Genomic DNA, 57,671 nt, shown 5'->3' on the forward strand with positions numbered 1-57,671 from the left:
CTACTTTTGGATACAATTACTAAATAGTTCTTTCGTAATTTAGGCTCTTGATACTCCAACTTTTCTTCTATATATGCGCGCTGTATAATGTCCTCTACTAAATAATCTTCGTTTTCCGCTTCAGGTTTATACTCTGACTTTAATGATAGTTTAAATAAATTTGCTGTGGTATTGTACCAAAAAGCTTTCCAACCACTTCTTAACTCTTTTACATTAGCAAAGGCTGTTTTTCCCGTTTGACGATGAATTAGCTTTAACAAAATTCTTCCTTCTGTTCTTGTTAACTTTTTTAAGGGAGCTGTTAACTCTTCTTCTAAATACTTTTGAATTCTTTTTATATACTTTCTTTTTTTACTTTTTGATTTAATTCTAGCTAAACGTGAGTTTACACTATCTACTCTTTTTGCTGCTAAAATTGCATAAGGATATGCTTTGAATACTTTTTTTCGAAGCCAATAATAATAAAGAATATCTTTTTTTTCTTTAAACTTATGCTTTGGAAGTACCGTTACCTCGTTTAACTTTATCATTAAACTATCCCCTTCTCTTATCAATATATATTCATCATTAAAGTTTGGTAGTGTATCCTTAATTTGCGCACTTAATGCTGCTGCGAATAATAGTAGGTATATGTATAGTAGTTTTTTCATTTGATTTTTAATAAGTAAAGGTACTTCAAATGTATCATTTCTCTTTTAAAACAAAAAAACTCATGAAGTATTTCATGAGCTTTTATTATTTTTTTTCAGTTTCTTATTATTCTGCCATAATTGTAGCTGCTACTTGTTTATAGGTTCCGTTTTCTAGTTTTTCACGGATTGCAGAAAAAGCTTCTATTGTTTCATTTACGTCTTCAATTGTATGACGTGCTGTTGGAATTAATCTTAATATTATTAATCCTTTCGGTATTACTGGATATACTACAATTGAACAGAATACTCCATGGTTTTCTCTTAAATCGTTCACCATTGCCATAGCTTCTGGAATTTCTCCTTTTAAGTATACTGGTGTAATACATGTTTGCGTTGTTCCTAAATCAAAACCTGCTTCACGTAAACCTGATTGTAACGCATTGGTTATTTTCCAAAGGTTTTCTTTTAGTTCAGGCATGGTACGAATCATATCTAAACGTTTTAATGCTCCTTTTACCATTGGCATTGGTAATGATTTAGCAAACATTTGTGATCTCATATTGTATTGTAGATATTGAACAACATCTTTGTCTCCTGCAAAGAATGCACCTATTCCTGCCATAGATTTTGCAAATGTTGCAAAATACACATCTATTCCGTCTTGTACTCCTTGTTCAAATCCTGTTCCTCTTCCTCCTTCTCCTAATGTTCCAAACCCGTGAGCATCATCAACCAATAAGCGGAAGTTGTATTTTTCTTTTAAGGCTACAATTTCTGCTAAACGCCCTTGTTCTCCTCGCATACCGAAAACACCTTCAGAAACTAACAAAATTCCACCTCCTGTTTTTTCTGCCATTTTGGTGGCACGCTTCAAATTTTTCTCACAGCTCTCTATATCGTTATGGCGATATACAAAACGTTTTCCTGCGTGTAAACGAACTCCATCAATAATACATGCATGTGTATCCATGTCATATACTATGATATCGTCTTTTCCTACTAAGGCATCAATTGCTGATACCATTCCTTGGTATCCGAAATTTACTAAATAAGCTGCTTCTTTACCAACAAATTCAGCACATTCTTGCTCTAATTGTTCATGGTATTTAGTGTGACCTGACATCATACGAGCTCCCATAGGGTAAGCCATACCATCTGTAGCAGCAGATTCTCCATCTACTTTTAACACTTCTGGATGATTTGCTAATCCTAAGTAGTCGTTAATACTCCAAGTTATTACTTTTTTTCCATTGAAAGACATGCGGTTAGAGATTGGTCCTTCTAATTTAGGAAACACATAATATCCTTCTGCTTTATCCGCCCATTTTCCTAAAGGTCCTTTATCTCCTTTAATTCTTTCAAATAAATCTTTAACCATTGTTATTTTTGATTTTTATAGGTTGCGAAAGTAGTGCTTTTTAACAGATTTTCAAAAATTACCGAGTGTTTCATTTTCAATAAATAACAAACATACTACTTTGGCATACCTATAAAGCTCTTTGATTTTTAAGATAAAATGTTCGATTTTAATTCCTCTACAAAAGGTTGTTTATATAGCCTTTTTCCTAAAGCTTTATGTATTGCATTCGCAACTGCTCCTCCTGCTGGTGGTAAGCCTGGTTCTCCTAAACCTGTAGGTGATAATTCATTTTGCACAAAATGAACTTCTACTTTAGGTGTTTCATTCATTCTTATAAGCTTATAGTTGTCAAAATTTCTACTTGAAGGTACTCCTTCTTTAAAAGTTAAGTTTCCATACATTGCGTGTCCAATACCATCAATAACTCCTCCTACTACTTGGTTTATAGCTCCTGTTGGATTAACAACTATACCACAATCAACCGCTGTAACTACTTTTGTTATAACTGGCACTCCATCTTTTAGCTCTACCTCTGCAACTTCAGCTACGTGGGTATTATGACTGTAATAAGCTGAAAAACCTTGATAAACTCCTTTTTTAGCTTTTCCCCAGCTCCCTTTTTCTGCTGCTAACTTTATAGTGTCTTGCATTCGTTTACCTGAGTACTCTATTCTTTTATCTTCTGTGGCTTTTACATTTTCTAACAATTCTAAACGTAACTGCACCGCATCTATCTCTAATTCTTCCGCTAATTCATCGAAAAAACTTTGTTCTGCATAGCCTAAAAAGTTAGTATATGGTGCTCTCCAAGCTCCTGTACTAATATTACTCTTGTAATTTCCAGTTGATACTTTATAGTTTGGAATACATCCTGCAGGAAAGAAATGTGGTATTAATCCGTACATATTATCATTTACGGCTGCTTCTTTCAAATGGTATCCTGTTATTTTTCTGTCTTTTATTGATGCTGCGATTCTATATTTAATTGCTGGCCTATATGTTCCACTAGTTACATCGTCTTCTCTCGTTGAAACCATTTTTACTGGTTTTTGTATTTTATCAGATATTTCCAACGCTTCATAAACAAAATCTCCATATAATCTTCTTCCGAAACCTCCTCCCATTCGGGTCATTTCTACATGAACTTCTTCCAAATTACGCCCTAACATTTCTGCTGCAACCATTGCTGCATATTCTGGTGTTTGTACAGGACCAACTAGGTGTACTTTTTCTGGTGTTACACTTGCGAAAAAGTTCATTGGTTCCATACAGTTATGTGGTAAGAAAGGTGAATGATAGGTACGTTCGATAACTTTATCTGCTTCTGCAAAAGCTTTTTTCACATTTCCGTCTTCTCTTCTTACATCTAAGTCACTCGCTTCTAATAATTTTGTTAGCTTTTCATTATGAAGTTTTGTATCTTCTAACTCAGAATTATCTTTCCATACAGTTTTAATTGCTTTTGCTCCTTTAATTGCCGCCCATGTATTTTCTGCTAGTACAACTACTTTATCCGTTTTCGTTAACTTAAACGTCCAATTAGCTTTTCCTGACTCAATAAAGTTTCTTGCTTTCTCTCCTATTGTTATAACATCTATTACTCCTGACACTTTCTTTGCTTCTGCTACATCGTAAGACTCTAACTCTTGTCCAAAAGAAGGAGGTCTTACTACAGATGCGAACAACATACCTTCTTCTTTATAGTCTAAACCGAATAAAGGTTTTCCTGTTACTATTTTTTCTATATCAACATTTATAGCATTTTTACCAATAATGGAGAACTCAGATGGCTTTTTTAAAGCGACGTTTTCTGGCACCTCTAAAGTAGCAGCTTCTTTTACTACTTCACCATATCCTAACGTTTCACCTTTTGCATTTGTAATAATTCCTTTTGAAGCTGAACAAGTAGTTGCATCTACTCCCCATTTTACTGCTGCCGCATTAATTAACATTTGTTTTGTAGTTGCTCCTGTTTCTCTAAGCGCTGTCCAGCCATGACGAATTGATTGACTACCTCCTGCTAACTGTCGTGTATAGTTTTTGGTATCTAAAGGAGCTTGTGCAACATGTACTTTATCCCATTCTACATCTAACTCTTCTGCAATAATCATAGGCATTGAAGTTTTTACCCCTTGACCTATCTCTGGATTTGGAGAGTAAATAGTTACATAGCCTTCATCAGATATTTTTATAAATGCGTTAAAATCGTTGAAATTTAAGTTTTCTACATCTACAGATGGTTTTACATTAGGTTTACAGGCAGTAAATAGATTAAATCCAATCATAATACCACCACTAGCTAATGCAGAAGTTCTTAAAAAATTTCTTCTGCTAAACGTAAAGTTTTTTTCTTGTGTACTCATGATTGAAAGTTTTTAAGACATTTTATCTGCAGCCAATGCAACTGCCTTTTCTATTCTATTGTATGCAGCGCAACGACAAATATTACCTTGCATTGCTTCTCTTATCTCTTCTTTAGAAGGTTTTGGATTTTCTTTTAAAAAGGAAGCTGCTGTCATAATTTGACCTGCTTGACAGTAACCACATTGTGGAACATCTACTTCTTTCCAAGCTTCTTGTAACGGATGATCTCCTTCAGTTGATAGCCCTTCAATGGTTGTTATTTCTTCACCGTCTAACATAGAAATTTGTAATTGACAACTTCTCATTGCTGTTCCGTCTACATGAACAGTACAGGCTCCGCATTGTGCTATTCCACAACCGAATTTAGTTCCAACCATATTGAGTTCATCTCGTAAAACCCACAACAATGGTGTATCAGCATCTGCCTCAAAGGACACCGACTTTCCGTTAATTTTTAATGTATAATTTGGCATTTTTGCTAATTTTTGTTTGTATCGTGTAAGTTACAAAAAATATAAATGCTTGTTTGTTAATGGGGTTCTTTTAAGATAATTTTAAATAAAAAGAGAGGCAAAAGCCTCTCTTTTTATTATTTATTTTCTAAAAACGTAGTTACGTTTTTCTCTATTCTTTCGAGTACGTTTTCTGTATTCGCTTTTACAAAAGTTTCCCCTGTAATTTGTTCGTATAGTTCAATGTATCTGTTTGAAATTTCAATAACTTTTTCATCAGACATTTCAGGAATTCCTTGTCCTTCTTTTCCTTGAAAACCGTTCTCAATTAACCACTGACGTACAAACTCTTTTGACAATTGTTTTTGCTTCTCTCCTTTTTCTTGACGCTCAGCATACCCATCAGCATAAAAATAACGAGAAGAATCTGGTGTATGGATTTCATCTATCAATACAATTTTACCATCTTTAGTTTTTCCAAACTCATATTTGGTATCTACTAAAATCAATCCTCTTTTAGCAGCTAATTCAGTCCCTCTTTGAAATAACTTTCTTGTGTAATCTTCTAATACTAAATAGTCTTCTTCTGAAACAATTCCTTTTGCTAAAATATCTTCACGAGAAATATCTTCATCGTGTTCTCCATTATCTGCCTTTGTTGATGGTGTAATAATTGGCTCTGGGAATTTATCATTTTCTTTCATTCCTTCAGGCATTGCTACTCCACAAAGCATTCTTTTTCCTACTGCATATTCACGAGCTGCATGACCAGATAAATATCCGCGGATTACCATTTCTACTTTAAAAGGTTCACATAAATGACCTACTGCTACATTTTCATCTGGATTCGCTAATAACCAATTTGGAACAATATCCGCAGTATCGTTCATCATTTTTGTAGCAATTTGATTTAGAATTTGTCCTTTAAAAGGAATTTGGCGTGGTAAGATTACATCGAAAGCGGAAAGACGATCAGAAGCTATCATTACCAATAAATCATCATTGATATTATATACTTCTCTTACTTTTCCTTTATAAACTTCTTTTTGCCCTTGAAACTGGAAATTTGTTTCGTTAATTGTATTCATTAGTATATTGTTGTGTTGTTGCCCGCAAATGTAAGTATTCTACTCTTCTTTTTGAATAGTTTTTATTTGTTTTATATTTTCTAAAATAGGTGTTACAGTTACGAATGTATTCCCTTGTTCTACATAAAAAATATAAGCACTATTTTGACCTATTTTTTAGCTTTTAGTTGAGAATCATCTTTAAAAACTAATGTCATATTATTCTTAAGCCTACCTTCTGCTAAACGTTTTTTATAATTTATCCCCATTCCTAGCCTAAACCCTAACAATAAAGAAAACACCATAATAAAAACAGAAACTATAAAAGCTGACTTGTTGTCGTACTCTTTTCTTTTTGCTTTTTTATTTGCTTCAATCCTCTTTTTCAACCATTTTACTCTCTTTAGTATTTCTTCTATTTTAACTGAGTTTTTAATAAGGAAATACAAAGACATGGAAAATACTATAAGAATTACTGACAACGCCCAATTGTTAGCTAATAATGAAATAGGAGACAAAAGTGTACCTGTGATAGTTATGTATTGTAAATAATCTATATCTAGATAACGATAAAAAATGGTATCACTAACTAAGCCTAAAGCAATCAAAAATATATACCCTACCGATAAATATTCTTGAAATCCCAAGTTTTTTAACATACTCTATTCCGTTTCTATGCTTTTGTAAGCTGTAATAATCTTTTTAACTAATCGATGGCGGATTACATCTTTGTCATCTAAATACACCTGCGCAATTCCTTCAATATCTTTTAACGCTAATAACGATTCTTTCAATCCAGAAACTTGTCTTCTTGGTAAATCTATCTGACCTGGATCTCCGGTTATAATAAACTTTGCGTGCATTCCCATACGTGTTAAAAACATCTTCATTTGTGCATGAGTAGTATTTTGTGCTTCATCTAAAATTACAAAAGCATTGTCAAGAGTTCTACCACGCATAAACGCTAAGGGAGCTATTTGTATGACTCCTTTTTCTAGATGTGATTCAAGTTTTTCATGTGGAATCATATCTCTTAAGGCATCGTACAAAGGTTGCATGTATGGATCTAGTTTCTCTTTTAAGTCTCCAGGAAGAAACCCTAAGTTTTCACCTGACTCCACCGCAGGTCTTGTTAATATAATTCGTCTTACTTCTTTTTCTTTTAATGCTTTTACAGCCAAAGCAACTGCTGTGTATGTTTTACCAGTACCCGCAGGTCCTACAGCAAATAACATATCATTTTTTTGCATTAACTCAACCATTTTACGCTGATTAGCTGTTTGAGCTTTTATTAACTTTCCACTAACACCGTGTACTAGAACGTCTTTTGCATTTCCAGATTTTCGTATTTCTTCTTCCTTTCCTGTTGACGTTAAAATTCGCTCAATACTATTTTCATCTAGCTTGTTGTATCTATTAAAGTATTTGATAAGCATTTCTAATCGCTTTTCAAATTCATTTAACAATTCAGGTTCGCCAAAAATTTTAAGTTTATTTCCTCTAGCTACTATTTTTATTTTAGGGAAGAATGTTTTTAACTGAGTAATAGTGCTGTTTTGAGCTCCAAAAAAATCGTTTGGGTTGATTTCTGTTAATTCAATTACGCGTTCGTTCAAATGATAAAAGTTTTAATATTATTCACACTAAAAATAATGATTATTTTTCTTGAATTACGTAGTTTTGTTTAAAATTTCAGCATAATTTTTCACAGATTAATTAACAAACACCTAAATTAATGTCTCTTATTACATTAACTACTGATTTTGGAACGAAAGACCACTTTGTAGGGGCTGTAAAAGGAGCTATTTATTCTGAGTTACCTGATGCTAAGATTGTTGATATTACGCATGAAATTTCTCCTTTTAACATTACTGAAACTGCTTATATTTTAAAAAATGCTTACAAAAGCTTTCCTGATAAAACAATTCATGTTATTGGAGTAGATTCAGAGTTAAGTGTGGATAATAAACATATTGCCTTAGAATTGGATAATCATTATTTTATTTGTCCTGACAACGGACTAATTTCAATGATTGCTTCTGAAATTAAACCTACTAAAATTTTTGAAATTAATATTCACGATCGTATTGAGAGTAGCTTTCCTGTGTTAGACGTTTTTGTGCAAGTAGCTTCTCATATTGCTCGTGGTGGTAGTTTAAGTGTTATTGGTAGAGAGGTTGACACGTATAAAAAGATTGTTGAAATTAAGCCTAAAGTAAACGAGCAGCAAACTATTATTGCGGGTGGTGTTATTTACATTGATAATTATGGAAATGTAATTACTAACATTAGTAAAAAACAATTTAATACTATTGGAAAAGGTCGTGATTATAAAGTTACGGCTAGACGTTATACTTTTTCTAAAATTTACAGCAGATATAACGAAATTGTTGATTTTTCAGTAACTGATAAACGACAGTATGATGGTGAAAAGCTCGCTATTTTTAATTCTGCTGGCTTTTTAGAGATTGCTATTTACCGAAGTAATTTAGAAACGGTTGGTGGCGCTTCTACCCTACTTGGTTTGGAATATCGCGACACTATTACTGTTGAGTTTGAAAACCCTATTAAGCCAGAATTTACACCTATTAATTAAATATATGTTTGTACGAATTGTAAAAATGAGTTTTAAGCCAGAAAAAATTAAAGAATTTTTAAACAACTTTAATTCCAAAAAAGAGTTTATACGAAATTCACCTGGTTGCCGTTTATTAGAGTTGTATAGAGACAAAACAAATCCAAATATATTTTTCACTTATAGTTATTGGAATACTGAGCAAGATTTAGAAAACTACAGAAATTCTGACTTATTTAAAGGAATTTGGGCACAAACCAAAATACTATTTAATGATAAACCACTTGCTTGGAGTGTAGATAAAGTTGAATCGCTACCTTAGTCAATACCTATCTGAAAATAACTAAATATTATAAACAACTAAAATAGTTATACATTGTTACCACTACTAAAGAAAGAATTTAACTCATTTTTTGCCTCTCCCATTGCCTATTTGGTTATTGGGGTGTTTTTACTTGTAAATGGCTTATTTTTATGGGTATTTAAAGATAATTTTAATATTTTAAATGCGGGATTTGCCGATTTAAATAGCTTTTTTTATTTATCTCCATGGTTGTTCTTATTCCTGATTCCTGCTATTACAATGAAAAGTTTTGCTGATGAGTTTAATAGCGGAACTATTGAAATTCTAAAAACTAAACCACTTACCGATTGGCAAATTGTACTGGGTAAATTTTTCGCTTCTCTTTTGTTAGTTGTCATCGCCATATTACCAACATTAACCTATGCATATACTGTATATAAATTAGGAAGTCCTGTTGGAAATTTAGATGTAGGTAGTACTATAGGTTCGTATTTAGGTTTATTATTTTTAGCAGCAACTTATACAGCTGTTGGATTATTTACTTCTACCCTATCCAAAAATCAAATTGTGGCATTTATTTTAAGTGTATTTATCACTTTTGCTTTATTCTATGGTTTTGATGCTGTAGGTTCTTCTTTAGGAAATTTAGGATACACCTTACGGCAATTTGGTATTAACGAACACTTTAAAAGCATTAGTCGTGGTGTAGTAGATAGTCGTGATTTAATTTATTTTATCAGTGTTACATTTTTCTTTTTATTCATCACTAAACAACAGTTAAAAAATGAATAAGAAATTACAACATATTGCATTAGCCCTTATCGGACTGTTAATTGTTAATTACATCGCTAATTCAGTTTACAAACGTTTCGATTTAACACAAGATAAACGTTATACCTTATCTGAAGTAAGTGAACGTCTTATTGATAAAATTGATACCCCACTAACGATTCATGTATTCTTAGAAGGTGATTTCCCTGCAGAATTTAAACGATTACAAATAGAAACACGTCAGTTTTTAGAAGAATTACAAGCTAAAAACACCAATATTCGTTTTCGTTTTATCAACCCTGATAATATTCGTGAACGTTTGGTAAAAAGAGGAATGATGCCTAGCCAGTTAACTGTAGAAGAAGATGGAAAGTTATCTGAAGCTATTATTTTTCCTTGGGCAGAAATTACTTATGGTAAAAAAGTAGAGTTAATTTCTTTACTTCCTAACTCAATTGCCAAGACACAAGAAGCTCAGCTACAGAATGCTGTTGAAAAGTTAGAGTATTCTTTTGCTAATGCATTACATAATGTTACTTTAAAAGAAAGACAAAAAATAGCGGTATTAGCTGGTAATGGTGAGTTGCAAGATATTTATCAATATAGTTTGTTAAGTGAAGTTGGTAAAAAATATCGTTTAGCTAAGTTTACATTAGATAGTGTTGCTAATAATCCGCAAAAAACCTTAAAAGACTTAAGAGCATACGATTTAGCAATTATTGCTAAACCTACCGAGCGTTTTACAGAAGAGGAAAAGCTTACCGTTGATCAGTTTATAGCAAACGGTGGTAAAAGTTTATGGATGCTAGATAATAACTATGCGGATACTGATAGTTTATACAATGAAGGAAAAATGTTAGCATTTCCTCGTGATTTGAATTTAACGGACTTATTGTTTGGGTATCAAGTTCGTGTAAACAATAAACTCATTCAAGATTTGTATTCAGCTAAAATTCCGTTAGCTACAGGAAATGTAGGAAATCAAACACAGTTTCAACACTTAAATTGGTTTTATCATCCACTAGTTAGTGGCAATCCGAACCACCCGATTACTAAAAATGTTGCACCTGTTCGTTTTCGTTTTGCTACTCAAATAGATACTTTGAAAGGAAACTTAAAAAAGACTCCGTTATTAGTAACTTCTGTACTTACCAAACAAACAGGAACTCCCAACTTTATTGAGTTACAAAGTATCGCCAAAGAACCAAAAGAAAATGAATTTGCTTCAGGCCCACAATTATTAGCTGTTCTTATAGAAGGTAACATTCCTTCTGCTTATAAAAACAGAATGAAACCTTTTGACGCTCCTGATTTTAAAGCTGAGAGTACAAACAATAAAATGATTGTAATTGCTGACGGTGATGTAGGTAGAAATCAGATTTTAAAAGGAAAACCTCACGATTTGTCCTTAGATAAATGGACAGGAGAACAGTTTGGTAATAAAGAGTTTTTAATCAATGCTATTGATTATTTATTAGACGATTCTGGATTGATCCAATTACGCAATAAAACCATTCAAATTAACTTATTGGATAAACAACGTGCTTTTACTGAAAAACGTTTTTGGCAATTTATGAATATTGGTATTCCCTTAGTTTTATTAGCTCTGTTTGGCTTTGGGTTTAATTACTGGAGGAAGAAGAAATACTCTTAATTGTATTATAGTTCTTAAATAAAAAAATCAATACTTAGAAGTATTGATTTTTTTATTTAAGGATGTAAGATATTTTAATCTCTATTTAATTTTTACTAAAATATTTCTTCTTCAGCCAAAAAGATACTTTTACTAGTAAAATTAATGCTGGAACCTCTACTAAAGGCCCTATTACTCCTGTAAAAGCTTCTCCTGAGTTTAATCCAAATACAGCAATTGCTACAGCAATTGCTAACTCAAAATTGTTACCTGCCGCAGTAAAAGCTACAGCTGTTGTTTTGTCGTAAGTAGCTCCTGTAGCTTTGGTTATAAAAAAGCCGATAATAAACATAAGAGCAAAATACAGTAATAAAGGAACTGCTATTAATAAAATATCTAAAGGTATTTTAACTATTAACTCTCCTTTTAAGGAAAACATTATTATTATAGTAAATAATAAAGCTATTAAAGTTAATGGAGATATAGAAGGTATGAATTTGGTATTATACCATTCTTCACCTTTTAACTTCACTAAAATATATCTACTTAAAATTCCCATAATAAATGGTATACCTAAATAAATAGCTACACTTTCTGCAATTGTTAAAATAGATATGTCTACTACGGCACCTTCAAAGCCAAAATAAGGGGGCAAAATAGTAATAAACATCCACGCATAAAAACTATAAGCAAATACTTGAAATATACTATTTAAAGCTACCAAACCTGCTCCATACTCACTACTTCCTTCAGCTAAATCATTCCAAACCAAAACCATAGCTATACACCGAGCTAAACCTATTAAAATTAACCCAGTCATATACTCTGGATAATCATGTAAAAAAAGTAACGCTAAAAAGAACATTAAAACAGGGCCAATTACCCAATTAAGTAAAAGTGAAGTTAGTAGTATTTTTTTATTTGTAAACACTTTTGGTAATAACGCATAATTCACTTTTGCTAAAGGAGGGTACATCATTAAAATTAACCCAATTGCAATGGGTATATTAGTTGAGTTAGTACTTAATGCATTTATTTTACCGGATATTTCAGGGTATATATACCCTATACTAACACCTAACATCATAGCTACAAAAATCCATAACGTTAAGTTTTTATCTAAAAAGCTTAATTTTTTTGTTAACATTTTTTATCGTTTTATTATAATATTGCAATATTACGATTAAACATATTTATAAACAATAAATTTAAGTTTTTGTTAACATTTTACCATAATATAAGATGGTAATTTTATACTCTAAATAAACCTTTATCATGAAAAAAATACTTTTAAGTTTATTTGTTGTTGCAATTTCAACAAGTATTAATGCGCAATTAAAAACCCCAGCACCTAGTCCTTCTGCTAAATTAGAGCAAAATGTTGGTTTAACAGATGTAACAGTTGAGTACTCTAGACCTAGTATGAAAGGAAGAACTATTTTTGGAGATTTGGTTCCTTATGGAAAAGTTTGGAGAACAGGAGCTAATCAAAATACTAAAGTTAGTTTTAGCGATGATGTTACTATTGACGGTAAAATATTAAAAAAAGGCACATATGCTTTGTATACAAAACCAGGAAAAGATTCTTGGGAAGTAATTTTTTATTCTGATACTAATAACTGGGGAACTCCAAAAAAGTGGGATGACTCTAAAGTAGCTGTATCTACGACTGCAAAAGTTGAAGCTATGCCTATGAAAATTGAAACGTTTACAATGAGTATTGACAATTTAACAAACGATTCTGCCGTATTAGGTATTTTATGGGAAAATGCTTACGTTGGTGTAAAATTCAATACTCCTACTGATAAAGCGGTAGAAAAAAGCATTGCTCAAGTAATGGGAGGTCCTTCTGCTAACGATTATTTTTCTTCTGCTGTTTACTATTTACAAGAAGGAAAAGACATTAACAAAGCTAAAAATTGGATTAACAAAGCGGTTGACATGACTAAAGACCAACCTCGCTTTTGGTACTTACGTCAACAATCTTTAATCTTAGCTAAAGCTGGTGATAAAAAAGGAGCTCTTAAAGCTGCTAAAGCTTCATTAGCAGGTGCTGAAAAAGCTGGAAATGCTGATTATGTGAAAATGAACAAAGAGTTTATTGCTGAAATGAAGTAATTTTTCTGCTAAACTTTTTTAAAAACATCAAACTCGCCAATTGGCGAGTTTGATGTTTTTAAATTTCTTATAATTTTTATGAAATAAATTATATTCTTTTTTACTAATACATTAAAATGAAGGTCTGTTAAAACAGCCTTTTTGATAGTTATTTTATAATCCCTAAATGAATAATACGTCCACCTGATTGATTTACGGGGTTTACACTCTTTCCTACTACAACACCTCTTTCTGGAGCGTAATATTTCTTAATTCTATTACCAAACACATCTCGTAGTGTAGCAATATGGTCTCCTTCTTCTACAATATCTCGTAAATCAACATGTACTGTAAGTAGCCCTCCTTCTTGTGTGTATAACCAATAGGATTTTTTACAAACTATTGTATTTCTCTTAGAGGTTTCATATTCATCATCCGTAATTCCTAAATATGCCAATACATTATGTACTCCTGCTACTCCACTTTTAATTATTTTCTTTTGAAAACTATTTGGGTTACCCACTTCGATAGTAATAGATGGAATTCCTAACTCTTCTGCAGCTCCTCGTAAAGTACCGTCTGATGGTGGTGTATGTACTATAATTTCAGCATCTTGTAATAAGGCTAATTTTTTGGTGACTTTATTGTTCATATCACTTCTAATATAAAATGAATTCACTCTACCAAAACTAGCTGTATGTAGATCTAGTAAATAATCAAACTTCTTTACTACTAAATTCAAAAAACGATTGGCATATACTTCACTGGTATTTCCATTATCTTTTCCTGGCATAATTCTGTTAATATCAACTCCATCGCTAAAAACTCTTGTCCCTCGAACAAACGAAGGTACATTCACCACAGGAATTCCTACAATTGTTCCTTTTAAATTTTCTGTATCTAAATCTTTAAATAATCGCTGAATAACTGATATTCCGTTTAATTCATTTCCATGAACCGCAGCTGTAAGTCCCAATACAATACCATCTTCTTTTCCTCTAGCTACCATGACAGGAATACACGTGGGAATTCCCATTGCGTTAGAAGTAACCTTTAACCAATAATTTTTAATAGAATTTTTAGGTGTTTGATTCACATCAAACTCGGTAATATATTCAATCTGGTGTCCCATACTCATACTTTTAATATAATTCGTTTAACAGCGTACTATCGTTGTTTAATGAAGTAAATAGTTTCTTTTTAAACTTTTTATTCGAGTTTATTAAACTAATACACATTTTGTCGATAGCAATGGTAGAAAGTACAGTTTGTATAAAAGTTTCTATTAAATCGTCTATACCTAAACCTAGTTTGTTATAATCTCTTCTGTCCATAATTAACAAACGATTAGTGTCTGACGTCCATTCATTTTCACCTAACTTAACCGATAAGTTAGTTCCTAACATTTGCCAAGAATCTTTACTGCTTTCTAAGTCGTTTTCCAACGGTAGCAATGCTCTTCTCGAGTACATACACAATGGTTTTATTCCATCTTTTGTACTACTAATCATCATACGAATGTCTGATACAAACGTTTCTCCTTTAGCATTTGGCATTGTACCAACATGATAATATTTGCCTTTTGTGCTTACTGAACTCCAATTATAGTTACCTATTAAACTTTGTACAATAAAACGTTCATATTCGATTTCTAACTTCATAAACTCTTCTAGTTCTTGTTCGTTAACAATCGTAAAAACTCCTTGTCCTGCATTACTATAAGGTATTTTTATAACTGCTTGTCCTCCCATTTTCTTTACCCACAACGGAATTTCATTCTTGCTAACATCCCAAATAGTATCTGGAATATTTATTTTCATTCCATATTCTTCTAATTCTGTGTTGTAAATATCATATGCTTTGGCAGCCACCATTTTATTTCTTCCTCCAGCCAAACAAGTAATAATAGGGTTTAAAATCTTTGTTTTACTATTAATTGGGAATCTATTCCATGGTTTTTGAGTTACATATCTAAAAATACCTCGTAACGGAATCCATTCTTCTTCTTGTTTTAGATAAAAAATTTCATTTTCTATTTTTATATGATCGTTATCTTTGTTTGAATAATAAGGTACAAGAAAAACATCTTCTTTAAAAACATCAGCTATAACAGCTGCATAACCTGATGTTTCCATATAATTTTTATCATAAAGTACCGCTAATCTACCATCTTTAACAAGTTTTCGCTTTTTCTCTAAGATAGGCTTAAACGTTCTTTCAATTAACAAGCGATATACTCCGTCTTCTTTATTATCATCTAACAAAGGCATTGATTTTTGACCTGATGGGCATGAGTTATTCTCTATAATAACCATATTTTTATCTCCATCTGCTGATGTTGAATTAATCAAATCTGCTCCTCCCCATAAAAAGTACTTACATTCATACGATAAAATTTCTCTAAGTTTTTCTGCATTTACTTTTGGATGTAAGTGACAATACCTAGCAATAATTCGTTCTTTATCAAGGTTTAAAAAAAAGTTTACCATTGGATGAATTGTAGCATTCAGCACCTTAGGATACCAATGGTTCTCGTTATTAAATGTATTAGGTTTTATAAGTTCTGTTATTTTCATTCTTTTTTATTTTTGTTTTTAAAAATAGCTAAAAACGATTTTTTTATTTTTTAAATATACCAACTATTTTAAATATTAAGTATTATAAAAAGTAAGATTCTACATTCATAAATAATTTAGTAATTTCGACCCTCTAAATTACTTTCATGAAAGTTTGTATCGCCGAAAAACCTAGTGTAGCCCGTGAGATTGCTAATATCTTAGGAGCCAGTACCAAACGAGATGGATATTTCGAAGGGAACGGCTATGCAGTTACGTATACATTTGGTCATTTATGCACACTTTTAGAGCCTAAAGACTACAAACCGCACTGGAAAAGCTGGGATTTAAATAACCTACCGATGCTTCCTGAGCGTTTTGAAACGAAAGTTACTAATGATAGTGGTATTCAGAAACAGTTCAAAATTGTTAAGTCTTTATTTGAAAAAGCCGATGTGGTTATCAACTGCGGGGATGCTGGGCAAGAAGGAGAACTCATTCAACGATGGGTTATCAATCAAGCAAATTACAAAGGTAAAATTCAACGGTTATGGATTTCTTCTCTAACGGAAGAAGCAATTAAAGAAGGGTTTGAAAACCTAAAAGACAACGACGATTATAATAATTTATATTATGCGGGATTTTCTCGTGCTATTGGTGATTGGCTATTAGGCTTAAATGCTACCCGGTTGTACACTGTAAAATTTGGCGGTTACAAACAAGTGTTATCTATTGGTAGAGTACAAACTCCTACCCTAGCTATGTTGGTAGATCGTTATAAGGAAATTCAAAACTTTAAACCTGAACCTTATTGGGAGCTACAAACGCAATACCGTGAAACTTTATTTAGTTGTGAAGAAGGTCGCTTTTTAAAGAAAGAAGACGGACAAGCTTTTGCCGACAAGGTAAAAGAAAGTGATTTTGAAATAACCTCGGTTACTAAGAAAAAAGGGAAAGAATATGCACCTAAACTGTTTGATTTAACAGGCTTACAGGTATACTGTAACAACAAATTTGGATTTTCAGCAGATGAAACCTTAAAAATTGTTCAGAAATTATACGAAATGAAAGTAGTTACGTACCCTAGAGTAGATACTACTTTTTTACCGAATGATATTTACCCTAAAGTTCCGAATATTTTAAAAGGACTAAAACAATATGCTTCGTTAACACAACCTTTATTAGGAAAGAAAATACGTAAATCGAGTAAAGTTTTTAACGATAAAAAAGTTACCGATCACCATGCTATTATTCCTACAGGAATAGAAATCAATCTGCAATACAATCAACAACAGGTATATGATATTATTGTAAAACGATTTATTGCCGTGTTTTATCCTGATAGCGATATTTCAAAAACCGAAGTTAAAGGTGAAGCTGATAAAGTGCCTTTTAGAACTTCAGGAAAAGAAATACTTACCAAAGGTTGGCGAGCTGTTTTTGAATATGGAAACGATTCTAAAAAAACAGAAGAGAAAGATGTGCTTCCAACTTTTGAAAAAGGAGAAAAAGGTCCGCACGAACCTTCTTTTTTAGAAAAAGAAACCAAACCACCTCGTAATTATACCGAAGCTAGTTTATTACGTGCCATGGAAACTGCTGGGAAGCAAGTAGATGATGATGAAATGCGAGAATTAATGAAGGAAAATGGTATTGGGCGACCATCTACACGTGCAAGTATTATTGAAACGTTGTTTAGAAGAAAATATATTGAGCGTCAAAAAAAATTGATTATTCCTACACAAACAGGTATCGATTTGATTGATTTAATTGATAACGAACTTTTAAAATCTGCCGAATTAACAGGACTATGGGAAAAACGTCTGAAAGAAATTGAACGTGGTGAATACCATGCTGCTACGTTTATCAATCAGATGAAAAAAATGGTAGATGATTTAGTCTACGAAGTTCGTTCGAGTTCTAAAACCAAGCGAATTTCTTACGAAGCTCAAAAAACACAACAAAAACCTAAAAAAACAGCTTCTAAAAAGAAAACAGTTGTTGGTAAAGAATGTCCAAAATGTAAAAAAGGACAATTATTAAAAGGAAGTGCTGCTTATGGCTGTTCTGCTTATAAAAATGGTTGTGATTTTACGTTGGCTTTTGAATTTATGGATAAAAAAATATCCGAAAACCAACTAATTCGTTTACTTGATAAAGGATGCACAACCAACTTAAAAGGGTTCAAACAGGAAGATAAAAAAGTTGAAGGTTTGGTTCGTTTTGATGATAACTTCAATTTAAAATTTGAACCAAAAAAAGGAGTTACTACAAAAGAAGAGATTACTTCGTTACAAACTCCTCGTAATGACAGTGAAAAAATAACCTGCCCTAAATGTAATAAAGGAACTGTTTTAAAAGGTAAGTCTGCCTATGGATGTTCTGAGTATAAAAATGGTTGTGACTTTGTGTTTACTTTTGAAAACATCAAAAAAATGGCTAATGGACAACCGTTAACCAAAGAGTTAGTACTTGAAATATTAAGTTCTAAATAAGCTCGTTATAGTAAGTTTTCTATATTTTTAATCGTTTTTTTTTATCCATTTAAAGTAGAGCATCATCTTTTCTACTCTTTTGGTAAAATAACTCTTCCTCCTTTGTAATATTCTATTTCTTCTCGTGTAGGCGAAAAACTATAATCTGTGGCTAAAACATTAGGACAATCAAATACATACTTAATTAAAATTGTATCTCCTATCTTTTTCCTCTTTAATAAATTTCCATTTATTTTAAAGTATTTACTTATACTATCCCCTGTTTTATTTATCTTAAATCTTGAAACTGCATACCATGAAAATTTTGAATTACTTTTTTCAACTATAATAGCTCTATCTATAACAACCTTACTATTTAATAGTAATTGATCTCTTTTTAAATAATATAATTTTAAAAAAACAAAAATTAATACAAGAGGTAGGACATATGCGAAAGTTGAACCTTTATATTTCATTCTTCTAAAAATAGGTCCAATTAAAAAAAATGGGACAAATAAAATTATTAATAATAAAAACATCGAAGACAAAGTACTTTGTTTAAATCTACAATATTCCTTTAGAGTCATAAAGTAACCACTTTGATAAACTGTACCAATTATTAAAATAATAGAATAAAAAATTAATATTAATTTTCTCATTTTATAAGTATTCTTTATTTTATTTCATATAGCAAAAGTTTTACAACCAGTATAATTAATAAGATTTATATCTATCTCAAAATTATTATCAAATTAGGTATAACTTCAGGTATCCTTTACCTATAAATATTATATCCTTTTTGTTACCTTCACCACTAACAGGTTGCTATATGGAATATAACTTCTAAGTAAGTTCTTTATAGTAGTATTCTATTAATTTATCAGGATTTTTAATCGTATTTTTTATCCATTTAAAGTACAATACTTTCTTTTCTTCTTCTGAAAGTTGCCAATGCATATCTGTTCTTTTCAAACGTGTAGTTACATCTTGTAAAGTAATAGCTGCTGCTACTGATATGTTTAAACTCTCGGTAAAACCTACCATTGGTATTTTTAAAAACCCATCCGCTTCTTGTTTGATATAATCTGAAATCCCATCTTTTTCAGCTCCAAAAACAAATGCCGACTTTTTTGTCACATCAAAATCAGGTAAAATACAAGAATCAGTATGTGGAGTAGTACCAATAATTTGGTATCCTTTTGCTCGTAAATCTTCTAAACAAGCTTTGGTATTGTCTCCATCTTCTTTATATCGGTGGATGTCTAACCATTTCTGGCTTCCTTTTGCTACATGTCTTGAAACCTTGTTCGTAAACTTATTTTCAATTGCATACACATCTTGTACTCCAAAAATATCGCAACTTCTCACCACCGCACTGGCATTGTGTGGTTGGTAAATATCTTCTAACACTACCGCGAAATGACGTGTGCGTTCATTTAAAACCTTATAAAAGGTTTCTTTTCTTTTCTCAGTAATGTAGCCTTCTAAATAGGCTAATAATCCTTCATCAATCATACAACAAACATAGTAATTTTTCCTATTTTTAAGCGCAGAGCGATAGCCCAGTATTTATTTTCTTAAACTTGCAACAAAATTTATATTTATGAAAAAACGATTGGTTGTATTAACAGGTGCTGGTATTAGTGCTGAAAGCGGTATTAAAACTTTCAGGGATGCTGATGGTTTATGGGAAGGACATGATATTTATGAGGTGGCTTCACCTGAAGGGTTTCGTGCTAACCCTGAGTTAGTGTTAGATTTTTATAACCAGCGTAGAAGGCAACTTTTAGAAGTTTCTCCTAATAAAGCACATCATAATCTAGTTTCTTTAGAAAATAATTTTGAAGTTGATATTATTACGCAAAACGTAGATGATTTACACGAACGGGCAGGTAGTTCTAATGTGATTCACTTACACGGTGAACTATTAAAAGTACGTAGTACCCAAAATGAAAACTTAGTATATCCTTGGAAAAAGGATATTGCTTTAGGAGATGTTTGTGAAGAAGAAGCTCAATTACGCCCACATATTGTTTGGTTTGGTGAAGATGTTCCATTATTGGAAAAAGCTGCTGAAATTACTTTACAAGCTGATGTTTTAGTAATTATAGGGACTTCTATGCAAGTATATCCTGCTGCTAGTTTGGTTAATTATGTACAGCATAACACACCAATTTATTTTATAGATCCTAAACCTGCTGTAAATAAAAACGCCTTCAATAACTTAACTATTATTGAAGACGTTGCTAGTTCTGGTACTGATAAATTAATTACAATACTTAATAAGGCTTTATGAGTTTGATGTTAAGTGATCAAAATACTCGTACAGTTCTCCTTTAGAAATAGTACTTCCTTTCTCAATTAAGTCAAAAATTTCAGCATTTCTTTCTTCTTGATATGCTTTTGAGCCTCTTAAAAACTCAATTGCTTCATCATTTGGATTTTTTAGTAACCACTCAAACCCTTCTTGCTCTAAAACATTAATCTCTTTATCAATTTTTATCACAATGCGATACATTTCTTTTTCTTCGCATTTAAATAGGTTTACTAAATTTGGAGAAAAATGTTCTAAGTACTCTGTTTTGGTTAATACATCATCCCAAACAACATCGCTAAATACATTCATTTCATCTTCTGCCACATGTGGTTTCTCTTTTTTTAATTCATCCCATTCTTTTTTATCAATGTTTTGTGATGCTAAAAAACGTGCGAACTCTTCGTGTAGTCCTTCAAACTGCTCCTTTGTAAGTTGTCTATATTTCAAAAATTCAAATTTTAATAATTAACTGACCCTAACTTTTATTCATTCTCTTTACTTAGGGCGATTATATTGTTTTGCTTAATCCATCTATGAGGGTTTCATGGGGCAATTTTAATAATAAATTAGGATTAGGGCAATTTTGCTTGTAAAAATCCAACGTCTTTTTTGAAGACACTCCTGGATAATCTCCATAATAATCTTCAATATCTATTATTAACTGAAAGTGTAAATGCGGAGCATAATCTCCATTTACAGAACTATCTCCTAAAGTTCCAATTTTCTCTCCTTGTTTAACTTTTTTACCAACTGATATGTCTTCTAAAGATTCTAAGGATAAATGACCATACAATGAATAAAATTCATTTCCTTCTATTGAATGTTTTAGAATAATTGTAGGTCCATAGTCTCCATAGTTTACATTGTTTTTAAAACTATGAATTTCTCCATCTAATACTGCTAAAATATCTGTACCTGCATCACACCACAAATCAATTCCCAAATGAATATTTCGTTGATTTTCTTCTGATAATTTATTAAAATGTTCACTTCTATTATAAATATCTCTTACTTCTAAATATCCTCCAAAAGCAACTGTTTTTTTATGTTTAAAAAAGTAGTTTTCTAAATATGCTTCCCATTCTTTTGATGAAGAAACGTCAAAAGTTAACTCTTTGTTAGATGCAGCTATTGAAATTGGAATGTACTCATTAAAAGATATGTTAGCATTAATTACATGCAATGGTTTTTGAGATATATTCTTAAAAAAATCTGTCATAAATAGTTTTATATATAAAAAAGAGTAATCAAAGATAATTGATTACTCTTACATATGTAAATTACACAAATTATTCTATCGTGTTACAGTTCCGCTAATTTCTCTAACAGGCCCTGCTTCCATATCAAATGTTACATGATCTTCTGCATCTGCTGGTACTCCATGTGCTAAAGGTTTTAATGTAAATGGAGCTGGACTGTTATCTGGATAGGGTTCAACAGAAATAACAGCTGTTGTTCCTCTTAAATCTGTTGGAAAAATAAATCCATCTGGAGCATTTTGTATAAAATCTTCTCCCGGGTATCCTGGTCCATTATTTTCATTACCTTTAAATGGTGTTGTTGTTGCATTATCATCTGCCATTGCTACATCTGTAAAAGTTCCTGTACTAATTGGCGTACCATTAATAACTACCCAACCTTCATATTTCCAGCCCTCAGGTAAAGTTGGTAAAGAAAGTCCTGTTGCAGGACTCCCTCCTGTTAAGTCTAAAAACCAAATACCACTTCTTTCATTATTCATCATTCCATCAGTTGGGGTAGCTAAAATGTATTTACCTGTTGAAGTTGAAAAGTCTCCTACAATTCCTGTAGATGATATTCCTGCTGAATTTCCTGAAAAATCTCCTGCTAGCACTTTAGTATTTGCTGGTGCTGGATCTGGGTCGTTTGCTGGTTCAATGGTTAAAACAAATGTAGTTGCTGCTGATAGCATGTCAGAATCAACTACAAAAGAGCTTTCAGACAATTCTCCTGAATCATTTACATTAAAAGTTCCTGTTGATACAGGAGCTCCTCCTACAATTATCCAACCTTCATACACATAATCAGTTCCTAAATTCTCTAGACCATTAACATTTAAACTTAAGTTTGATGTTTTTGGTGTATTATCGTCATCATCATTACAGGCAACAAAAGTTAACGCACTTACTGCTGCTATTGTTAAAAGTATTTTTTTCATTGTTTTTGTAATTTTGAGTTTATACAAAAACAAAGTTACTTGCAGTTTTTCTAATAAAATGTTAGCTAGCTTACACTTACGCTATTTTTTTAAGTAGTCGTATCTCCTTTCTATTAAAATTAATAATTTTTTCTTCTTTTAACTCGTTCATTAAGGTGTTTAAAGTTGGCCTTGAAGTACCTATAAGTGTTGCTATATCTTTTTGTGTATATGGGTGTTCTATTACTTGATCTCCAGTTTTTTCACATTCATGTCCATATTCTTCACACAACTCTTTAAAAAACTCTAATAAGCGAGTACGTGTGTCTTTAAAGAATAATAACTGAAGCCTTCTTTCTAACTTTTTTATTCTCAAACCAATAAATTTATAAATCTTAAAACTTACAGGTATATTATCTCTCATCAAAGAATACATAGTTTCTCGTGATACTGGACAAATTTCTGTTGTATTATCTATAGATTGAGCAAATTCATTTCGTTTTTCAATACCCAAAATAGCTTTTTCTCCAAATATTTCTCCTTTGGTTAAAATAGCCTTAATTACTTCTTCTCCTTCTTCTGTATAATAACCTAGTTTAACCTTTCCTTTATCTATTAAATAAATTTTATTTGCGACATCTTCTTCAAAATAGATATAGTCTTTCTTTTTATAAAGACTTAAAGTATGTGTTTCTTTATAGGCAGGATATTTATGTGGGCATAATATTTTAAATAAGTTAACATCTTCAAAATACCAAAGTGCACTCATAGTTTTTACTTTTAAATTTTAAGTCGAAAAAGCTAAAAATACATTACAAAAAAAGCTCTGGAGTTTTCCAGAGCTTTTTTTACCTCTATTTTGCGAGTAGCTTTTTAAGCGTTTTGCTTTTTTATTAAGTTTAAAGCTGAACCTTCTTTAAACCACTCTATTTGCCCTTTATTATATGTATGGTTTGTAATAATAATATCTTTTGAACCGTCTGCATGAACAACTTCTATTGTTAATGGTTTGTCTGGAGCAAATTCGTTTAAATCTAAAAAGTTGAACGTGTCATCTTCTTGAATTAAATCATAGTCATTTTCGTTGTCAAATGTTAACCCTAACATTCCTTGTTTTTTTAGATTTGTTTCATGAATACGAGCAAAAGACTTTACTAAAACTGCTACTACACCTAAATGACGAGGCTCCATAGCTGCATGCTCACGAGAAGATCCTTCTCCATAATTATGATCACCTACAACTATAGTTGGAATTCCTTTCGCTTTATACGCTCTTTGTGTTTTTGGTACTGCATCATATTCACCTGTTAACTGACTTTTTACAAAGTTAGTTTGCATATTAAAGGCATTTACAGCCCCTATTAAACAGTTATTGGAAATATTATCTAAATGACCACGATAACGTAACCATGGTCCTGCCATAGAAATATGATCTGTAGTACATTTACCGTGAGCTTTAATTAATAATTTAGCTCCTTTTATTTCATCTCCAATTGGTGTAAATGGAGTTAACAATTCTAATCGTTCAGAATTTGGATCTACTACAACTTCAACATCACTACCATCTTCTTCTGGAGCTAAATATCCATTATCGTCAACTTCAAATCCTTTTGGTGGTAATTCCCAACCTGTAGGTTCGTCTAACATCACTTCTTCTCCATCTTCATTAATTAACTTATCTGTTAATGGATTAAAATCTAAACGACCTGCAATAGCAATGGCTGCGGTTAATTCTGGAGAAGCAACAAAGGCATGTGTATTTGGATTACCATCGGCGCGCTTTGCAAAGTTTCTATTAAATGAGTGTACTATTGAATTTTTAGGAGCATTCTTCGGGTCTTCATAACGTCCCCACTGACCAATACATGGTCCGCACGCGTTAGTAAATATTTTTGCATCTAAGTTTTCAAAAACTTGTAAGATACCATCTCTTTCAGCAGTATAACGTACTTGCTCAGACCCTGGGTTTATACCAAACTCTGCTTTTGTTTTCAATCCTTTATCTATTGCTTGTTGTGCAATAGAAGCCGCACGCGATAGATCTTCATAAGAAGAGTTTGTACAAGAACCTATCAATCCCCATTCTACCTGCAATGGCCAATCGTTTGCTTGAGCTTTCTCTGTCATTTCCTTTCCTACTGGAGTAGATAAATCTGGCGTAAAAGGTCCGTTTAATAATGGGCCTAATTCTGATAGATTAATTTCAATTACCTGGTCAAAATATTGTTCAGGGTTTGCATATACTTCAGCATCTGCCGTTAAGTATTCTTTTATTTCATTTGCTGCATCTGCTACATCACTTCTATCTGTTGCTCGTAAATAACGCTCCATAGATTCATCGTAACCAAAAGTAGAGGTTGTTGCTCCAATTTCTGCCCCCATATTACAAATAGTTCCTTTTCCTGTACACGACATTGCTGTTGCACCAGGTCCAAAATACTCTACAATAGCACCTGTTCCTCCTTTAACTGTTAAAATTTCTGCAACTTTTAAAATAACATCTTTTGGTGCTGTCCATCCAGATAATTTACCTGTTAACTTCACACCTATCAACTTAGGAAACTTTAATTCCCAAGGCATTCCTGCCATAACATCTACAGCATCTGCACCTCCAACACCAATAGCTACCATTCCTAAACCTCCTGCATTTACCGTATGAGAATCTGTACCAATCATCATTCCTCCCGGAAAAGCATAGTTTTCCAAGACTACTTGGTGAATAATACCCGCTCCTGGCTTCCAAAAACCAATTCCATATTTATTAGAAACTGACTCTAAAAAATTAAAAACTTCATTTGAGTTATTTAATGCTGTTTGCAAATCTGTTGAAGCACCTACTTTTGCCTGAATTAAATGATCGCAATGCACCGTTGTTGGTACAGCTACTTTATCTTTTCCTGCTTGCATAAACTGTAACAATGCCATTTGTGCTGTTGCATCTTGACAAGCGATACGATCTGGAGCAAAATCAACATAATCCTTTCCTCTTTCGAAAGCTTTCGTTGGTGTTTCATCCCATAGATGTGTGTATAAAATTTTCTCTGCTAATGTTAAGGGTTTTCCAGTAATTTTTCTTGCAGTATCTACTCGTTCTACTACTTTACTGTATACCTCTTTTATCATTTCTATATCAAAAGCCATATTTATTAATTTTTGTTATCCTACGAATTTACCAAAAAAAAATAGTATAGAAATGAAGCTACTATATAATTATAATGAGTTTAAATAGTTATTATCTATAATAGATTTTCTAATTTTATATGTAGTTTACAGTATAAAAAAAGCTCAAGTATAATACTTGAGCTTTTAGTTACTTTATTTAATAAATAAATTATACTACTAACTGCTTTTGAGATGGCTTAAACTTAGTTAAAACAATACTATCAACTGCTTTTTCGTACTCTTCCATAGTTGGAGTTCTTCCTAAGATAGTAGACAAAACAACAACTGGTGTTGAAGATAATAGTGATTCTCCTTTTTTCTCTCCTGAATCTTTTACAACTCTTCCTTGGAATAAACGTGTAGATGTTGCCATTACCGTATCTCCTGGTTCTGCTTTTTCTTGGTTACCCATACATAAGTTACAACCTGGGCGCTCTAAATATAGCATGTTTTCATACTTTGTACGTGCTAAGCCTTTTGGAGCATTATCATCAAATTCAAAACCTGAGTACTTCTGTAACACTTCCCAATCGCCCTCTGCTTTTAATTCATCAACAATGTTATAGGTTGGAGGTGCTACTACTAACGGAGCGTTAAATTTTACTTCTCCTTGTTGAGATTCAATATTTTTTAACATTTGAGCTAAAATTTTCATATCTCCTTTGTGTACCATACAAGATCCTACGAAACCTAAATCTACTTTTTTAGTTCCTCCATAAAAAGATAATGGACGAATAGTATCATGTGTGTAACGTTTAGAAACATCTTCATTATTTACATCAGGGTCTGCAATCATTGGTTCAGCAATTTCATCTAAATCAATAACTACTTCTGCGTAATAATTTGCATCAGCATCTGGTTTTAAAGCTGGTTTTGTACCAGTTTTAAGCTCTTGAATTCTGTTATTGGCTTTATCAACTAAACCTTGTAACATTTGCTTTTCGTTATCCATACCTTTATCAATCATGATTTGGATACGATCTCTTGCAATTTCTAAAGATTCAATTAACGTTTCTTCTTCTGAAATACAGATAGACGCTTTAGCTTTCATCTCAGCAGTCCAGTCTGTAAATGTAAAGGCTTGATCTGAAGTTAAGGTACCAATGTGTACCTCAATAACACGCCCTTGGAATACGTTTTCGCCATCAAATTGCTTTAACATTTGTTGTTGCGTAGCGTGTACCACGTCACGGAAATCCATGAAGCTTCTCATATTTCCTTTGAAGGTTACTTTAACTGACTCTGGAATTGGCATAGTTGCCTCTCCTGTTGCTAAAGCCAATGCTACTGTACCTGAATCGGCACCAAAAGCAACTCCTTTAGACATACGAGTGTGAGAATCTCCACCAATAATAATATCCCAATCATCAACAGTAATATCATTTAATACTTTATGAATTACATCTGTCATTGCATGATATTGACCTTTTGGATCACGCCCAGTAATTAAACCGAAGTCGTTCATAAATTTCATTAAACGAGGAATATTCGCTTTTGACTTATCATCCCAAACAGAAGCTGTGTGACACCCCGATTGGTAACCAGCATCTACAATTGGTGAAATTACCGTAGCTGCCATCATCTCTAATTCTTGAGACGTCATTAAACCTGTAGTATCTTGAGACCCTACAATGTTTACTTCTACACGAACGTTAGAACCTGCATGTAATGTCTTACCTGGTGTAGTTCCAACAGCATTTTTATTGAAAATTTTCTCAACAGCTGTTAATCCTTGGTTTTCAATAGAGATTTCTTTTGATGCTGCATATACTTGAGGAATATCAATACCTAAAGCTTTACAGGCAAAAGTTTGTAATTTTTTACCGAAAACTACAGCATAAGATCCTCCAGCCTTAATAAACTCCATCTTTTGAGGAGTTAAAGCTGTAGAAATATCTTTTAACTCTTGATCTCCGTTATATAATTTTTTCTCTTTTGTATTGATTGTTAAAACAGTTCCAGTTTTAACAGAATACATCTCTTTTAAAATTGGTTCTCCATCTTTATCTACAACTGTATTACCGTTTTCATCTTTTTGTTTTACCCAGTTTTTTAAATCGATTCCAATTCCTCCGGTTACTCCAACTGTGGTTAAGAAAATAGGTGCTATACCATTAGTACCGGCAATTACTGGCGCAATATTGATAAATGGTACGTATGGAGAAGAAGGAACACCTGTCCATAATGCCACATTATTTACTCCAGACATACGAGAAGATCCAACTCCCATAGTTCCTTTCTCAGCAATTAACATTACACGCTTATCTGGGTGTTGTTCTTTTAATGCTAATAATTGCTGTTGCATTTCTTTATCATGCTCAAAAATAGATTGTCCGTGTAACTCACGATCAGATCTAGAGTGAGCGTCTGCTCCAGGAGATAATAAATCGGTAGAAATATCACCTACACCTGCAACAAAAGTTACTACTTTTATTTCTTCTTCTACTTCTGGTAACTTAGTAAAGAATTCTGCCTTAGCATAGCTTTCTATTAATTCTTTAGCTATTACATTGCCATCTTTATATGCTTTTTCTAATCTTTCTGTATCTGCTTCATATAAGAAAACTTGAGTTTTTAATACTTTTGCTGCTTCAACGGCAATATCAGCATTATTTCCAAGTGCTAAATCTAATAACACTTCAACAGATGGACCACCTTTCATGTGTCCTAATTGTTCAAAAGCAAAAGCAGGAGTTATCTCTTCTACTACAGATTCACCTTGAATAATTTCTTTTAAAAAGTTTGCTTTTACACCTGCAGCACTTGTTGTACCCGGTAAAACATTATAGATAAAGAAATTAAGAGAGTCTTTTCTGTGAGGATTGTTTACATCTTTAATTTGTGAGATGATTTCAGTTAACAATTCACTTCCATCGATAGGTTTAGGGTGAAGACCTTGACCTTTTCTTACTTCAATCTCCTTTAGGTAATCTGAGTATGTGTTCATAAAAAGTTTTGTTTTTAAATATTTAGAAGGAAATAGTAAAAGTTATTACGTATTAAAACCGTTCTTTTACAGCTTTATCCTGTTAATTTTTGCTTAGCAAAAGTAATATTTTAACCTCAATTTTAAAAATAAACAACAAAACAGTCAAAAAAGCAAATTAATTTAATTAGAAAGACCTATTTTTAAAAATATACCAAAAAAACAAGTGTAAAAACACGCAATAATTATCAAATTGATAATTCACTATTTTTAAGTGTATTAAAAAAAATGCTATAATGATTCTAAATAGGAAAAAAAGCAGACCCATAAGCTGGATTCTGTCCCTTAAAAAATAAGGTTCTTATCATTTATCTAGTTCTGAAATTACTCTCAGAATCAATCTGCCTACCCCTTAGAATCGCGCGAGTAGCGCTCAAGCTCTAATGTACATGGCATTGCACCGCATAGAGTTTACCTGGTTTCACTACAGCATTACCTGTACATTCTTTCTGTTGCACTTGTCCTCGGTTTACACCGGACGGATGTTATCCGCTATGCTACTCTATGGTGTCCAGACTTTCCTACTTATATTTTCTACAAGTCGATAAGATAGGTCTGCTATTATATTGTTATAATCAAATAAAAGTTCACACCTCTATTCATAAAAAAACCCACTCAAAAGAATTGAGTGGGAAAATTGCTATGAAAAAGAAAAAGTGTCTAGAACGTCTCCTAGACACTGCAAATATATAACTGTTTTTCGTTTAAAAAAAATTTTATTTAAAAAAATTATCTTTTTTATGATTTTTTTAAGAAAACATGTCTTTAACCTTTTCAAAGAAAGATTTGTCTGATTTCTGAGGGTTTGGGCTAAAGTTCTCATCTTCTTGCATTTCCTCAAAAAACTTACGTTGATCTTTCGTTAGTTCTTGTGGAGTCCATACATTTATATGAATTAAGAAATCTCCATTACCATAACGCTCAATACTTGGTAATCCTTTTCCTTTTAAACGTAAAATCTTACCTGATTGCGTTCCTGGTTCTATCTTAATCTTTACTTTTCCTGTAACAGTTTCTATTTCTTTTGATACTCCTAAAACTGCTTCTGAAAAATTAATATATAAATCGTAGTGAATATTACTACCTTCACGCTTTAAATTTTCGTGTGGTACTTCTTCAATTAATACTAATAAATCTCCTGGAATTGAGTTTTTACCTGGAGCTTCATTTCCTTTACCTCCTACTTTTAATTGTACACCTTCTGTAACACCCTCTGGAATATTGATAGAAACGGTTTCTTCTTTTACTACCATTCCTTGGGCATCTGCTCCACTTGGTTTTTTGTCTAGCATCTCTCCTGCTCCATGACAGGTACTACAAGTAGTAGCTGTTTGCATTCTACCTAAAATAGTATTGGTAACACGCATTTGTTGTCCGCTACCATTACATGTTGAACATGTTTTATAGGTTACTCCGTCTGCTTGAACTTTTCTACGAACTTTTACCTTCTTTTCTACACCTTTGGCAATTTCTTCTAGTGTTAACTTTACACGGATACGTAAGTTACTACCTTTAACTCGTGCTTGACGGTGACCTCCACCACCAAAACCACCGAAACCTCCTCCGAATGCTCCTCCGAAAATATCTCCAAATTGGCTAAATATATCATCCATATTCATACCTCCACCACCGAAGCCTCCATGACCTCCTTCAAAAGCAGCATGACCGTACTGATCGTAACGAGCTTTTTTGTTGTCGTCACTTAACACCTCATAAGCTTCTGCGGCTAGTTTGAATTTTTCTTCAGCTTCTTTATCATCAGGGTTTTTATCTGGATGGTATTTAATAGCCATCTTACGATATGCCTTTTTAATTTCAGCTTTTGATGCTGATTTTGATAATCCTAATATTTCGTAATAATCTTGTTTTGCCATAACTTTCAATGTTCAACTATTAGTAAGTAAGTATCGTTAGTGACCAATAGTTGTATTAATGATGATTGTTTTACGCTTGCCCCATTACTACTTTAGGGTGACGAATAATTTTATCTCCTAGCTTATATCCTTTCTCCACACAATCTATAATTTTTCCTTTTAATTCATCTGAAGGTGCTGGTATTTGTGTTATTGCATCATGAACTTCTGCATCAAAATCATCTCCTGGTTTTACTTCTATTTCAGTTAACCCTTTTTGAGTTAAGGTGTTTTTAAACTTATTATTAATAAGTTCCATACCTTTTAATAACTCAGAGTCTTCTGTTTTTTTAATTTCTGCCAAACCTCTATCAAAATCATCCATAATTGGCAGTAAAGCTGTCATTAATTCTTGACTTGCAGTTTTAAAAAGTTCAATACGTTCTTTTGAAGTACGTTTTTTATAGTTTTCAAACTCTGCAAATAAACGCAAATATTTATCTTTCTCTGCTTGAATTAATTCTTCTGCCGTTGGCTCTTCTTTAGCTTCAACCTCTTTATTTTCTTGAGTTTCTTCTTGATTCTCTCCTAAGTCGCCATTTTTAATAGCGTCGTTAATTTCGTCTTCTTTTGTATATTGATCTTTACTCATTGTAAATCGTTTCATGTATTTAACACTTTTTGATTAACAATAATATTGCCAATAAAAGAAATGTGTCATAATGACATTGCAACATAACTTCTCAAAGAAAACCATAGTATAAAGTTCAAAAAAAAATATATTTATATTTTGTTCAAAGATTTCAAAACTATATATTTAAGAAATTTTTATTAATTAATTTATAACATAAAAAGTCCCTCATTATGAAACAGAATTTTTTAAACATTTCAGGAGTTACCGTTCTTTCAAAGAACCAACAAAAGAACTTAACAGGTGGTGCTGCTATTGATCTTAATAAATGTGGATGTGACTGCTCAGGAAGCGTTACAGGTCCTATTTATTGTCATCAATATTTTGCTTGTACACAAGAGTACACTTGTAGTGAAGAAATGTAGAGAAATAAAAAAGCTGTTATTTTAAAAATAACAGCTTTTTACTTCATTATAAATTTATACCTTTATAAAGGTTTAACTAATTTAGCCTTTGTAGGTATAACAAATTCTGCTTCTTCAATAAACTTTATGTTTGATAACTTAACCTCTCCTATCTCTTCTTCATATCCGTTTTTTAATGACCACATATGAAAAGTCCAATTAGTTGCAAAAGGAATTGAATTAACTAATTCGATATTGTTATACTTAATAGCATGCGGTTCTTTTTCTGCTTTTTCCTTTCCTTTACCAAAAGTAACAATATACGCCGCTCCTTCTAAAAAGTTTGTACTAGGATTTTTATAAATTACATACCAGTCGTCTGGTGCATCACCTGTTCCAGAAGCAAAGGTTAGTTTACCTGTATCAAAGTTTTTAGTTCCCCATTTATTTTCTTCAAAATTAGACCAAATAGTTCCATCGTCGTTTAGTTTATAAGGTAACCCTAAAAAATAAGACCATGTAAAAATATCAAACCTTGCTGCTGCTAAATCTTTCTCTTTTATTCCAACTGAATACACTTCTTTTCCGTCAAAAAGTATTATTTCTCCATTATTTTTCTCTATCTTTATTTTACCTCCACCTGGTTCTTGTGTTATTGTTCCTGTTAAGCGATTTTTTCCACCAAAAGTTATGTCTATGTCATACTTTAAATACTTTTGATTCATAAAAGCTTTTTTATGATGAGCTTTTTCTATTGAAGACGTAAAGTCTTTCTCTTGAGCTACAAAAATTATTGTTTGTAATAGTAAAATAACAAGTGTTATTCTTTTTTTCATAATGATTCATTTAAGTTAAAGCGACTTAGTCGTTACTTTAGTTTCTTCATTACAATTTTTTTTATAAAAAAATTAAAAGTTAAATATAAAAGTCTAAAAACTTACGTTAGAAGAGAAAAAAACCTTAAATCAGTCGATTCTGCATATACCTTGAAAAGGTTTCCTTTATTTTGACAACTTACCTATTAGATTTTCAAAACAACCTCAGAGAGTAAGAAACTTTGATTTAAATGGATAATATTTGACACTAACAATGGTAATCTGCCTTTTTTATCTTTAATAAAAATACATATCTAATGCTTAAAAGGTAATGATTAAATGCTCTGCCTTATTTAATACAATCTGAAACATAAAATACTTTTACACTACTGAGAGCTGAGGTAAAAACAAGTAAATTTTTTAAAACTTTATACCAAAAACACTTTTATAATTCGCATCATGAGGTAAACCACTTTTTACTCTTACATTTAGCCATAATTTGTTTACACAATTCTCTACACGTTTTAGTGTACTTATACACCTGTAAAGAAAAGTCAGCGAAGTTCGCTGATAGTTTCGTTGGGTAGTATTCAATAAGGTATGTTAATTTATTTTTATTAAGTACATCTTAACTAAGTTTCTAATACTATTTTACTTTTTGGGTAGGGTAAATTATTACCTACTTGTTTTATTCAAAAAATTGTTCTCTTTTAAAGAATTGTAACCCAAAAATTAAACAAATATGAAAACAAAACTCAACTATTTATTAGTTGTTCTTTGCTTTGCGTCTATTCATGTACTAGCACAAGAGCAAAAAAATGAAGACCACAGAAAAAAGCTATGTAATTTATTTCCAGTTCTTCATAATTATATGCCTCTACACGTAAAATTCTAACGATACCTTTTCGGTATGGGTGGAATATTATTGCTAAGAATTTTAACTTAATTATTAATACATAAAATGAAAATTACTAGAATTATTGCATTGATTGCTCTGTGTACATCGGCACTCAATGCACAAGAAAAAGAAGTTGATTGCGATTTCAACATTAACAGAGCTTATTACCATTTGGAAGGAAAAGAACTCTTTACAAAAGACAAACAAAAAGCTATTGAATACCTAACTCCTTGTGTAGAAACTGAAAATCCCGTAGCACAACTTATGATGGGTCGTATCTTGCTAGAGGAAGCCACAGAAGAAAGTTACACAAAAGCTTTTAAACTAATTAAAGCAGCTGCAAAACAAGGCAATGCTATTGCTGCTACCGATTTAGGAATACTGTATAAGTATGGTAGAGGGTGTAAACTCAATTACAACAAAGCGAGAAAATGGTTTGAAAAAGGATTTGAGTTAGGGAACACCAAAGCAGCTTATTTATTAGGCTACCTATACTTAAAAGGCTTTGGAAACATACAACAAGACTATACCAAAGCGGTTAGTTGGTTTGAAAAGAGCGACTATCCTATGGCGAAATATTGGTTAGGAGTTTGTTACTATCACGGTTATGGCGTAGATAAAAATGTAGCAAAAGCAAATGAGTTATTAAAAACCAACTTTGATACAGCAAAAGAAGCTAACATAAGTGAAGCATCTAAAAACTCAGAAGTAGTAAATGCAGAGGAAATTAAGCATGTTATAAATGAAGAAGAGACAGTTACATCAGTAGAGGTTACCAAACAACAACTAAACGGAATGTGGGAAGGCGATTTATTGTTTTTTGATTGGTCAGCAACTCATATAGAAAACAAAATTCCTTTTAAAATTACAGCGAAATATGATGCAGAAAGTGATGTATTACATATCACTACGACCATTGCTGATAAAAAACAAAATGTAGATTTTACTAAATTAGATAACAGTCTTTATTTTAATGATGTTACTGTTGAATTACCACATAGTTCATTTAGTAAAAACATTCCTTCTGTTTTAGAGCATCAATTACTTTCTTCTGATGTTTCTATCAAACAATTTAATTCAGAAACCTACTTAACAGGAAATTTAGAGACTTATGTGAGTGCTTGGAAAGAATCAGGAGTACCTATTCGTTTTGTGTTAAAGAAGAAAAAGAAATTAGAAAACTCAGAAGAAGAGCTTTCAGAAGAAGCCTTAGCTGCACTTTCAAAACAAGAAGATAGTTTTATAAAGCTATATCCAAACCCTTTTGAAAAAGATGTAATTGTATCCTATTCATTAGAACAGCCAGCAAATACGAAGGTTACCATAACCAATATGAATGGATTACGAGAAAAAGTAATAAAGCCTTTAGCTAGTCAGGAAACAGGTAGATACCAATATTATGTAGAGGGAACGGATTTACCTAAAGGAATGTATGTAGTAACCATACTAGTAGGAAAAGAAAGAAAAACAAGAATTATCATCAAAAAATAATTGCTAGAAAAACACACAAATGAAAAGAATATATATACAGTTTTTACTACTACTTTTAGTAAGTACATTTAATATTGATTTACAAGCCCAAAGATTAAATATACCTGAAAAATCAACTATTGGAGATGAATTCTTAATTGCTCCAGATGGTACATATAGTGAATTAAGGCCTGTTTTATCAAAAAATTGTGGCTGTGAAGTTGCTGATTTAAGTTTTAACTGGAGTGGCTCTTTTAATAATGCAATAGCTAACGAGAACTTGATTAGACTTGCTAGAAAAAGAGCTTTAAAAAAATGGTATAGTAACCAAATAAACAAAGTAGTTAAACCAGCTATAGACAGAAAATTTGGTAGAACGTTTTCTAATTTTGAAGAAGCTAAAAATGAACTTTTAATAGATTCTGAAAGAAAAAACATAGCTACTCTTTCAAGACCTCTTAGAGATAAATATTCTCGTTTAAGATCTCGAGGATTTAAGGCCAAAGAAAAGCATTTAAAAGAGCTAAAGTTATTAAAACTAAGAGAAGCAGAAATTAAATCAGGAAATATAAATAATCCTTCCTTGGGTTATATTAAAGTACAAGGGGTATACTTAAAAGATATTAGAAGTTTAAATTCCTTAAAATCAAAATGGACTCCTTTATTTGATGATTTTAGCAAGAACATCGCTGAAACTCATATAAACAACCATATGTATAAAAGCATAGGTAGAGGAGTTGAACCAGAAGTAATTAAACTTAAAAACCGACATTATAATAGTTTAAACACTTGGGACAGGCTAAGCTTATTACAATTTTTAGTTCATTATGAAGAGTATAAAAAGTTAAGCTCTCCTCCATACCTTGTTCCTGAACATATTAATAATATGTTTAAGAAGTTTAATAATATAGATAAAGCTACACCTGAGTTAATAAAAAAATTATCTATAAAAAACAGAACAGGAGGGTTTTCAGTCTTTGATGGTAGAACCTATTACAAGTTATTAAGCGCTTATACATCACCTCCTGCTTTACCTGGAGGTGAGTATATGGCCAAAATGGAATGGGAAAGATTAAAAAATCAAGCATTAGATAAGTTATTAAACTCTACGAGTACACCTAAAAATCTCTCTGAGTTCTTACAACAAGAAGAACCTGATTACTTTGGACAAGTTGTTAAAACAAGCGGAGGAGTTTCAAGAATTCATCAAAATGCTGTTGCTTTTACTGATAAAAATGGTAATGCATTTGCTTTTATAACTCCTGATGAAAAGTTCTTCTTCTATACAAAAGGAAAAGGTTGGTTTTTGGAAGGCAACAGATTCACAGAACAAAGAAGTTATCAATACTATGTTTTAGACAAGTACAATAGAAATAGTCAACCTATAACTTGGGGAATACACAGAGCAGCTGACGACTTGGGTGGTTTTGTTGTAGATTTAGTGGGGCATCCTAATAAAACAATAAGTGATTTTGCCAAAGGAATTATAAAAATAGCTACATTAGATTTTGATATTGAGAAAACATGGAACACTGTAATTAATGCAGATTTATCAGATGCTTCGTACATTGTATCAACAATAGCATTAGGACACTTATCAGGTCCAAAAGGCAAAGGACTTATTCCTGCTTCTGAGACTCCACAATTTCAAGAACTATTAGCTCAATACGCTGCTAAAACAAGACCTGCAAAACTAACTTGGCCTGAAATATTACAACTTTTTAAAAAGGCTAGAATCTTTGAGAAAAATGTTTCTTCACATTTGAAAACAATTTACAAAGTAAGTGACGGTTATTCTGTCTTTAATCAAGTATATTTGAAATATAATGGAGTGGTTTCTATAGTAGACGATTTAATTTATAATAGTAAAACAGGAAAGTTTTTATTAAATGAAAGTAAATATGGTGTACATAATAAGCTTACCAAAAATCAAAAATATATTCAGGACGCGATTAAAGCAGGAAAAAGCATAGAAGTAAGATCTAAAGGTCTTTTTAAGGACGTAAATGGAGAAGTTATTTTTGGCCAGGGCTCCTTAATAAAAGTTTCTGAAATCTTACGAGCACACAGTGTAAATGGAGTTATTGATATTAATACATTAAAAACTTTATGGAAAAAATAATCACAAAAAACTTAGTAATAAAAACAGTTGGTACTAAACTTGCTAAAGAGTTTAGTGCTGATGGCTTTAAATATGTAAAATCTAAACAAGAATTAATAAGGAAATATAAAGGAGGTTTTGATAAAATAGACTTTACTACATATGATATGTATCCTATAAGTCATCAAGAACTATCTGTTTCTTTTAAAAAAAGGTTAGATATCGTAGAGAATATTGTAAACAAATTTTATGATGGTAGGTTTATAAACCCAAAGTTTCATAAAGATACAATTACTATTTACCCGGATGTTGATTTAAATAAAGAAATTTATACTATTAAATTTAAGTCAGAGAACAATTTAAATTGTGAAATCTGTTCTAAATCAGAAAACATAAAAACAGAGGCCTTTATATTACATACAGAAGAAGATATTGAAAATATTATAAATTCTCTTATCCCTTTTATTCGAGAAAAAATCTTGCTTTTTTTTAAAGCTAATGATGATTTACAATATGTAAACAAGAAAGAAAAAGAACGAATACTGAAAAATGATAATAAGATTCCAATTATTCCTTTAATGCATTCTTTAGTCTTAATGAAACTTACTAATGACTTGGATTTTAATAAACTTAAAAAAGAATATTTAATAAAACTAGGACCATTACTGGGTTTTGAAGAAGAAAGTAAAAATGCTTTAAATGAATTGATTACTTATTTAGACAGTATTTAAACATAAAAAATAATTAAAGACCTACCAATAAGTGTAGGTCTTTATAGAATAAATTAATTAAGGTTACTCTAGTACTACACCTATAAAAATTAAAATGGAATATCAAAATAAGATTAATAAAAACATTTCTGAATTGTTGACAAATGAACGATTTAAATTTAGATATTCAGAAGTAAAAAAAGAGTTGGAAGTACTTAAGAGTAATGACTTAATTAACAACAAACAGTTTGAAAAAATATACAACGAAGATATCCTGTTAAAAATTAAATATAAAACCTATAAAAAAGCTCTTCGCAATCTAATTATTGGTCTTGTTTTAATTGGAACTGGTTTTGTTCTTATGAACACTTTACCTTTTCGGTATTTAATTATAGTTGGTGGGATAATTCTTTCTGTCAGTTCTTTCTTTGGAATCCAATCTAACAAACTTACTAAGAGTCAAAAAGAATACCTGAAAAGCTAAAAATTGGAATCCAATAATCTCATCATTTTTTATACGGATGCTATGAAGTTTATATTCTCTTGATAAACAAATAATATTTCTAACAAAAATCTTCTATACTTCTTTGTCCCTAAATAAGATTGCTTTTTGTTAGTACTAAAATTCCTGTAGTTTATCTCTAAAAAAAGGGAAGTATTTTCTATTTTTGTGCCTTTCAACACAACAACAAAACATGAACTTAACAGAATTAAACGCCATCTCTCCTATTGATGGTAGATACCGTAACAAAGTAGCAAGCTTAGCGAACTATTTTTCAGAAGAAGCTTTAATAAAATATCGTGTAAAGGTAGAAATTGAATATTTCATTGCTTTATGTGAAATTCCATTACCTCAGTTAGCCGATTTCAACAAAGATTTATATGCTGATTTACGTAAAATTTATGAAGATTTTTCTGCAGAAGACGCGCAAAAAATCAAAGAAATTGAAAGCGTTACCAATCACGATGTAAAAGCTGTTGAGTATTTCATCAAAGAAAAGTTTGACAAGCTAAGCTTGAATAAGTATAAGGAGTTTATCCATTTCGGATTGACGTCTCAAGATATTAACAACACCGCTATTCCATTATCTATTAAAGATGCGATGGATGAAGTGTACTATCCAACCTTAGATACCTTAGTTTGTAAATTAGCTGATTTATCAGAAGAATGGGAAAACGTACCAATGTTAGCAAGAACTCACGGGCAACCAGCCTCTCCTACGCGTTTAGGAAAAGAGTTTTTTGTGTTTGTAGAACGTATTAACAATCAAGTTATTCACATACAACATACACCACATGCTGCGAAGTTTGGTGGAGCTACCGGTAATTACAATGCCCACAAAGTAGCATATCCAGATATCGACTGGAAAAACTTCGGAACTCATTTCGTAGAAGAAGTATTAGGTTTACACCACTCCTTCCCTACTACGCAGATTGAGCACTATGACCACATGGCTGCTTTATATGACGGATTAAAACGTGTAAACACGATTTTAATCGATTTAGATCGCGATGTTTGGACCTACGTTTCTAACGACTACTTCAAACAAAAAATTAAAAAAGGTGAAGTAGGTTCATCTGCAATGCCACACAAAGTGAATCCGATTGATTTTGAAAATTCTGAAGGAAACTTAGGAATTGCCAATGCTATTTTTGAACATTTAGCAGCTAAATTACCAGTTTCAAGGCTACAACGTGATTTAACGGATAGTACGGTATTACGTAACGTTGGAGTTCCTTTTGGACATACCTTAATTGGTTTTGCTTCTACGTTAAAAGGATTAAACAAGTTATTATTAAACGAGGCTAAGTTTGTAGAAGATTTAGAAAATAACTGGGCAGTAGTTGCTGAGGCTATTCAAACTATTTTACGTCGTGAAGCCTATCCTAATCCATACGAAGCTTTAAAAGGATTAACTCGTACGAACGAAAAAATAAACAAAGATTCTATCGCTAACTTCATTGATACTTTAGAGGTTTCTGATGCGATTAAGAATGAATTAAAACAAATTACACCATCTAATTACACAGGTATATAATGAGATATTTACTTACTTTTTTAGTTTTAGTCTTAGCTATTTCGTGTACTCCAGACAAAAAAGGAGATCCAACACGTTTTGTTCATGGAACCTTTGAAATTCCTGCTGGTGACAATTATGGAAAAACAACTATTGTAAGAAAAGATAGTTTGCAAATTGAAGAGTACACCAAAAAAGTAAGTATTTCTACAGATAGTTTGGTTACCGAAAAGGAGATAAAACACATAGATACACTCTACATCAAATGGAAAAATAATTTTGCATACACTTTGCGAATGAAAAATCCTAAAACTGATTTAGATAAAGATCCTATATTTGTTCAAATAACTAAAGTAACCTATAGCTCTTATAATTTTACAGCTCGTGTTGGCTACTCTAACTTTAAACAAAAAGGAACTGTATATAAAGTGCAATAAACTATGGAAATTTTCTTACAAGCAGATACTTGGATAGCTTTACTAACTCTTACTTTTTTAGAAGTAGTACTAGGGATTGATAACATTATATTTATCTCTATCGCCTCCAACAAACTCCCTGAAAATCAACAAAAAAAAGCTGCTAGAATAGGCCTCCTTTTAGCGATGATTTTTAGAATTCTTCTTTTATTAGGAGTTTCTTATTTAATAAGTATGAAAGACCCTATTTGGAATATTGACTTATCTTGGTTAAAGGTAGGTGTTACAGGGCAAAGTTTAATTTTATTTGCAGGAGGTGTATTTCTCTTATACAAAAGTACTAGCGAGATTCACCATAAAGTGGAAGGAAAAGGAGATGAAGATGCTACAAACACCTCTAAAAAGAAGAAAACATTACTAAATGTTATTACTCAAATAGTACTAATTGATATTGTTTTTTCTTTTGACTCAGTTTTAACTGCTGTGGGTATGACCAACGGTATTCAAGGAGCGCTAATAATTATGATTATTGCCGTAATTGTCTCAATATTAATCATGCTAATATTCGCTACTCCCATTAGTAATTTTGTAAACAAGCACCCTACTATTCAAATGCTAGCCTTGTCTTTTTTAATTTTAATTGGGTTTATGTTAATCACTGAAGGAGCACACTTATCTAACATGATTGTTTTTGGGCAATCTGTAGGTGCAATTCCAAAAGGGTATTTATATTTTGCAATAACATTTTCTTTATTAGTTGAAATGCTTAATATGAAAATGCGAGGTAACTCAAAAAAATAAAAAAAAGTTAAAAACCCTGTTTGTACAAAAACAAACAGGGTTTTTTATACATTTGCACTAATGTTAACATTTAAAAAACATATAGTTTCCCTAAGTATAATTGTATTACTTATACCTTCAGTTATACAATTAGTTCATGCTTTTGAAAAACACGAACATACTATATGTATATCTAAAAATGATAAACATTTTCATAAAGGAGAAATAGATTGTTCTACTCTTCATTATCAGTTTCAAGTATTTTCTGAAGAAATACTTCCTATTTTTGATGTAATTCCTAGAACTTTTTTTAAGTTAACATCTTTTCTAGGTGAAATTACATCTTCTTTCTATATTATAAAAAAACTCTCTAGAGCACCTCCTTTTTAAGTTTTATAAAAATTAAAACTTAAATAATAATATAAAATCTTTACATGAAATCAAATTGTATCATTTTGATGCTTATGCTTGTATTTTTTTCAACAGCATATGGTCAAAAATGTGAATATACATTTTCTGGTTTAGTTGAAGACTTTCACGATAAATCTCCTATTGTAGGAGCTACGGTATACATTAAAAATCAAAATAAATATGCTGTTACTAATATTGAAGGAAAGTTTACAATTAAAAATGTATGTTCTGGTAAAATTATAGTTGAAGTATCACATGTAGCTTGTGAGTCACAAACTATTGAACGTAACATTTCTAAAAACACTTATTTAGTTATTGATTTAGAACATCATGAAGAAGAACTAAATGAAGTAAATATAAAAGGTATTACGGGCTTAAAAACTAAAACAGCACAAGAAACAGTGTTAAAATCAAATGTTTTAGAAAAAAATAGTGACGCTACTTTAGGAGATGCCCTTAAAAATATTTCTGGTGTCTCATCTATTAATACAGGGAATAGCATAGTTAAACCTGTAATTAATGGATTACACGGTAGTAGAGTTTTGGTGTCTTTTAACGATGTTAGATTACAAGATCAAGAATGGGGTGTAGAGCATGCTCCGAATATTGATATTAATGCTGCTAACTCAATTTCTGTAATTAAAGGAGCAAATGCTTTACAATACGGAGGTGACGCTATTGGTGGTGTAGTTATACTTAATCCAAAAAATAATATTCTTAAAGACACTTTATTTGGAAAAACAATTGTATCACAACAAACCAATGGTCGTTTGTTTTCGGTAGCAACCAATGTAAATAAAAACTACGAAACGGGTTGGTATGTAAACGGACAAGCATCATATAAAAGATCGGGTGATTTTGATGCTGCAAACTATAAACTTACTAATACAGGTATTAACTCAAAAGCATTAACTGTTAATACTGGTTTTCATAAATTTGAAAAAGGTTTTGATTTATTTTATAGTTACTTAGATAATCAAGTTGGTATCTTAAGTGCTTCTCATTTTGGTAATATTACCGATTTAGTAAATGCAATAAACAGTAGACAACCACTTATTATTGATGATTTTAGCTATACTATTAATAATCCAAGACAAGAAGTAACTCATCAAATTTTTAAAACTAAATTTTATAAACGTTTTAAAGCTTTTGGTAAGCTATCGTTGCAATATGATTATCAAGTGAATCATAGATTAGAATTTGATAAACGAATTGGTGATAGAAAAAACTTACAAGCAGTAGACTTAAAACTTAAAACTCATAGTTTTAAATCTGATTTGTATTTAGATTCAAATACAGACCAAATTTATAAATTTGGTATAAGTGGTTTGTATCAATCAAATTTTTCAGATCCAATAACTAAAGTTAGACGATTAATACCCGATTATGATAAATATGCTTTTGGAGCCTATGTTATTTCTAATTTAACGTTTGACAAACTGTATATAACAACAGGTGTTAGATATGATTTTAACCATATTGATGCTAAAAAATTCTATCAAAAATCTAGGTGGGATAATTTAAATTATCAAAATGATTTTGGTAATATAGTAATCAACCCAAATGTATCTGGTTCTCAACTACTAACAAATCCAACATTTACTTATCATAATATGTCAGCTTCTGCAGGTATTACCTATAATGCAAATGATCATAATTCTTTTATATTTAACTATGGTTTAGCAAACAGAGCTCCAAATCCATCAGAACTATTTAGCGATGGATTACACCACTCTGCTGCTAGAATAGAATTAGGAGATTTACGCATTAAAACAGAAACTTCTAATAGGTTATCTGCCTCTTACAAGTACACTAATAAAAAGGTTAACCTGAATTTAGAAGCTTTTTACAATCATATTAAAGATTTTATCTACATAGAACCAAGTGGGCAAGAAACTACTAATAGAGGTACTTTTCCTGTTTGGTCTTATAAACAAGTTAACGCACAGTTATTTGGTATTGATGCCAGCACTCAATACAACATTAATAATAATTTTGTGTTAACAAACAAAAGTTCATTTTTAAGAGGTACTGATGTATCTAACGACAGACCGTTAATAGATATTCCTCCTTTTAAAACAGTAACTTCGCTAGCTTTTAAAAAAGAAAACTGGCAAAATTTTTATGCTTCTATCGAAAGCGAATACAACGCAAAACAAAACAAGTATCCTAATAATAACTTTAATGCCTTTATTCCTACATTAAATCAAAATGTACTTGTTGATATTAGCACACCTCCAGCAGCATATCATTTATTAAACTTTTCTTCAGGATTTGATTTTAAATTAAATAAAACAAAAGTTAACATTAATTTATATGTAGACAATATTTCAAACAAATCTTATCGAAATTATTTAAATAGATTACGATATTTTGCTGATGACTTAGGAAGAAATTTTAAAGTTCAACTAAAAATTAATTATTAAAAAACATTTAAAAATGAAAAATATTAAATTATTAGCCATATTATTTACTTCTGCATTAGCAATTACTTCTTGTTCTAGTGATGATAACCCAGTACCAGTTAACGAAGAAGAAGTTATTACTACAGTAACTGTTAAATTAACCCCACAAGGAGGTGGTGATACCGTTACATTGCAAAGTAAAGATTTAGATGGTGATGGCCCTAAGGCTCCAGAGGTTACAAAAGGTACTTTATTAGCTGCTAACACAACATATAATGGAGAAATTACCTTATTAAATGAATTAGAAGATCCAGCTGAAAACATTACTAAAGAAGTTGCTGAAGAAGCAGACGAACACCAGTTCTTTTATAATGTAACAGGCGATATTGCTAGTACTTTTACTTACGCTGGTGATAATGATACTAATGGAAACCCTGTAGGTATTAATTTTACAGTTACAACAGGTGCAGCTGGAACTGGAAATTATGTTTTTATCTTAAGACACGAGCCAAATAAAGGAGCTTCTGGAGTAAAAGAAGGAGATATTACCAACGCTGGTGGAGAAACAGATGTACAAGTTTCATTTGACGTAAAAATACAATAATTATAACAATCCATATTATAAAAGCCTCTTAGTAACTATGCTGCTAAGAGGCTTTATATTTAAACCAACTTTTACTTGATAAAGCTTTTAATACTTTTCTTTTTTAGCAAACTTGGATATTTGCGATTGAACTAGTTTAGTTGAGAAATTGAAAACTACTTTTTCCGTATTGCAATACACTACTACCTATTCTATATGTTCTACACAACCCAGTTACATTTACCAGAAAATTTACTCCTAAAAATATTTTTATAGAAATAAACAAACTTTACTTTATAAAAAAATAACTCCCCAGCATTACTGGGGAGCCTTTATATAAACAAACTTTAACTCAATAAAGTTTTTAATGCTTTTCCTTTTTAAGCAATTCCGGAAACTTACGTTTAAATCGGTTTAGTCGAGGAATTGAAACTTTTTGCACATACGGATTCTCAGGGTGCAAACGTTCATAGTTTTGATGATACTCTTCCGCAGGATAAAACTTCTCCATCTTTTTAACCTCAGTAACTATTTTCCCATGATACACATTTTCATTTAACTTTTTAATAGTATTTTCTATGAGCTGCCTCTCTTCTTGTGTTTTATAAAACGCTATTGAACGATACTGTGAACCATAATCAGGATGTTGACCGTTTATAGTGGTTGGATCGTGTGAACCAAAAAACACCGTTACTAATGTTTGAAAACTAACTTTTTTCGGATTATAATACACTGCTACCGATTCAGCATGTCCTGTTCTACCAGTTCCAATTGTTTTATAGGTTGGATTTTTAGTGTGTCCTCCTGCATACCCTGATACTACTTCCTCTACTCCATTCACACTTTCAAAAATTGCTTCTACACACCAAAAACAACCACTTGCAAAGTAAGCTACTTTTGTTTCTGAGCTTGTTTCTACTGATACCTCTTTTAGTTTTTCTTCTTTTTTTTGTGAGAAACTTAATAACGTTACCGTTAAAACAACAGCAGTAAATACTGTTACTCCCTTGAATATCTTCATATAATTCCTATTATTTATATGTTAGTTGGTCGTACAAAGAATACAATTTTTACAATTGTTTACAACTTTAATATTTCCTTAAGAATTTTGTTTGCGTGTTGCCACTGTGTTTTCTATTTTTGTTCAAGTAAACAGTAGATTTTAATGGAACATTTTATAGTATCGGCACGTAAATATCGTCCTCAAAATTTTGAAGATGTGGTAGGGCAACAAGCTATTACCAATACGTTAGAAAATGCTATACAAAACAACCATTTAGCTCAAGCTTTATTGTTTACAGGACCTCGTGGAGTTGGTAAAACATCGTGTGCTCGTATCTTGGCTAAACGTATTAACCAAGAAGATGCAACTACAGATGATGAAGATTTTGCTTTTAATATTTTTGAATTAGATGCGGCTTCTAACAACTCGGTTGATGATATTCGTAATTTAACAGATCAAGTTCGTATTCCGCCTCAAACAGGAAAGTACAAGGTTTATATTATTGATGAGGTTCACATGCTTTCTCAAGCCGCTTTTAATGCTTTTTTAAAAACGTTAGAAGAACCGCCTGCACATGCTATTTTTATTTTAGCAACTACTGAAAAACATAAAATTATACCAACGATATTATCTCGTTGTCAAATTTTTGATTTTAAACGCATTGGTGTTTTAGATGCTAAAGAGTATTTAAAAACGATTTGTGCTAAAGAAAACATTACTGCTGAAGATGATGCATTACATGTAATTGCTCAAAAAGCTGACGGTGCAATGCGTGACGCCCTTTCTATTTTTGATAGAGTTGTAAGCTTCTCTGGAAACAATTTAACTCGCGAAGCTGTTACTCAAAACTTAAATGTGTTAGACTACGATGTGTATTTTAACATTACCGATTTATTACTTCAGAATAAAATTCCAGAAGTCTTAATGGCATTTAACGATGTATTGGGAAAAGGTTTTGAGGGACATCATTTTATAAACGGTTTGGCTTCTCACTTTAGAGATTTGTTAGTTGCAAAAGACCAAGCTACCATAGCTTTATTAGAGGTTGGTGATAATACTAAGAAAAAATATTTAGAGCAAGCTTCTAAAGCCAGTATGCAATTTTTACTCCCTGCTATAGACAAGGCTAATGATTGCGACTTGAAATATCGAGGAAGTAAAAACCAACGCTTATTGGTAGAACTTACTTTAATGCAAATTGCCTCTATCACTTTTGATGGAGCAAAAAAAAAATCTAGCAACTACATAATTCCTGCTACTTTTTTTACCTCTTTATCTCCTTCTGTTAAAAAGACTGAGGTAAAACCTGTTGTTACAAAAACTCCCAAAAAATCGGAAGCAGCTCCAGTAACAGCCACAGTTACAAAAGAAGCTCCTGCTAAACCAGTTTTAAAAAATATTAAACGACGTACTTCTGCTTTATCTCTAAAGAGTTTACAACAAAAGAAAGAAGTAAAAAGTACTATTGATGTAGAGGAAAACTACGACAATCATCCAAGAACTCCTTTTACTCAAGATGAATTAAAAGATGCTTGGAAAAAATATTATTTCCAATTACAAGGTTTTGGAGAGCGAAGTATCGCTGCCATTTTAGCTTCTGATGAGCCTAAGTTACAAGAAGATTTTACTATTATTTTTTCGTTACCTAATGACTTAATGAAGTCGCAACTTGAAAAAGGGAAACCTAAATTATTACGCTTTTTACGTGAAAAGTTAAATAATTACGGTATTCAAATTAATGTTATTGTAAATGAAACTGTAGAAAAAAAGTTTGCCTATACCCCTCAAGAGAAGTACGACAAACTGAAAGAAAAAAATCCGTTAATTGAAAAGTTAAAGAATACTTTTGGGTTAGATGTTTAAATTCTTCCCTACATAAACTAATTTCCAATCTTCTATTTTCTTGACGTTTTTCTCAAATTCTGAAATTAATAGAATTTCATTCTTTTGACTCTTAACAAAAATTGGAATCGATTTTTGATCTCTATTAATTTCTTCAATCTTTTTCTTATAATCATCAATGGAATTGACTACTGTTTCGTGAATTTCAGGGAACTCTCTTACAGCTTCCATCAAGTTAATATAATCGTCTTCTATTGTAAACAAGTGATCTTCATCTTCATAATCCTTCGTAATAACTTCTTGTGAAGTTGCTAAACGATAAGCTCCTTGCTCTCCAAAAATAGAGGAGAAATTAGAAATTACAAATTTGTTAATTGAATCACTTCCTGTCATTGCTATTAAATATCCTACATCATTAAGTTCAATATTGTCTGTAAGTTGATCATCATAAATATTTACTTCAATTGATTCTAATCCTTCTTCTTTGGCCTTTTCAACATTTTCAATATTAGAATCAATCAACACCACTCTTCTTTGGTTTTGTTTTAAATACTTAGCAATCATTCTAGCTAAATCTGAAGCTCCAACAATCATTATTGCATTTGAACGTTTTAAAAATACACCAACTAATTTAGCAAATAACCTTGCTGTAGTAGCGTTTAACAAAACAGTTCCTAACACCACCATAAATACTAAAGGTGTAATATATTCTGCTCCTTCAATTCCTTGCTTTAACAGCTTGCTTCCAAATAACGAAGCAATACCTGCTGCAACAATACCTCTTGGCCCTACCCAACTAATAAATAGTTTTTCGTTAGTTTTTAAATTAGATTTTGAGGTACTTAAAAATACTGCTAACGGACGTATCACAAACACAATTAAAGCAAATAGAAGCAATGTTTTCCACTCATATAATAGTGTTAGCTCTTTATAATCAATATTTGCTGATAATAAAATAAATAGAATAGAGATTAACAAGACACTTAATGATTCTTTAAAGTACAGTATCTCTTTTAAGTTCTTTAATTTACTATTACCAAGTACCATTCCCATAACCACAACAGCTAATAATCCTGATTCATGAGCAAATAATTCAGATTCTACAAATACTAATAAAACAGTGGATAAGGAAACTACATTTAATAAATAATGTGGCACCCATTTTTTATTAATTACAAAGATTAAAGCATGGGCAAAAGTGAAACCGAAAGTGGTTCCAAAAAGGATAATCTTTAAGAATTCTAATAAGGCTGTTCCAGTAAATCCAGCACCTCCACCTACACTTATAAATTCAAAAACAAGTACAGCTACTAATGCACCAATAGGATCTATTAATATTCCTTCCCATTTTAAAACTGCTGAGACATCTTTTTTAAGCGGTATGTTTCTAAGAATTGGTGTTATTACTGTAGGTCCAGTAACAATTATTAATCCAGAAAATAAGAATGACAACTCCCAACTTAATCCAAATACATAATGAGCAATTATAGCTCCTCCAAAAAAGGTAACTGCAGATCCTAATGTGATTAATTTGGTGATAACAGGACCTATATTTTTTATTTCTCCGCGTCGTAAGGTTAAACCTCCTTCAAAAAGAATAATACTAATTGATAATGACACAAAATAGTACAGTCCTTCGCCGGGGAATAACCCTTTTTCACCATCCCAAATAGGTTCTATCCATTTACTTCCATCATCATTAAAAAATTCTGCTGCAATAGGTCCAACAAGCAATCCTATTAAAATTAAAGGTAAAATTGCTGGAATTTTAAACCTCCAAGCTACCCATTGAGCTAAAATTCCAAGTATAATTATCCCTGCTAGTTCTAACATATTTTATATTTAAAAAAACTAAAAATACAGCTTTTAATTAAACCGTATTTATATTTATTTAATTTTTTAATTCAATAATCCTTTTCAGCTCATTCCCAAAATCATCTATAACTGTTATTGTATGAACTCCTTTTTTTGGCATAACAGCTTGTTCATGATACTGTTCTGTTATTCCAATAAATTGTTTATTTAAATACCAATATACTTTTGCCTCTGCATTGGCGTGTGTTAGCTTTAAAATTATAGGATTTAACTTTTTATTCTCTCCTCGTGTTAACGATATTTTTGATGTGAGCTTAGCAGGAAAAACAAAATCCATTGTATTACTTTCCAACTGGTTACAATCTGATCTATATTTTGGAAGTGATCTGTAATCTGCGTTATTCTGCTGATAATAATAAGCCATTAGTGGTGGTAATACAAACCATGGTTTTGTTATCATGTTAGAAATTGATTCGCAATTTGAGTTCACTCTATATTTTTCAGATATATCTACCGTTATTTCTTGGTGATACGGGCATGACTTGGCTTTCATAGCACTTTTTTGAACTCTTTTGGTTACTACTGAAGGACAAATTGTTTTGGCTAAAAACCCACTTTTCTCACAAATAGCAGCTTCTATTAAATCCTCATAGGGTTCTAAAAACCAGTTAGATTTCGGTAACACATCAAAAACATTAAACATTAATGGAGCTGCACTTCCAACTCCTGTTAAGTCTGGACGTCCTTCTCCATCAGAATTTCCTATCCACACCCCTACTACATAATTTGGGGTAACTCCAACTGCCCAAGCATCTTTATTTCCAAAACTTGTCCCTGTTTTCCATGCTATTTTTTGAGACGAATCATAATATTTCCAAGCTTGATCTGTATAAGGTCTATTTACCTCTATTAAAGTGTTTAGTGTTAAAAATGTAGCTCCAGCATCTAAAGTTATATAGTCTTCTTGAACTTTACCAAAATCTGGAGTTCCTTCTGACAAAAAACTAGGTTCTATGAACTCATTTTGGTAATACTTATGTTTTAGTTCTTCATAGTGATTTACAATTCCTGCGTATCCTGCAAAGGTTTTACATAAATCCCATAAACTTGCTTCTGCTCCTCCTAAAATCAAGGAGAGTCCATAATAATCTGCTGATTTATTAATATCGCTAATGTGATATGCTTTTAAATCTTCTCTAAATTTTTCCAATCCGTATCGCTGTAACATGCGTACTGAAGGAATGTTCAGTGAACGTGTTAATGCTTCGTTCGCAGGAACTGCTCCATCAAAAGTTAGATTGAAGTTTTTTGGTGAATATCCTGCTATTTCTGTTGGTACATCTGCGACTAATTGACTAGGTAGTAAATCTCCCGATTGTAGCATTTGCGCATATAAAAAAGGCTTTAAAGTACTTCCTGTACTTCTTGGAGCGATGATATTGTTCACATCTTTTTGATGTGCTTTATCGGTTGGAGAATTCCCTACATAAGACAGTACTTTTCTTGTTTTAACATCTAACACCAATACTGCCATATTGTAGACTTCATTTTGTTTTTGACGGAAATAATGCTGCTTTACTAAATTATTTACTTGCCTTTGCAAATGAATATCAATAGAACTTTTTACACGTTGTCCTCTATACTGTTTAGTTACTTCTTGTACAAAATGTGGTGCTACTGTAGGTAACGGATATGGTTTTTGTGGTAACTCTTCTTCAATTGCTAAATCATATGTTATTTGATCTATTATTCCTTCTTCATGTAATTTTTGCAATAACCTATTTCTTTTATTTTTTAGCTTTTGTTGATTTTTTCCCGGATAAATCAATGAAGGAGCATTGGGTAATACAGCTAGAGTTGCTGTTTCTGCCCATGACAATTGATGTGGTTTTAAACCAAAATAACGCCACGAAGCCATTTCTAATCCAACAACATTTCCTCCATAAGGAGCATGAGATGCATAGAGGTTTAGAATTTCTTTTTTTGAGTGACGAAATTCTAATCGAGTGGCTAGTATTAATTCTTGTAGCTTTTCAAAATATGAGCGTTCTTTATTCTTTCTTGATAAGCGAATTACTTGCTGTGTCAATGTGCTTCCTCCTCGTACAACTCTTTTCGCTTTGATGTTTTCTACCATTGCTTTTCCTATTGAAATAGGATTAAACCCGAAATGCTTATAGAAGTAAGCATCTTCAAATTGTAAAATACAATGTTCAAATTTTCTAGGCACAGAGTCTAACTCAGGAAATCTCCACTGACCATCGCTGGCTATTACAGCTCCTAATAATTCGTTGTTTTTTGCAGTAACAACTGTTGATGTAGGTGTCTCAAATAATTTTTTAGGTAAACAAAAATAATAAACAATCACCACGAACGCTGTGATGATTGTTTTGATTTTATTTTGTTGTATCCATTTGAAAATTGTTTGCATAAATTATTTTATGTGTCAAATTTCTCCTAAAAAATATCCCTCGTACCCTCTTTTAAAATTTAACAAATAACAAACAATCACTACAAAAACCGTAATGATTGTTTAGAAACTATTTACTTAATTACCTTAATCCACTGTCCTTTAGTACGAGCTATATAATCGTTGTCATACATTGCTTCTACTTGTACTCCTGGTAAATAATATTCACCTAAATACGAAGCATTCACTAATACTCTAAATGTTTTGGTTTCGTACTTCTTCAAGGTAAAGTAGTTACTGATACTTGCATCTCGTATATCGGTATAATCTACTTTTGAAGATGTTGTATTGTTTCCAAAATCAGTAAAACGTGTATTTACAATTTCCCATCCTGAAGGAATGTATTGCGTTAATGCTACATTTTCAATGGTTTCACTTGTTGGATTTTTCACTGTAACTTCTGCTACAAAATTGGTTCCTTGTGACAAGTTATCTGGAGTAATACGAGCTCCATCTTTTGTTTTGTATGTAATAGTGGTTTCTAAATTCTTTTGGAATACTTTTTCTTCACCTACTGGTAAAATTCCTTTGTTTAGTATACGTACATATAAAACTCCGTTGTTTTTGTTAGTTATTTTTAATGAATTTTCTTTTTGAATAGCTATTAAATCTTTTGCTAACAGCGATTTTGAAGTACTTGCTTCTCCTGACGCCTTATTTAAAATATAACTTGTATTAATTCCGTCACTACCGCCATTTTTTAGAGCATATTGGCTCATTGCCAACAAACTATAGGCCGTAGTTTGTGTGCTCATCCAACGCTCGCTTGATAGATTTTCAGCAATTTCTTTTGCTAACTTTATTGATTTAGTTTCGTCATCCAACAACATATAGGTTTCTAAAGACATTGCTTTGTTTCTAGTTTCAGAACCATAGTTTGAATAATATCGTTTTGTATAGGTATAACCGGTTATTCCTTTTAAAATAGATTTTGCTATAGCCTTTTTACCTATTAAAGCATACGCGCTTGCTAATCTCATTTTTGCTTCATCTGAAACTCCCATTGATTCGCGTAAACGGTTCATTGATGCTAAATCAGGACTATTTGCTAAACTTAACGTGTATAACCTATATGCTTGTGATAAAGAATTATTGTAATAACGTGAGTTATTTCTCCAATTACGTGCTTGTTGCTTTTGATATCCTATCCATTTTGATTTGAAACCAATAGGTAGTACATACCCTTTCTTCTCAGCCGCTATCATAAAATGACCTGCATAAGACGTTCCCCAACTATCTGCGGTACTATTTCCTTGCCAGTATGACAACCCTCCATTAGATAATTGGAAATCTGATAAACGTTGAATTGCTGCTTTTATATTTCTTTCTGTTGAAGCTATCTTTTCTTTTGATAACTCAAATAATTCTGGTAAAAACAACTGTGGAAAAGCACCTGAAGTTGTTTGTTCTACACATCCATGCGGATAACGAATTAAGTATCCCAAACGCTTGGTAAAGTTCATTGGTGGTAAGGTTGATAACTCTAACGTAGCTCCGTTCGTTCCTTTAGTACCAAAACTTGTAAAGTTAATCTCCCCTACTTCATTAGATTTCAATACGACATCTTTTACTTCAGTAGTTACTGGATTTGGGTTTAACACATCTATTTCTACTTCGTAAGATGCTTTTTCTCTTCCTGAACTTGCGTCTATTTTTACTTTACCAATTCCTTTAAAATCATTTACTTTTAAGGTGAAATACGCCATTTTTTCATCTGGCTGACTAAATGAAACGGTTTGTGTTTTATCTCCTACAATAGTATATGCTTCGTTTGGTTGTACAGTAACTTTTACATTTTTGATATTTGGTTTCATTGCAAAAACAGTAACTGGTAAGGTAACGGTTTCTTGTGGTGTTATTTTACGAGGCAATGATGCTAAAATCATTACTGGTTTTCGTACAAAAGCTGTTTTTTCATCGCTACCGTACGCATCTTTTTTAGTATCAGTAGCCACCACCATAGCTCGAACAGATCCTACATATTTAGGTATTTTTATTTTATGTTCCTTACTGTCTCCTTTTTCTAAATCGAAAGGGCCTAAATACGTAACCATTGGTTTGAATCGATTCGCTTTTCGGTTTTTACTTCCTGCCTCTGCTTCATCTCCTCCAATACTTAATATTTGATTTACCTTTCCACCATAAGCTCCTATAACATCATCAAATATATCCCAAGTTTTTACACCAAGAGATTGGCGTGCATAGAACACTCCCCATGGATTTGGAGTTTTAAAACGTGTTAAATCTAACAAGCCTTCATCTACTAACGCAATGGTATAGGTCATCGCCCTACCTTTTTCTTCTTTTACGCGAATGGTAGCTGTTGATTCTGGTCGTAACTCGTCTGCTAACTGAATTTTTGGTTCTAATTTCGTTGCAGGGTTATGTACCAACATTGGTATTGAACCGTACATACGAATTGGTAAATCGTTTACTGTTTGACTATGTTTTTGTAACAATGAAATATTTACAAATACATTTGGTGTATAACTCGCTTTTACTGGGAAACTAAACGATGTTTGTTGTGCTTGTGTTGGTACCCAGAAATGATCTAATACTTCTGTTCCGTTTTCTATGGTAATAAACGCTTTTCCTCCTTCAGAAGACGGAAACTTCACAGTTGCTTTTTCATCTACTTCATACGATTCTTTATCGGTTGTAAATATTAGCATCGTAGCGTTACTTTTATCTTGATTTCCTTTTTTCTTAGCATACCAAGAAGGCCAATCAAAATAAACCACATTTGAGGTAACATGCTTACTTTTTGAGTCTTTTACTTTTATTAAATAACGTCCCCAATCATTTTCGTCAACCTTTAATTTAAAAGTCCCTTTACCGCTTGCATTTGTTGTTACTTTTAATTTCTTATAAGGTTCATGATAACGTGTACCATCATAACTAGACAATCCATTATCAGAAGTACTCCACCACCAACGCCATGATAATTTATATACATTTACTTCTAAAGTATTTGCTATTCCTCCCCCTTCTTCGTTTACTGAAGCTACATTAAATGTATAGTTTTCATCTGTAAATAAATAGTTTTTAGATTGTGGTTCTTCAGCATCTTGTAATCCAGCGTACGAAGTATATGGTGACACTTTGTTAGAAAATACATCGGTACTAAAGTCTCCTCCATTTTCATATACTTTTGTAATAAAACTCGCTCTTAACATTCCTGGAGCTTTACTATCTAATTTAGGTTTTACCGAGAATTTAGTAGTTCCATCATTACTCAAACTTCCTTTTAGCACTTTAAACTCTTCTGTTCCAAATCGACGAGTTACATCATCAAAGTTATAGTTTTTGAATTTTGAAAACTCAGTATTGGTTTGTGAGAATTTCCCGTTGATATCTAACTTTAATCCTCTTGCTATTGCTCCATGTAACCATTTTACTTCTACATTTCCTGTAATAGTTGAATTTGCTTTGATGAACTCTGCATCTGTAGCTAGTTTTATCTTTAATCGATTCGGTTTTATGGTTTCAATCTTTAATGTTTTATTGAAAACAGCTCCACCAACACTTACACGTAACTTCCAATTACCAGTAATAGCTTCTGGGTTTGTTATAGGAGCGTATTTGTATACATTGTTTGATTTTTTTGAAAGTACTTTTCTATCGATTATTTTTCCTTGCGGATTTATTAATTCAAATTTTATTGGGTGCTCCTCTGGAATTGGATTCGCATTATCGTTTAAAACAAAAGTTAAAAACAATTGATCTCCTGGTCTCCAAACTCCTCGTTCTCCATAAATATACCCTTTAATTCCTTCTTGTAATTTCACTCCAGAAACATCAAACTTACTCATTGAAAGTGCATCACCGTCTTTCAATTTCACATAAGTTGTATTGTTGTTTTTAGTAACTACTGCAAAAAAGGCATTAGTAACATCAGAAAAAGAAACTACTCCTTCTTTATTAGTTGTTGCTGAAGCTACTTCTTGCTTTTGTAAATTATATAAAGTTACTTTTGCTCCTTCTATAGCATCTGTGGTAAGTATATCTGTTACTGCTACTAACGTTTTATTATTATTTCCTTTTTTAATTATAACTCCAATATTAGTAGCTAAAATATTTGTACTAATATCTTTGTTATAATAGTATGACGTTGTGCAAGGATCCTCTCTATCTCTCCAATTATAATCGTAGTAATAATCGTCATAGTAATTAGGGTTGTCATAGCTTTTGGTATCTATCTCCTTTTTTCCGAAAACGATGGTTTTCGTTGAAACACCTTCTGCACATTTATAATTTGAATAGTCTTTATTAAATAAAAACTCGACTCTATACATCGCTCCGTTTTCCACTTTTATTATTTCTGCTAAATCAATAGCAAAAGCATTTTCTTTACTTAGATCTAATCCTTGATTACCAAGGTTTACTGTGTATTTAGCTACAGGACGCCCTACATAACGTAAATTTCCTTGATTACTTAAACTATTATTTTGTAAAAACTGTAATACATTTTCTTTGTATACTTTATAAATTGTAGCATCAACCGCTTTTAAGTTAACTGCACTAAAATTTATTTTTAGGTTATTAGAGTTTGGAAGTATTGATCCACTCTTTATAAACTTTACCGAAGGCTTTAATTCTTCAAAATAAACCGTTTTAATTGTATTTTCTTTTAAAGTATAACCATCCACACTCTTAATTCCTTTGAAGATCTCTAAATCAACTTTTTGTGTAAATGATGATTTTGGGTATACTGTTACTTTGTTACTATTTATCTTGTATGTAAAAGCTCTTTTTTGAGTATTTAAAAACTGAATAAGTCCTTTTAAATTTTGTGATTTTTGTAATGGGTCTGAGAAGCTTATTTCAATATGTTGTTTATCTGTATCAATAACTTCAACATTTAATATCTTAAAGTTATTTTTTCCTGTTATAGTAACTTCTCTACTTCCTTTAGATTCTGACTGAATTGGTGTTCCAGTCCACTCTACCTTTAATTTTTTGTCTTCCTGATAGCGTTCTATACTGTCTATCTTAAAGTAAACTTTAGAACTTACTTTACCTACAGTACTAAACTTTATAGCTTTTTCTTTCCCGTTATATGTAGCTCTAATTAAAGATGGAATTTTTTCCGTTTCTATAATATCACTAGCAATTAACTCTCCTTCTACTGCATATAGTTTTTTATTATGAACACTTGGAGCTTGTAAAGAAACGTTGAATAATAATTCTTTAGTTTTCACTTTAACAGTAAAGTTCTCTAAATCTTCCTCTATATCTTCATATAATTTAGATAAATGAAGTGTTATTAAATACTCTTGATTGCTTTTTAGTTTTTCAGCTGGAACAAAAACTAACTCATTATCATTTAAAACTACTTCTCCTTTTATAGCTGGTTTTGTAGTAATAACTTCAGTGGCATCAAAGTTTGTCGTGACTTTATTTTTTAATACAAATTTTAAGTTAGGGTTTACCGATATTAGCTTATCTGGAAAAACACTAATATATTCACCAAATTCATTTACATTACTTTCTGTAGTAACTGTTTTTTTACACGAATTAGCTGTAATCATTAAAAAGACTAATGCTAAAGCGCCAATAATTTTTCCCATTTTTTTTTGTAACTGTAATTTCATTTCCTTAGAAGTTTTCTGTCTTTCTCTATTTTATCTAAAACTACTGAAAAATATTTTTAAAATATTACCCTATTTAGAATTTGTAGCAATCTATTTAGTATTCGTAATTCGGATCAATATTTTTTAAAGCAATTTTCTTAAGAGATTTTTTCAGCAACAAATTTACCATTTTTAGAGTATTTATAATACAATTAGCACTTATATTTTTTACTTTTACAACCTCAATTACACATTATGCTTGGATTACAATTTGACACAGAAACTTCATGGGTTGAAGTTGCTAAAAACGGATTAGAACAACTATTAACAGATCATGCTTTTGCTGAACAAAAAGCTGCTTCAAATGCTGTGTCAATTATTATCAATTACTCTGAAGAAACTGAACTTGTTAAAGATATGAGTGATATTGCTATTGAAGAAATGGAACATTTTAGGATGGTACATAACATAATGATAGAGCGAGATATGGTTTTAGGACAGGCTACTAAAAACGATTATGCTTTAAAATTGCAAAAATTTTTCCCTCATACAGGTAATAGAACAGA

At 31.6% G+C, this 57,671-nt stretch carries 46 protein-coding genes and 1 other RNA gene (1 of these 47 running past the window's edge); 21 read left to right on the forward strand and 26 right to left on the reverse strand.

All coding sequences use genetic code 11. From position 1 onward, the window contains the following. The 7 genes from ABHQ57_RS15105 to ABHQ57_RS15135 all read right to left on the reverse strand — a co-directional run. Positions 1-650: DUF4294 domain-containing protein (locus tag ABHQ57_RS15105; RefSeq protein ID WP_389864134.1), on the reverse strand; the 650-nt coding region annotated here is incomplete at its 3' end. Between the two features lie 106 nt (positions 651-756). Then, positions 757-2,010 carry an aminotransferase class I/II-fold pyridoxal phosphate-dependent enzyme gene (locus tag ABHQ57_RS15110; RefSeq protein ID WP_159614866.1) on the reverse strand — a complete coding sequence of 418 codons (1,254 nt, stop codon included), beginning with the start codon at positions 2,008-2,010 and terminating at the stop codon, positions 757-759. Between the two features lie 128 nt (positions 2,011-2,138). Beyond that, positions 2,139-4,355, reverse strand: coding sequence for a xanthine dehydrogenase family protein molybdopterin-binding subunit (locus ABHQ57_RS15115; RefSeq protein ID WP_167713754.1), 2,217 nt, complete (start codon positions 4,353-4,355; stop codon positions 2,139-2,141). A 12-nt stretch (positions 4,356-4,367) separates the two neighbouring features. Then, positions 4,368-4,829: a (2Fe-2S)-binding protein gene (locus ABHQ57_RS15120; protein WP_047790608.1), complete on the reverse strand. Its 462-nt coding sequence runs from the start codon at positions 4,827-4,829 to the stop codon at positions 4,368-4,370. A 116-nt stretch (positions 4,830-4,945) separates the two neighbouring features. Beyond that, positions 4,946-5,896, reverse strand: a complete 951-nt coding sequence (locus tag ABHQ57_RS15125) for a phosphoribosylaminoimidazolesuccinocarboxamide synthase (RefSeq protein ID WP_167713753.1) — start codon at positions 5,894-5,896, stop codon at positions 4,946-4,948. Positions 5,897-6,045: 149 nt separating this feature from the next. Further along, the gene (locus tag ABHQ57_RS15130) at positions 6,046-6,534 is read right to left on the reverse strand and encodes a hypothetical protein (protein ID WP_167713752.1); all 489 of its coding nucleotides are present in this window, start codon (positions 6,532-6,534) and stop codon (positions 6,046-6,048) included. Between the two features lie 3 nt (positions 6,535-6,537). Then, positions 6,538-7,491, reverse strand: a complete 954-nt coding sequence (locus tag ABHQ57_RS15135; RefSeq protein ID WP_073183483.1) for a PhoH family protein — start codon at positions 7,489-7,491, stop codon at positions 6,538-6,540. Between the two features lie 119 nt (positions 7,492-7,610). Between ABHQ57_RS15135 and ABHQ57_RS15140 the strand changes: the two genes are divergently transcribed. Genes ABHQ57_RS15140 through gldG form a run of 4 tightly spaced genes read left to right on the forward strand, consistent with a single transcriptional unit; the run spans position 7,611 to position 11,179 of the window. After that, entirely contained in the window at positions 7,611-8,471 is an 861-nt protein-coding gene (locus ABHQ57_RS15140) for an S-adenosyl-l-methionine hydroxide adenosyltransferase family protein (protein ID WP_047790604.1), read from the forward strand. Between the two features lie 4 nt (positions 8,472-8,475). Next, on the forward strand, positions 8,476-8,772 hold the full coding sequence (locus ABHQ57_RS15145; RefSeq protein ID WP_047790603.1) for a putative quinol monooxygenase: 297 nt from the start codon (positions 8,476-8,478) through the stop codon (positions 8,770-8,772). A gap of 54 nt (positions 8,773-8,826) precedes the next feature. After that, a complete protein-coding gene (gldF, locus tag ABHQ57_RS15150; RefSeq protein ID WP_167713751.1) occupies positions 8,827-9,546 on the forward strand; it encodes a gliding motility-associated ABC transporter permease subunit GldF in 720 nt (239 codons plus the stop codon). Continuing rightward, the gene (gene gldG / locus ABHQ57_RS15155; protein WP_167713750.1) at positions 9,539-11,179 is read left to right on the forward strand and encodes a gliding motility-associated ABC transporter substrate-binding protein GldG; all 1,641 of its coding nucleotides are present in this window, start codon (positions 9,539-9,541) and stop codon (positions 11,177-11,179) included. Before gldF ends, gldG begins: the two co-directional genes overlap by 8 nt. 85 nt (positions 11,180-11,264) lie before the next feature. Here the strand turns inward: gldG and arsB are convergent, their stop codons facing one another. Next, a complete protein-coding gene (arsB, locus tag ABHQ57_RS15160; RefSeq protein ID WP_047790600.1) occupies positions 11,265-12,305 on the reverse strand; it encodes an ACR3 family arsenite efflux transporter in 1,041 nt (346 codons plus the stop codon). Positions 12,306-12,433: 128 nt separating this feature from the next. On the opposite strand from arsB, the gene ABHQ57_RS15165 reads away from it, so the two are divergent. Beyond that, positions 12,434-13,276 carry a DUF2911 domain-containing protein gene (locus ABHQ57_RS15165; protein ID WP_159494864.1) on the forward strand — a complete coding sequence of 281 codons (843 nt, stop codon included), beginning with the start codon at positions 12,434-12,436 and terminating at the stop codon, positions 13,274-13,276. Positions 13,277-13,424: 148 nt separating this feature from the next. Here ABHQ57_RS15165 and ABHQ57_RS15170 read toward each other — a convergent pair whose 3' ends face one another. Together ABHQ57_RS15170 and ABHQ57_RS15175 are read right to left on the reverse strand one after the other, a co-directional pair. Further along, complete coding sequence (locus ABHQ57_RS15170; protein ID WP_047790598.1) at positions 13,425-14,387, reverse strand: succinylglutamate desuccinylase/aspartoacylase family protein; 963 nt, start codon at positions 14,385-14,387, stop codon at positions 13,425-13,427. A gap of 10 nt (positions 14,388-14,397) precedes the next feature. Then, on the reverse strand, positions 14,398-15,831 hold the full coding sequence (locus tag ABHQ57_RS15175) for a hypothetical protein (protein WP_167713749.1): 1,434 nt from the start codon (positions 15,829-15,831) through the stop codon (positions 14,398-14,400). A gap of 146 nt (positions 15,832-15,977) precedes the next feature. On the opposite strand from ABHQ57_RS15175, the gene ABHQ57_RS15180 reads away from it, so the two are divergent. After that, positions 15,978-18,305, forward strand: coding sequence for a type IA DNA topoisomerase (locus tag ABHQ57_RS15180; RefSeq protein ID WP_167713748.1), 2,328 nt, complete (start codon positions 15,978-15,980; stop codon positions 18,303-18,305). A 71-nt stretch (positions 18,306-18,376) separates the two neighbouring features. On the opposite strand, the gene ABHQ57_RS15185 is transcribed toward ABHQ57_RS15180, so the two are convergent. Then, complete coding sequence (locus ABHQ57_RS15185) at positions 18,377-18,943, reverse strand: hypothetical protein (RefSeq protein WP_167713747.1); 567 nt, start codon at positions 18,941-18,943, stop codon at positions 18,377-18,379. A gap of 184 nt (positions 18,944-19,127) precedes the next feature. Continuing rightward, positions 19,128-19,799 carry an RNA methyltransferase gene (locus ABHQ57_RS15190; RefSeq protein ID WP_167713746.1) on the reverse strand — a complete coding sequence of 224 codons (672 nt, stop codon included), beginning with the start codon at positions 19,797-19,799 and terminating at the stop codon, positions 19,128-19,130. 88 nt (positions 19,800-19,887) lie between these two features. Between ABHQ57_RS15190 and ABHQ57_RS15195 the strand changes: the two genes are divergently transcribed. Beyond that, on the forward strand, positions 19,888-20,580 hold the full coding sequence (locus tag ABHQ57_RS15195; protein WP_047790594.1) for an NAD-dependent deacylase: 693 nt from the start codon (positions 19,888-19,890) through the stop codon (positions 20,578-20,580). On the opposite strand, the gene ABHQ57_RS15200 is transcribed toward ABHQ57_RS15195, so the two are convergent. The 9 genes from ABHQ57_RS15200 to ABHQ57_RS15240 all read right to left on the reverse strand — a co-directional run bounded on the left by ABHQ57_RS15200 (position 20,575) and on the right by ABHQ57_RS15240 (position 31,427). Then, the gene (locus ABHQ57_RS15200) at positions 20,575-21,048 is read right to left on the reverse strand and encodes a DUF6495 family protein (protein ID WP_047790593.1); all 474 of its coding nucleotides are present in this window, start codon (positions 21,046-21,048) and stop codon (positions 20,575-20,577) included. The two genes, ABHQ57_RS15195 and ABHQ57_RS15200, sit on opposite strands and share 6 nt — an antisense overlap. 61 nt (positions 21,049-21,109) lie before the next feature. Further along, the gene (locus ABHQ57_RS15205; RefSeq protein ID WP_167713745.1) at positions 21,110-21,820 is read right to left on the reverse strand and encodes a peptidoglycan DD-metalloendopeptidase family protein; all 711 of its coding nucleotides are present in this window, start codon (positions 21,818-21,820) and stop codon (positions 21,110-21,112) included. A gap of 75 nt (positions 21,821-21,895) precedes the next feature. Then, positions 21,896-22,780, reverse strand: a complete 885-nt coding sequence (locus ABHQ57_RS15210) for an anti-sigma factor (RefSeq protein WP_167713744.1) — start codon at positions 22,778-22,780, stop codon at positions 21,896-21,898. A gap of 76 nt (positions 22,781-22,856) precedes the next feature. Then, positions 22,857-23,528: a Crp/Fnr family transcriptional regulator gene (locus tag ABHQ57_RS15215; RefSeq protein WP_073183507.1), complete on the reverse strand. Its 672-nt coding sequence runs from the start codon at positions 23,526-23,528 to the stop codon at positions 22,857-22,859. A 104-nt stretch (positions 23,529-23,632) separates the two neighbouring features. After that, on the reverse strand, positions 23,633-25,900 hold the full coding sequence (locus tag ABHQ57_RS15220) for an aconitate hydratase (RefSeq protein ID WP_167713743.1): 2,268 nt from the start codon (positions 25,898-25,900) through the stop codon (positions 23,633-23,635). A gap of 190 nt (positions 25,901-26,090) precedes the next feature. Then, positions 26,091-28,868 (reverse strand): bifunctional aconitate hydratase 2/2-methylisocitrate dehydratase, encoded by a 2,778-nt coding sequence (locus ABHQ57_RS15225; protein ID WP_167713742.1) that lies wholly within the window; start codon positions 28,866-28,868, stop codon positions 26,091-26,093. Positions 28,869-29,158: 290 nt separating this feature from the next. Next, positions 29,159-29,469: RNase P RNA component class A (rnpB, locus tag ABHQ57_RS15230), an RNA gene on the reverse strand. Between the two features lie 187 nt (positions 29,470-29,656). Then, positions 29,657-30,781, reverse strand: coding sequence for a molecular chaperone DnaJ (gene dnaJ, locus ABHQ57_RS15235; protein ID WP_073183511.1), 1,125 nt, complete (start codon positions 30,779-30,781; stop codon positions 29,657-29,659). Between the two features lie 70 nt (positions 30,782-30,851). Continuing rightward, positions 30,852-31,427 carry a nucleotide exchange factor GrpE gene (locus ABHQ57_RS15240; protein WP_231128407.1) on the reverse strand — a complete coding sequence of 192 codons (576 nt, stop codon included), beginning with the start codon at positions 31,425-31,427 and terminating at the stop codon, positions 30,852-30,854. Positions 31,428-31,624: 197 nt separating this feature from the next. Here ABHQ57_RS15240 and ABHQ57_RS15245 point away from each other — a divergent pair, with 197 nt between their 5' ends. After that, positions 31,625-31,816 carry a hypothetical protein gene (locus ABHQ57_RS15245; RefSeq protein WP_047790585.1) on the forward strand — a complete coding sequence of 64 codons (192 nt, stop codon included), beginning with the start codon at positions 31,625-31,627 and terminating at the stop codon, positions 31,814-31,816. Positions 31,817-31,878: 62 nt separating this feature from the next. Here the strand turns inward: ABHQ57_RS15245 and ABHQ57_RS15250 are convergent, their stop codons facing one another. Further along, on the reverse strand, positions 31,879-32,631 hold the full coding sequence (locus ABHQ57_RS15250; protein ID WP_073183513.1) for a DUF6503 family protein: 753 nt from the start codon (positions 32,629-32,631) through the stop codon (positions 31,879-31,881). 721 nt (positions 32,632-33,352) lie between these two features. On the opposite strand from ABHQ57_RS15250, the gene ABHQ57_RS15255 reads away from it, so the two are divergent. The 11 genes from ABHQ57_RS15255 (at position 33,353) to ABHQ57_RS15305 (ending at position 44,423) form a co-directional block, all read left to right on the forward strand. After that, complete coding sequence (locus ABHQ57_RS15255) at positions 33,353-33,505, forward strand: hypothetical protein (protein WP_167713741.1); 153 nt, start codon at positions 33,353-33,355, stop codon at positions 33,503-33,505. A 66-nt stretch (positions 33,506-33,571) separates the two neighbouring features. Then, positions 33,572-34,999, forward strand: coding sequence for a T9SS type A sorting domain-containing protein (locus ABHQ57_RS15260; RefSeq protein WP_281979819.1), 1,428 nt, complete (start codon positions 33,572-33,574; stop codon positions 34,997-34,999). Between the two features lie 19 nt (positions 35,000-35,018). After that, positions 35,019-37,100 carry a hypothetical protein gene (locus ABHQ57_RS15265; protein WP_167713738.1) on the forward strand — a complete coding sequence of 694 codons (2,082 nt, stop codon included), beginning with the start codon at positions 35,019-35,021 and terminating at the stop codon, positions 37,098-37,100. Continuing rightward, a complete protein-coding gene (locus tag ABHQ57_RS15270; RefSeq protein WP_167713737.1) occupies positions 37,088-37,810 on the forward strand; it encodes a hypothetical protein in 723 nt (240 codons plus the stop codon). Before ABHQ57_RS15265 ends, ABHQ57_RS15270 begins: the two co-directional genes overlap by 13 nt. A gap of 94 nt (positions 37,811-37,904) precedes the next feature. Beyond that, positions 37,905-38,273, forward strand: coding sequence for a hypothetical protein (locus ABHQ57_RS15275; protein ID WP_167713736.1), 369 nt, complete (start codon positions 37,905-37,907; stop codon positions 38,271-38,273). Between the two features lie 211 nt (positions 38,274-38,484). Further along, the gene (gene purB, locus ABHQ57_RS15280; protein ID WP_167713735.1) at positions 38,485-39,828 is read left to right on the forward strand and encodes an adenylosuccinate lyase; all 1,344 of its coding nucleotides are present in this window, start codon (positions 38,485-38,487) and stop codon (positions 39,826-39,828) included. After that, positions 39,828-40,244: a hypothetical protein gene (locus tag ABHQ57_RS15285; protein ID WP_167713734.1), complete on the forward strand. Its 417-nt coding sequence runs from the start codon at positions 39,828-39,830 to the stop codon at positions 40,242-40,244. Before purB ends, ABHQ57_RS15285 begins: the two co-directional genes overlap by 1 nt. 3 nt (positions 40,245-40,247) lie before the next feature. Further along, entirely contained in the window at positions 40,248-41,024 is a 777-nt protein-coding gene (locus ABHQ57_RS15290) for a TerC family protein (protein ID WP_047790579.1), read from the forward strand. Between the two features lie 60 nt (positions 41,025-41,084). Next, positions 41,085-41,393 (forward strand): hypothetical protein, encoded by a 309-nt coding sequence (locus ABHQ57_RS15295; RefSeq protein ID WP_167713733.1) that lies wholly within the window; start codon positions 41,085-41,087, stop codon positions 41,391-41,393. Positions 41,394-41,437: 44 nt separating this feature from the next. After that, the gene (locus ABHQ57_RS15300) at positions 41,438-43,840 is read left to right on the forward strand and encodes a TonB-dependent receptor domain-containing protein (RefSeq protein WP_167713732.1); all 2,403 of its coding nucleotides are present in this window, start codon (positions 41,438-41,440) and stop codon (positions 43,838-43,840) included. Positions 43,841-43,853: 13 nt separating this feature from the next. Continuing rightward, positions 43,854-44,423, forward strand: a complete 570-nt coding sequence (locus ABHQ57_RS15305) for a type 1 periplasmic binding fold superfamily protein (protein WP_167713731.1) — start codon at positions 43,854-43,856, stop codon at positions 44,421-44,423. Positions 44,424-44,766: 343 nt separating this feature from the next. Here the strand turns inward: ABHQ57_RS15305 and msrA are convergent, their stop codons facing one another. Next, the gene (gene msrA, locus ABHQ57_RS15310) at positions 44,767-45,423 is read right to left on the reverse strand and encodes a peptide-methionine (S)-S-oxide reductase MsrA (RefSeq protein WP_167713730.1); all 657 of its coding nucleotides are present in this window, start codon (positions 45,421-45,423) and stop codon (positions 44,767-44,769) included. Positions 45,424-45,567: 144 nt separating this feature from the next. Here msrA and dnaX point away from each other — a divergent pair, with 144 nt between their 5' ends. After that, positions 45,568-47,268: a DNA polymerase III subunit gamma/tau gene (dnaX, locus tag ABHQ57_RS15315; RefSeq protein ID WP_167713729.1), complete on the forward strand. Its 1,701-nt coding sequence runs from the start codon at positions 45,568-45,570 to the stop codon at positions 47,266-47,268. Here the strand turns inward: dnaX and ABHQ57_RS15320 are convergent. The 3 genes from ABHQ57_RS15320 to ABHQ57_RS15330 all read right to left on the reverse strand — a co-directional run bounded on the left by ABHQ57_RS15320 (position 47,257) and on the right by ABHQ57_RS15330 (position 57,102). Next, positions 47,257-49,080, reverse strand: a complete 1,824-nt coding sequence (locus ABHQ57_RS15320; RefSeq protein ID WP_167713728.1) for a sodium:proton antiporter — start codon at positions 49,078-49,080, stop codon at positions 47,257-47,259. The two genes, dnaX and ABHQ57_RS15320, sit on opposite strands and share 12 nt — an antisense overlap. A 58-nt stretch (positions 49,081-49,138) precedes the next feature. Beyond that, positions 49,139-51,493, reverse strand: coding sequence for a penicillin-binding protein 1C (gene pbpC / locus ABHQ57_RS15325; protein ID WP_167713727.1), 2,355 nt, complete (start codon positions 51,491-51,493; stop codon positions 49,139-49,141). 113 nt (positions 51,494-51,606) lie between these two features. Then, a complete protein-coding gene (locus ABHQ57_RS15330; RefSeq protein WP_167713726.1) occupies positions 51,607-57,102 on the reverse strand; it encodes an alpha-2-macroglobulin in 5,496 nt (1,831 codons plus the stop codon). A gap of 258 nt (positions 57,103-57,360) precedes the next feature. Between ABHQ57_RS15330 and ABHQ57_RS15335 the strand changes: the two genes are divergently transcribed. Beyond that, a protein-coding gene (locus ABHQ57_RS15335; protein WP_073183535.1) for a tRNA-(ms[2]io[6]A)-hydroxylase crosses the window boundary here: on the forward strand, positions 57,361-57,671 show its 5' portion. 271 nt of this gene lie beyond the right edge of the window; only the first 311 of its 582 coding nucleotides appear in the window; its start codon is at positions 57,361-57,363; the stop codon falls past the right edge of the window.

Origin of the sequence: Tenacibaculum sp. ZH5_bin.1 (assembly GCF_042865525.1) — a bacterium.
GTDB classification, from domain to species: domain Bacteria; phylum Bacteroidota; class Bacteroidia; order Flavobacteriales; family Flavobacteriaceae; genus Polaribacter; species Polaribacter mesophilus.

What these genes read in the sequence shown, in the direction of transcription:
- ABHQ57_RS15220 (WP_167713743.1), bottom strand. Translation starts at nt 25,900, where the DNA reads ATGGCTTTTGATATAGAAATGATAAAAGAGGTATACAGTAAAGTAGTA.
- ABHQ57_RS15190 (WP_167713746.1), bottom strand. Translation starts at nt 19,799, where the DNA reads ATGATTGATGAAGGATTATTAGCCTATTTAGAAGGCTACATTACTGAG.
- ABHQ57_RS15250 (WP_073183513.1), bottom strand. Translation starts at nt 32,631, where the DNA reads ATGAAAAAAAGAATAACACTTGTTATTTTACTATTACAAACAATAATT.
- ABHQ57_RS15245 (WP_047790585.1), top strand. Translation starts at nt 31,625, where the DNA reads ATGAAACAGAATTTTTTAAACATTTCAGGAGTTACCGTTCTTTCAAAG.
- ABHQ57_RS15130 (WP_167713752.1), bottom strand. Translation starts at nt 6,534, where the DNA reads ATGTTAAAAAACTTGGGATTTCAAGAATATTTATCGGTAGGGTATATA.
- ABHQ57_RS15140 (WP_047790604.1), top strand. Translation starts at nt 7,611, where the DNA reads ATGTCTCTTATTACATTAACTACTGATTTTGGAACGAAAGACCACTTT.
- ABHQ57_RS15305 (WP_167713731.1), top strand. Translation starts at nt 43,854, where the DNA reads ATGAAAAATATTAAATTATTAGCCATATTATTTACTTCTGCATTAGCA.
- ABHQ57_RS15175 (WP_167713749.1), bottom strand. Translation starts at nt 15,831, where the DNA reads ATGAAAATAACAGAACTTATAAAACCTAATACATTTAATAACGAGAAC.
- ABHQ57_RS15295 (WP_167713733.1), top strand. Translation starts at nt 41,085, where the DNA reads ATGTTAACATTTAAAAAACATATAGTTTCCCTAAGTATAATTGTATTA.
- ABHQ57_RS15275 (WP_167713736.1), top strand. Translation starts at nt 37,905, where the DNA reads ATGGAATATCAAAATAAGATTAATAAAAACATTTCTGAATTGTTGACA.
- ABHQ57_RS15185 (WP_167713747.1), bottom strand. Translation starts at nt 18,943, where the DNA reads ATGAGAAAATTAATATTAATTTTTTATTCTATTATTTTAATAATTGGT.
- ABHQ57_RS15255 (WP_167713741.1), top strand. Translation starts at nt 33,353, where the DNA reads ATGAAAACAAAACTCAACTATTTATTAGTTGTTCTTTGCTTTGCGTCT.
- ABHQ57_RS15125 (WP_167713753.1), bottom strand. Translation starts at nt 5,896, where the DNA reads ATGAATACAATTAACGAAACAAATTTCCAGTTTCAAGGGCAAAAAGAA.
- arsB (WP_047790600.1), bottom strand. Translation starts at nt 12,305, where the DNA reads ATGTTAACAAAAAAATTAAGCTTTTTAGATAAAAACTTAACGTTATGG.
- ABHQ57_RS15240 (WP_231128407.1), bottom strand. Translation starts at nt 31,427, where the DNA reads ATGAAACGATTTACAATGAGTAAAGATCAATATACAAAAGAAGACGAA.
- ABHQ57_RS15195 (WP_047790594.1), top strand. Translation starts at nt 19,888, where the DNA reads ATGAAAAAACGATTGGTTGTATTAACAGGTGCTGGTATTAGTGCTGAA.
- ABHQ57_RS15285 (WP_167713734.1), top strand. Translation starts at nt 39,828, where the DNA reads ATGAGATATTTACTTACTTTTTTAGTTTTAGTCTTAGCTATTTCGTGT.
- ABHQ57_RS15290 (WP_047790579.1), top strand. Translation starts at nt 40,248, where the DNA reads ATGGAAATTTTCTTACAAGCAGATACTTGGATAGCTTTACTAACTCTT.
- msrA (WP_167713730.1), bottom strand. Translation starts at nt 45,423, where the DNA reads ATGAAGATATTCAAGGGAGTAACAGTATTTACTGCTGTTGTTTTAACG.
- ABHQ57_RS15215 (WP_073183507.1), bottom strand. Translation starts at nt 23,528, where the DNA reads ATGAGTGCACTTTGGTATTTTGAAGATGTTAACTTATTTAAAATATTA.
- ABHQ57_RS15205 (WP_167713745.1), bottom strand. Translation starts at nt 21,820, where the DNA reads ATGACAGATTTTTTTAAGAATATATCTCAAAAACCATTGCATGTAATT.
- ABHQ57_RS15170 (WP_047790598.1), bottom strand. Translation starts at nt 14,387, where the DNA reads ATGGGACACCAGATTGAATATATTACCGAGTTTGATGTGAATCAAACA.
- ABHQ57_RS15300 (WP_167713732.1), top strand. Translation starts at nt 41,438, where the DNA reads ATGAAATCAAATTGTATCATTTTGATGCTTATGCTTGTATTTTTTTCA.
- ABHQ57_RS15330 (WP_167713726.1), bottom strand. Translation starts at nt 57,102, where the DNA reads ATGGGAAAAATTATTGGCGCTTTAGCATTAGTCTTTTTAATGATTACA.
- gldG (WP_167713750.1), top strand. Translation starts at nt 9,539, where the DNA reads ATGAATAAGAAATTACAACATATTGCATTAGCCCTTATCGGACTGTTA.
- ABHQ57_RS15120 (WP_047790608.1), bottom strand. Translation starts at nt 4,829, where the DNA reads ATGCCAAATTATACATTAAAAATTAACGGAAAGTCGGTGTCCTTTGAG.
- purB (WP_167713735.1), top strand. Translation starts at nt 38,485, where the DNA reads ATGAACTTAACAGAATTAAACGCCATCTCTCCTATTGATGGTAGATAC.
- ABHQ57_RS15210 (WP_167713744.1), bottom strand. Translation starts at nt 22,780, where the DNA reads ATGAAAAAAATACTTTTAACAATAGCAGCAGTAAGTGCGTTAACTTTT.
- ABHQ57_RS15270 (WP_167713737.1), top strand. Translation starts at nt 37,088, where the DNA reads ATGGAAAAAATAATCACAAAAAACTTAGTAATAAAAACAGTTGGTACT.
- ABHQ57_RS15115 (WP_167713754.1), bottom strand. Translation starts at nt 4,355, where the DNA reads ATGAGTACACAAGAAAAAAACTTTACGTTTAGCAGAAGAAATTTTTTA.
- dnaX (WP_167713729.1), top strand. Translation starts at nt 45,568, where the DNA reads ATGGAACATTTTATAGTATCGGCACGTAAATATCGTCCTCAAAATTTT.
- ABHQ57_RS15180 (WP_167713748.1), top strand. Translation starts at nt 15,978, where the DNA reads ATGAAAGTTTGTATCGCCGAAAAACCTAGTGTAGCCCGTGAGATTGCT.
- ABHQ57_RS15265 (WP_167713738.1), top strand. Translation starts at nt 35,019, where the DNA reads ATGAAAAGAATATATATACAGTTTTTACTACTACTTTTAGTAAGTACA.
- ABHQ57_RS15145 (WP_047790603.1), top strand. Translation starts at nt 8,476, where the DNA reads ATGTTTGTACGAATTGTAAAAATGAGTTTTAAGCCAGAAAAAATTAAA.
- ABHQ57_RS15260 (WP_281979819.1), top strand. Translation starts at nt 33,572, where the DNA reads ATGAAAATTACTAGAATTATTGCATTGATTGCTCTGTGTACATCGGCA.
- ABHQ57_RS15110 (WP_159614866.1), bottom strand. Translation starts at nt 2,010, where the DNA reads ATGGTTAAAGATTTATTTGAAAGAATTAAAGGAGATAAAGGACCTTTA.
- ABHQ57_RS15165 (WP_159494864.1), top strand. Translation starts at nt 12,434, where the DNA reads ATGAAAAAAATACTTTTAAGTTTATTTGTTGTTGCAATTTCAACAAGT.
- ABHQ57_RS15225 (WP_167713742.1), bottom strand. Translation starts at nt 28,868, where the DNA reads ATGAACACATACTCAGATTACCTAAAGGAGATTGAAGTAAGAAAAGGT.
- ABHQ57_RS15320 (WP_167713728.1), bottom strand. Translation starts at nt 49,080, where the DNA reads ATGTTAGAACTAGCAGGGATAATTATACTTGGAATTTTAGCTCAATGG.
- dnaJ (WP_073183511.1), bottom strand. Translation starts at nt 30,781, where the DNA reads ATGGCAAAACAAGATTATTACGAAATATTAGGATTATCAAAATCAGCA.
- pbpC (WP_167713727.1), bottom strand. Translation starts at nt 51,493, where the DNA reads ATGCAAACAATTTTCAAATGGATACAACAAAATAAAATCAAAACAATC.